47 protein-coding genes, 1 tRNA gene and 1 riboswitch (1 of these 49 cut by a window edge) are annotated in these 57,541 nt (G+C 71.3%); of the genes, 22 read left to right on the top strand and 26 right to left on the bottom strand.

What is annotated here, in order from left to right; all coding sequences use genetic code 11:
• Window positions 1-527, bottom strand: partial view of a MurR/RpiR family transcriptional regulator gene (locus tag AC3EUV_RS31755; protein WP_432145556.1) — the 5' portion only. It extends 430 nt beyond the left edge of the window; the window shows 527 of its 957 coding nt (coding positions 1-527); the start codon lies at window positions 525-527; the stop codon falls past the left edge of the window.
• 166 nt (window positions 528-693) lie between these two features.
• The gene (locus AC3EUV_RS31750; RefSeq protein WP_435604444.1) at window positions 694-2,166 is read right to left on the bottom strand and encodes an aromatic amino acid ammonia-lyase; all 1,473 of its coding nucleotides are present in this window, start codon (window positions 2,164-2,166) and stop codon (window positions 694-696) included.
• A 185-nt stretch (window positions 2,167-2,351) separates the two neighbouring features.
• On the opposite strand from AC3EUV_RS31750, the gene AC3EUV_RS31745 reads away from it, so the two are divergent.
• From AC3EUV_RS31745 to AC3EUV_RS31730, 4 genes are read left to right on the top strand one after another with little or no spacing between them, the layout of a single operon-like run.
• Window positions 2,352-3,578, top strand: coding sequence for an ABC transporter ATP-binding protein (locus AC3EUV_RS31745; protein WP_435604435.1), 1,227 nt, complete (start codon window positions 2,352-2,354; stop codon window positions 3,576-3,578).
• Window positions 3,575-4,252, top strand: a complete 678-nt coding sequence (locus AC3EUV_RS31740) for an ABC transporter permease (protein WP_435604434.1) — start codon at window positions 3,575-3,577, stop codon at window positions 4,250-4,252. The genes AC3EUV_RS31745 and AC3EUV_RS31740 overlap by 4 nt, the downstream gene beginning before the upstream one ends.
• A 7-nt stretch (window positions 4,253-4,259) precedes the next feature.
• Entirely contained in the window at window positions 4,260-4,931 is a 672-nt protein-coding gene (locus tag AC3EUV_RS31735; protein WP_432145559.1) for an ABC transporter permease, read from the top strand.
• A 47-nt stretch (window positions 4,932-4,978) separates the two neighbouring features.
• A complete protein-coding gene (locus tag AC3EUV_RS31730; RefSeq protein WP_432145560.1) occupies window positions 4,979-5,905 on the top strand; it encodes an ABC transporter substrate-binding protein in 927 nt (308 codons plus the stop codon).
• On the opposite strand, the gene AC3EUV_RS31725 is transcribed toward AC3EUV_RS31730, so the two are convergent.
• Together AC3EUV_RS31725 and AC3EUV_RS31720 are read right to left on the bottom strand one after the other, a co-directional pair.
• Window positions 5,883-6,911, bottom strand: a complete 1,029-nt coding sequence (locus AC3EUV_RS31725) for a sigma-70 family RNA polymerase sigma factor (RefSeq protein WP_432145561.1) — start codon at window positions 6,909-6,911, stop codon at window positions 5,883-5,885. The two genes, AC3EUV_RS31730 and AC3EUV_RS31725, sit on opposite strands and share 23 nt — an antisense overlap.
• 178 nt (window positions 6,912-7,089) lie before the next feature.
• Window positions 7,090-8,133, bottom strand: a complete 1,044-nt coding sequence (locus tag AC3EUV_RS31720) for a LacI family DNA-binding transcriptional regulator (RefSeq protein ID WP_388197763.1) — start codon at window positions 8,131-8,133, stop codon at window positions 7,090-7,092.
• A gap of 287 nt (window positions 8,134-8,420) precedes the next feature.
• Between AC3EUV_RS31720 and AC3EUV_RS31715 the strand changes: the two genes are divergently transcribed.
• The 4 genes from AC3EUV_RS31715 to AC3EUV_RS31700 all read left to right on the top strand — a co-directional run bounded on the left by AC3EUV_RS31715 (window position 8,421) and on the right by AC3EUV_RS31700 (window position 11,872).
• Complete coding sequence (locus AC3EUV_RS31715; protein ID WP_435604433.1) at window positions 8,421-9,338, top strand: amidohydrolase family protein; 918 nt, start codon at window positions 8,421-8,423, stop codon at window positions 9,336-9,338.
• Complete coding sequence (locus AC3EUV_RS31710) at window positions 9,335-9,892, top strand: cysteine dioxygenase (RefSeq protein ID WP_432145563.1); 558 nt, start codon at window positions 9,335-9,337, stop codon at window positions 9,890-9,892. Before AC3EUV_RS31715 ends, AC3EUV_RS31710 begins: the two co-directional genes overlap by 4 nt.
• A 113-nt stretch (window positions 9,893-10,005) precedes the next feature.
• Window positions 10,006-11,418, top strand: a complete 1,413-nt coding sequence (locus AC3EUV_RS31705; RefSeq protein ID WP_432145564.1) for a purine-cytosine permease family protein — start codon at window positions 10,006-10,008, stop codon at window positions 11,416-11,418.
• Window positions 11,419-11,458: 40 nt separating this feature from the next.
• Window positions 11,459-11,872, top strand: coding sequence for a hypothetical protein (locus AC3EUV_RS31700; RefSeq protein ID WP_435604432.1), 414 nt, complete (start codon window positions 11,459-11,461; stop codon window positions 11,870-11,872).
• Window positions 11,873-12,224: 352 nt separating this feature from the next.
• On the opposite strand, the gene AC3EUV_RS31695 is transcribed toward AC3EUV_RS31700, so the two are convergent.
• The gene (locus AC3EUV_RS31695; protein ID WP_432145566.1) at window positions 12,225-13,613 is read right to left on the bottom strand and encodes a cystathionine beta-synthase; all 1,389 of its coding nucleotides are present in this window, start codon (window positions 13,611-13,613) and stop codon (window positions 12,225-12,227) included.
• A gap of 195 nt (window positions 13,614-13,808) precedes the next feature.
• On the opposite strand from AC3EUV_RS31695, the gene AC3EUV_RS31690 reads away from it, so the two are divergent.
• From AC3EUV_RS31690 to AC3EUV_RS31680, 3 genes are all read left to right on the top strand, one after another.
• Window positions 13,809-14,822: an SGNH/GDSL hydrolase family protein gene (locus AC3EUV_RS31690; RefSeq protein WP_435604431.1), complete on the top strand. Its 1,014-nt coding sequence runs from the start codon at window positions 13,809-13,811 to the stop codon at window positions 14,820-14,822.
• Between the two features lie 205 nt (window positions 14,823-15,027).
• On the top strand, window positions 15,028-16,248 hold the full coding sequence (locus tag AC3EUV_RS31685; protein WP_432145568.1) for an acetyl-CoA C-acetyltransferase: 1,221 nt from the start codon (window positions 15,028-15,030) through the stop codon (window positions 16,246-16,248).
• A gap of 649 nt (window positions 16,249-16,897) precedes the next feature.
• Window positions 16,898-17,863 carry a hypothetical protein gene (locus AC3EUV_RS31680; RefSeq protein WP_435604430.1) on the top strand — a complete coding sequence of 322 codons (966 nt, stop codon included), beginning with the start codon at window positions 16,898-16,900 and terminating at the stop codon, window positions 17,861-17,863.
• Window positions 17,864-17,920: 57 nt separating this feature from the next.
• Here AC3EUV_RS31680 and AC3EUV_RS31675 read toward each other — a convergent pair whose 3' ends face one another.
• Window positions 17,921-18,280: a hypothetical protein gene (locus tag AC3EUV_RS31675; protein WP_435604429.1), complete on the bottom strand. Its 360-nt coding sequence runs from the start codon at window positions 18,278-18,280 to the stop codon at window positions 17,921-17,923.
• A gap of 98 nt (window positions 18,281-18,378) precedes the next feature.
• Between AC3EUV_RS31675 and AC3EUV_RS31670 the strand changes: the two genes are divergently transcribed.
• Window positions 18,379-18,606, top strand: coding sequence for a DUF4287 domain-containing protein (locus tag AC3EUV_RS31670; RefSeq protein WP_042156435.1), 228 nt, complete (start codon window positions 18,379-18,381; stop codon window positions 18,604-18,606).
• 143 nt (window positions 18,607-18,749) lie between these two features.
• On the opposite strand, the gene AC3EUV_RS31665 is transcribed toward AC3EUV_RS31670, so the two are convergent.
• Entirely contained in the window at window positions 18,750-19,634 is an 885-nt protein-coding gene (locus AC3EUV_RS31665) for a Bax inhibitor-1/YccA family protein (protein WP_432145571.1), read from the bottom strand.
• Between the two features lie 645 nt (window positions 19,635-20,279).
• Here AC3EUV_RS31665 and AC3EUV_RS31660 point away from each other — a divergent pair.
• Entirely contained in the window at window positions 20,280-23,126 is a 2,847-nt protein-coding gene (locus AC3EUV_RS31660) for a bifunctional glycosyltransferase/CDP-glycerol:glycerophosphate glycerophosphotransferase (RefSeq protein WP_435604443.1), read from the top strand.
• A complete protein-coding gene (locus tag AC3EUV_RS31655) occupies window positions 23,126-24,295 on the top strand; it encodes a glycosyltransferase (protein WP_435604428.1) in 1,170 nt (389 codons plus the stop codon). Before AC3EUV_RS31660 ends, AC3EUV_RS31655 begins: the two co-directional genes overlap by 1 nt.
• A gap of 91 nt (window positions 24,296-24,386) precedes the next feature.
• On the opposite strand, the gene AC3EUV_RS31650 is transcribed toward AC3EUV_RS31655, so the two are convergent.
• Window positions 24,387-24,467 (bottom strand) — tRNA-Leu (locus AC3EUV_RS31650).
• Between the two features lie 516 nt (window positions 24,468-24,983).
• Here AC3EUV_RS31650 and AC3EUV_RS31645 point away from each other — a divergent pair.
• Entirely contained in the window at window positions 24,984-25,721 is a 738-nt protein-coding gene (locus AC3EUV_RS31645; RefSeq protein ID WP_435604442.1) for an ABC transporter ATP-binding protein, read from the top strand.
• Between the two features lie 48 nt (window positions 25,722-25,769).
• Window positions 25,770-28,286 carry an ABC transporter permease gene (locus tag AC3EUV_RS31640; protein ID WP_432145573.1) on the top strand — a complete coding sequence of 839 codons (2,517 nt, stop codon included), beginning with the start codon at window positions 25,770-25,772 and terminating at the stop codon, window positions 28,284-28,286.
• A gap of 47 nt (window positions 28,287-28,333) precedes the next feature.
• Here AC3EUV_RS31640 and AC3EUV_RS31635 read toward each other — a convergent pair whose 3' ends face one another.
• Both AC3EUV_RS31635 and AC3EUV_RS31630 read right to left on the bottom strand, forming a co-directional pair.
• Window positions 28,334-29,641 (bottom strand): class I SAM-dependent methyltransferase, encoded by a 1,308-nt coding sequence (locus AC3EUV_RS31635; protein ID WP_432145574.1) that lies wholly within the window; start codon window positions 29,639-29,641, stop codon window positions 28,334-28,336.
• A 211-nt stretch (window positions 29,642-29,852) separates the two neighbouring features.
• Entirely contained in the window at window positions 29,853-31,244 is a 1,392-nt protein-coding gene (locus AC3EUV_RS31630) for an NAD(P)/FAD-dependent oxidoreductase (RefSeq protein WP_435604427.1), read from the bottom strand.
• 564 nt (window positions 31,245-31,808) lie between these two features.
• Here AC3EUV_RS31630 and AC3EUV_RS31625 point away from each other — a divergent pair.
• Together AC3EUV_RS31625 and AC3EUV_RS31620 are read left to right on the top strand one after the other, a co-directional pair.
• On the top strand, window positions 31,809-32,081 hold the full coding sequence (locus tag AC3EUV_RS31625; protein WP_432145576.1) for a type II toxin-antitoxin system Phd/YefM family antitoxin: 273 nt from the start codon (window positions 31,809-31,811) through the stop codon (window positions 32,079-32,081).
• Window positions 32,078-32,347, top strand: coding sequence for a type II toxin-antitoxin system RelE family toxin (locus AC3EUV_RS31620; RefSeq protein WP_435604426.1), 270 nt, complete (start codon window positions 32,078-32,080; stop codon window positions 32,345-32,347). Before AC3EUV_RS31625 ends, AC3EUV_RS31620 begins: the two co-directional genes overlap by 4 nt.
• Window positions 32,348-32,398: 51 nt before the next feature.
• On the opposite strand, the gene AC3EUV_RS31615 is transcribed toward AC3EUV_RS31620, so the two are convergent.
• From AC3EUV_RS31615 to AC3EUV_RS31580, 8 genes are all read right to left on the bottom strand, one after another.
• The gene (locus tag AC3EUV_RS31615; protein ID WP_432145578.1) at window positions 32,399-33,352 is read right to left on the bottom strand and encodes a Ppx/GppA phosphatase family protein; all 954 of its coding nucleotides are present in this window, start codon (window positions 33,350-33,352) and stop codon (window positions 32,399-32,401) included.
• Complete coding sequence (locus AC3EUV_RS31610; RefSeq protein ID WP_432145579.1) at window positions 33,349-33,909, bottom strand: DUF501 domain-containing protein; 561 nt, start codon at window positions 33,907-33,909, stop codon at window positions 33,349-33,351. Before AC3EUV_RS31610 ends, AC3EUV_RS31615 begins: the two co-directional genes overlap by 4 nt.
• Window positions 33,910-34,013: 104 nt before the next feature.
• On the bottom strand, window positions 34,014-34,466 hold the full coding sequence (locus AC3EUV_RS31605; RefSeq protein ID WP_432145580.1) for an FtsB family cell division protein: 453 nt from the start codon (window positions 34,464-34,466) through the stop codon (window positions 34,014-34,016).
• 157 nt (window positions 34,467-34,623) lie between these two features.
• Window positions 34,624-35,910: a phosphopyruvate hydratase gene (gene eno / locus AC3EUV_RS31600; protein WP_244329666.1), complete on the bottom strand. Its 1,287-nt coding sequence runs from the start codon at window positions 35,908-35,910 to the stop codon at window positions 34,624-34,626.
• Between the two features lie 335 nt (window positions 35,911-36,245).
• Entirely contained in the window at window positions 36,246-36,899 is a 654-nt protein-coding gene (locus AC3EUV_RS31595) for a transglycosylase family protein (protein WP_432145581.1), read from the bottom strand.
• 7 nt (window positions 36,900-36,906) lie between these two features.
• Window positions 36,907-37,075, bottom strand: a riboswitch (cyclic di-AMP (ydaO/yuaA leader).
• Between the two features lie 251 nt (window positions 37,076-37,326).
• Window positions 37,327-38,430 (bottom strand): transglycosylase family protein, encoded by a 1,104-nt coding sequence (locus AC3EUV_RS31590; protein WP_435604425.1) that lies wholly within the window; start codon window positions 38,428-38,430, stop codon window positions 37,327-37,329.
• A gap of 255 nt (window positions 38,431-38,685) precedes the next feature.
• Window positions 38,686-40,005, bottom strand: coding sequence for a cytochrome P450 family protein (locus AC3EUV_RS31585; RefSeq protein WP_432145583.1), 1,320 nt, complete (start codon window positions 40,003-40,005; stop codon window positions 38,686-38,688).
• A gap of 55 nt (window positions 40,006-40,060) precedes the next feature.
• On the bottom strand, window positions 40,061-40,936 hold the full coding sequence (locus tag AC3EUV_RS31580) for a LysR family transcriptional regulator (RefSeq protein ID WP_435604424.1): 876 nt from the start codon (window positions 40,934-40,936) through the stop codon (window positions 40,061-40,063).
• A gap of 141 nt (window positions 40,937-41,077) precedes the next feature.
• On the opposite strand from AC3EUV_RS31580, the gene AC3EUV_RS31575 reads away from it, so the two are divergent.
• Entirely contained in the window at window positions 41,078-42,370 is a 1,293-nt protein-coding gene (locus AC3EUV_RS31575) for an MFS transporter (RefSeq protein WP_435604423.1), read from the top strand.
• 59 nt (window positions 42,371-42,429) lie between these two features.
• Here AC3EUV_RS31575 and AC3EUV_RS31570 read toward each other — a convergent pair whose 3' ends face one another.
• Complete coding sequence (locus AC3EUV_RS31570; protein WP_435604422.1) at window positions 42,430-43,449, bottom strand: nucleoside triphosphate pyrophosphohydrolase; 1,020 nt, start codon at window positions 43,447-43,449, stop codon at window positions 42,430-42,432.
• 187 nt (window positions 43,450-43,636) lie between these two features.
• Window positions 43,637-44,275 carry a SurA N-terminal domain-containing protein gene (locus tag AC3EUV_RS31565; protein ID WP_435604421.1) on the bottom strand — a complete coding sequence of 213 codons (639 nt, stop codon included), beginning with the start codon at window positions 44,273-44,275 and terminating at the stop codon, window positions 43,637-43,639.
• 186 nt (window positions 44,276-44,461) lie between these two features.
• Here AC3EUV_RS31565 and AC3EUV_RS31560 point away from each other — a divergent pair, with 186 nt between their 5' ends.
• Window positions 44,462-45,145, top strand: a complete 684-nt coding sequence (locus AC3EUV_RS31560) for an HAD family hydrolase (RefSeq protein WP_435604420.1) — start codon at window positions 44,462-44,464, stop codon at window positions 45,143-45,145.
• A 28-nt stretch (window positions 45,146-45,173) separates the two neighbouring features.
• Here AC3EUV_RS31560 and AC3EUV_RS31555 read toward each other — a convergent pair whose 3' ends face one another.
• From AC3EUV_RS31555 to AC3EUV_RS31530, 6 genes are all read right to left on the bottom strand, one after another.
• Complete coding sequence (locus AC3EUV_RS31555; protein WP_435604419.1) at window positions 45,174-45,560, bottom strand: DUF6415 family natural product biosynthesis protein; 387 nt, start codon at window positions 45,558-45,560, stop codon at window positions 45,174-45,176.
• 74 nt (window positions 45,561-45,634) lie between these two features.
• A complete protein-coding gene (locus AC3EUV_RS31550) occupies window positions 45,635-46,786 on the bottom strand; it encodes a helix-turn-helix domain-containing protein (RefSeq protein WP_435604441.1) in 1,152 nt (383 codons plus the stop codon).
• 110 nt (window positions 46,787-46,896) lie between these two features.
• Complete coding sequence (gene ltrA / locus AC3EUV_RS31545) at window positions 46,897-48,636, bottom strand: group II intron reverse transcriptase/maturase (RefSeq protein WP_488187989.1); 1,740 nt, start codon at window positions 48,634-48,636, stop codon at window positions 46,897-46,899.
• Between the two features lie 774 nt (window positions 48,637-49,410).
• A complete protein-coding gene (locus AC3EUV_RS31540; protein WP_435604418.1) occupies window positions 49,411-51,216 on the bottom strand; it encodes a serine/threonine-protein kinase in 1,806 nt (601 codons plus the stop codon).
• Window positions 51,213-51,938, bottom strand: coding sequence for a hypothetical protein (locus AC3EUV_RS31535; protein WP_435604417.1), 726 nt, complete (start codon window positions 51,936-51,938; stop codon window positions 51,213-51,215). The genes AC3EUV_RS31540 and AC3EUV_RS31535 overlap by 4 nt, the downstream gene beginning before the upstream one ends.
• 466 nt (window positions 51,939-52,404) lie before the next feature.
• Window positions 52,405-54,726, bottom strand: a complete 2,322-nt coding sequence (locus AC3EUV_RS31530; protein ID WP_435604416.1) for an N-6 DNA methylase — start codon at window positions 54,724-54,726, stop codon at window positions 52,405-52,407.
• 192 nt (window positions 54,727-54,918) lie between these two features.
• Between AC3EUV_RS31530 and AC3EUV_RS31525 the strand changes: the two genes are divergently transcribed.
• The gene (locus tag AC3EUV_RS31525; RefSeq protein ID WP_432145593.1) at window positions 54,919-55,710 is read left to right on the top strand and encodes a DUF4190 domain-containing protein; all 792 of its coding nucleotides are present in this window, start codon (window positions 54,919-54,921) and stop codon (window positions 55,708-55,710) included.
• A gap of 206 nt (window positions 55,711-55,916) precedes the next feature.
• Entirely contained in the window at window positions 55,917-57,455 is a 1,539-nt protein-coding gene (locus AC3EUV_RS31520; protein WP_435604415.1) for a DUF2079 domain-containing protein, read from the top strand.
• Window positions 57,456-57,541: the final 86 nt, after the last annotated feature.

The raw sequence follows: 57,541 nt of genomic DNA, 5'->3' as shown, positions 1-57,541 counted from the left end.
GCGCGCAGGCCGAGGACGGGCAGCGGGCGGGAGGCGGCGAAGAGGCGGCCGGCCTCGATCACCGGTGACGGGTCGGCGAGGGCGGCGGCGAGATGACGGAGGTTGTCGATCTCGGCCTGCACGGCCTGCTGGTACTCGTTGTAGGAGCCGGTGTCGTCGGGCTTGTCCGTGGGGGCGACCTCGCGCAGATGGCGGCGGAGCGCCGGGTAGCCGTCGAAGCCGAGGGCGACGGCGAAGCGGGTGACGGACGGCTGGCTGACACCGGCCAGTTCGGCCAGTTCGACGCTGGAGAGGAACGGCGCGTCGGCGGCCCGGCGCACCATGCAGTGGGCGATCCGGCGCTGGGTGGGGGTCAGCCGGTGCCCCTCGAAGAGCTTCTGGAGCCGGGCGGCGGTGCCGGTGTCCATACCCGTGTCCATACCGGCGTCCGCTCCGGCCTGAATGCCGGTGTCCGCTCCGGCCTCCCGCCCGGCGCCCGCACCGCCGGTCACGCCCGTCCCACCGCCGTTGTCCCCGTCCCCGCTCATCGCCTCTTCTTCCCGGCCCGGTCGGGGGCCTTGTCCTGTGTCGACCGACTGTACGGAATTCCTGGCCCGCTCCGGTCCCGGGTACGCCACGCGCTCCGGCCGCACGGGGCCGGCCCGGGCGCCGGCGCCCACCGCCGCACAGCCCCACCGCCGCACACCCGAGCCCTCACACCCCCGCCAACCCATCCAGCAACCCCATCGCCACCGCCACGTCATCGGTCAGCGGACGGTCCTCCATCCGCGGGTCGAGGGCCTCCGCGGCGAGCGAGAAGGCGGTGGCGAGGGGCAGGCCGGGGTCGGGTTCCAGGGAGCGCATGCGCAGGGCGCGGATGGCGGCGACCAGTTCGCAGGCCAGGATCTGGCGGTAGTAGGTGCAGGCGCGCAGGGCCTGGCGGGCGCCGAGGGAGGCGAAGCTGGCCTGTTCCTCGACGCCGCGGGAGAGGACGGCGTGGCCGAGTGAGGCCGGGTGGGAGACCGCGCGCATCTCGCCGAGCGCCGCACCGGCCGCGTATTCGAGGATCATCACGCCGGAGCTGGCGGGCGCCGCGTCACCCAGGAACGGCCGCAGCCGGGTGAGGTCGGGCTCGGAGAGCGCGGCGAGCCGGGCGGTGGACAGCCGGGCGGTCTGGAGCACGGCCAGCCGGAAGGTGTCCAGGGCGAGCGCGGCATGCGCGGCGTAGAAATTGCCGTGGTGGTAGGCGGCCTGGTCCTCGATGCTGATCAGCGGGTTCTCGGCGGCGGCGTTCACCTCGACGGTCAGCACCCCGTCCAGGGTGTCGGCGGCGTCCAGTGCCGGGCCGTGGATCTGCGGCAGACAGCGGAAGCCGTACGGGTCCTGGATGCGGCCGAGGGGAGCGCTGGGGCGGGTCGGGATGCCGGAGAGGGCGCGCAGCCGGGCGGCGGCGGCCGCGGAGCCGGGGTGCGGGCGGGCGAGCATGACCGGCTCGGCGAAGGGTTCGTAGGAGCCGCCGACCGCGAGGAGGGAGAGCGCGGCGATCGGGAGCGAGGCGGCCAGCAGCCGGCGCAGTTCGTCGAGGGCGAGCGCCGACTGGCCGAGGGTGAGGGCGTTGCTGCTGATCAGGGCGAGGGCGTCGTTGTTGTCGAGGGCGATGGGGGCGGGGGCCCGGCCGCCGGGCGCGCAGTGCCAGGGGTGTTCGCCGGCCAGCGCGAGGCCGGTCTGGGCGAGCGCGGCCAGGTCGCCGGTGCCGACCGCGCCGTGTTCGTTGACGACGGGGTGGGCGCCGGCGTCCAGGGCGTCGAGCAGGGAAGTGATGACGGCGGGGTTCAGGCCGGCGCCGCCCGCCAGCAGCTGGTTGGCGCGTACCGCGAGCATGGCCCGGACCTCCCGGGCGGGCAGCGGGTCGCCGATCGCGCCGGCGTGGCTGCGCAGCAGTCGCAGTCCGTGTTCGGCGTCGGCGGCCCCGACGTCCTCCGTGCGGTTGGCGCCGACGCCGGTGCTGCGCCCGTAGACCCGGCCGCCGGCGGCGAGGCGGCGGGCGGTTTCCCAGGATTCCCCGGCGCGGGCGAGGGCCTTGGGGTCGGGCGCCGTGGGGTGTGCGGTGTGCTCGGCGAGGGCGGCGATATCGGTGGTGTGCAGAGTGCTGCCGTCGAGCGTGATGGGTCGGCCGTTGTCCAGCATGTGGGAAACCAAGGGGCTCAACTCCCTCTTTTAACGCGCTTTATGAACGGAAGTCCGACACCTCGTTCCGTACGGTGAGCCGAAGTAAAAGGCGGGGTAACAGGCGATGCGCTCCCACCTATTGACTTCTATTCACGTGCCTAAGACTCTGCATGATGCTATGCAGGACGGGCAAGGGGCAGCGGATGATCAAGTTCGACGCAGTCAGCAAGCGATACCCGAATGGCACCACCGCCGTGGACGAGCTGTCCCTGGACCTGCCCGAGGGCGGCGTCACCGTCCTCGTCGGCTCGTCGGGATGCGGCAAGACGACCACCCTGCGGATGGTCAACCGCATGGTCGAACCGACATCCGGCACGATCAGCGTCGGCGGCCGCGACATCCTGGAGGCGGACGCCGCCGAGCTGCGCCGCGGCATCGGCTACGTCATCCAGCAGTCCGGTCTCTTCCCTCACCGTACGATCCTGGACAACATCGCGACGGTCCCGCTGCTGCTGGGCTGGGGCAGGCGTAAGGCCCGCGCCCGCGCCGCCGAGCTGCTGGAGCTGGTCGGTCTGCCCGCCGACGCCGGCAAGCGCTATCCGCACCAGCTCTCCGGCGGCCAGCAGCAGCGCGTCGGCGTGGCCCGTGCGCTCGCCGCCGACCCGCCGGTCCTCCTGATGGACGAGCCGTTCGGCGCGGTCGACCCGGTCGTCCGCACCCAGCTCCAGAACGAGCTGCTGCGGCTCCAGGAGGAGCTGCGCAAGACCGTCGTCTTCGTCACCCACGACATCGACGAGGCGGTCCGGCTGGGCGACCGGATCGCGGTCTTCCGCACCGGCGGCCGGCTCGTCCAGTGCGCCGCGCCCGCCGAGCTGCTGGCCCGCCCCGCCGATGACTTCGTCGCCGACTTCCTGGGCGCCGAGCGCGGTCTCAAACTGCTCTCGCTCACCGAGCTCGCGGACGTGCCGTACGCCCCCGGCAGGGCGATACGCGCGGACGAGCCGGTCAGCGGGATCTCCCGCGACGGCGACCGCTGGCGCCTGGTGACCTCCTCGCGCGGCGCACCGCTGGGCTGGCTGGACACCGACGCGCTGCCCGCCGCGGGCACCGCCGGCGAGGCCCCCCTGGAGGCCGTACGGCCGCTGCGCGACACCGATTCGCTCCTCTCCGCGCTCAACGAAGCCGTCTCCTCCCCGGCCGCCGCGGTCGCCCGGGTCACCGAGGACGGCGTCCTGACCGGCGTCACCTCCCGCGACGCCATCCACGAACGGGCCGGCCGCAGCCACGCGGAGGCGGGCCGGGCGGCGGCCGCCACGGCATCCGCCCCGGGGTCCGCCACGAAGCCGCGAGCCTCCGGGGACGCCGAAGACGCCGCGCCCCGCAAGACCCCCTCTGCCCCGGAGCCGTCCGCCCCGGAGTCCTCCGCATGACCATCGAGTGGGGCTGGTTCCCCGACCACGCCGACGAGATGGCCCGCCTCACCGTGGACCACCTCGCCACCGCCGTCCCCGCGGTCCTCCTCGGCCTGCTGATCGCGCTGCCGCTGGCGGTCCTCGCCCACCGGGTACGGCCGCTGCGCGGCTTCGTCCTCGGCACGTCCAACATCCTCTACACCATTCCCTCGCTGGCCTTCTTCGTCCTGCTGCTGCCGGTCACCGGCCTGACCCGCACCACCGCGATCGTCGGTCTGACCGCGTACACCCTGGTCGTGCTGGTGCGGAACACCGTCGAGGGCCTGGACGCGGTCCCGGTCAAGGCCCGTGAGGCATCCCGGGCGATGGGGACCCGGCCGCTGCGCACCCTGCTCACGGTCGAGCTGCCGCTGGCCCTCCCGGTGATCATGGCGGGCGTACGGGTCGCCACCGTCATGTCGATCTCCCTGGTCAGTGTGGCCAGTTACATCGGCTACGGCGGCCTCGGCCAGCTCTTCACCGACGGCTTCCAGCGCAACTACCCCACCCCGGTCATCGCCGGTGTGGCACTGACCCTGCTGCTCGCCCTGGTCGCCGACGCGCTGCTGGTGACCGTCCAGTGGCTGTGCACCCCCTGGCGGCGCGGCACCACCTCCCGGCAGCGCACCTCTCTGCGGCGGAAGGCAGCGTGACGCGCCGATGCTCGAACTCCTGAAGAACCTCGCCGCCTGGCTGACCAGCCCGTCCCAGTGGTCCGGCCCCGAGGGCATCGCCACCCGCGTCCTGGAGCACCTGGAGTACTCGCTCCTCGCCACCCTCGCCGCGGCCCTGATCGCCCTGCCGGTCGGCCTGCTCATCGGGCACACCGGCCGCGGCGCCTTCCTCGCCGTCAACCTCTCCTCCTTCGGCCGGGCGCTGCCCACCGTCGGCCTGGTCACCCTGGTGTTCCTGGCGGGCGGGCTGAGCGTCTGGCCCGTGTATGTGTCCCTGGTCGCGCTCGCCGTGCCCGTGATCATCACCAATACGTACGCGGGCATGGCCGCCGTCGACCCCGAGGTCAAGGACGCCGCCAAGGGCGTGGGTCTGCGCGGCCACCAGGTCCTCTGGCAGGTCGAACTCCCGCTCGCGCTCCCGCTGATCATGACCGGCGTCCGGCTGGCGACCGTGCAGGTCGTCGCCACCGCCACCATCGCCGCCTATGTCAGCTTCGGCGGGCTGGGCCGCTATGTCTTCGACGGCCTGGCGCAGCGCGACCTGGTGCAGGTCCTCGGGGGTGCGGTCCTGGTGGCCGTGCTCGCCGTCGCCGCCGACCTGGCGCTGGGCGGCCTGACGCGGCTGCTGTTCCGCGGCCGCCCGGCCGCCGCCCGCTGAGCATCCGCCGCCCCCGTCCCCTCCGTACGTCCCGAGGAGTCCCGCCCATGAACCGTCGTACCGTCCTGACCACGCTCCTCGCCGGCGCCTCGGCGCCGCTGCTGGCCGCCTGCTCCTCCGGCATCACCTCCCTCAAGGGGGACGGCGTCGGCGGCGACAGCGGCAGCAGCAGCGGCGGACTGACCATCGGCACCGCCAACTTCACCGAGAACCAGATCCTCGGCCACCTCTACGCGGGCGTGCTGAACGCCGCCGGGGTCAAGACCACCGTCAAGCCCAACCTCGGCTCCCGCGAGATCGTGGTCCCCGCACTGCGCTCCGGCGATATCGATCTGCTCCCCGAATACCAGGGCAGCCTGCTGCTCTACCTCGACAAGAAGGCCACCGAGACCGAGGCGGGCGCGATGCAGAACGCGCTGGCCACCGTATTGCCCAACGGCCTCGAAGTCCTCCCGTACGCCGCCGCCGAGGACCGCGACAGCTTCGCCGTCACCCGGGAGACCGCCGACCACTACGGGCTGAAGACGCTCGCCGATCTGCGCAAGGTCAACGGCAAGCTGGTCTTCGGCGCCGCCGCGGAGATGAAGAAGCGGGTCGTCGGGGTCGTCGGCCTCAAGGAGCAGTACGGCGTGGAATTCAAGGAGTTCAAGGCGCTGGACTCGTCCGGGCCGCTGGTCAAGGGCGCCCTGAAGAAGGGCGACATCGATATCGCCAATGTCTTCACCACCGATGTCGACACCGCGGAGAACGGCTGGGTACTGCTCCAGGACCCCAAGCACCTCATCCCGGCCCAGCACATCGTCCCGCTGATCGCCGCCCGCAAGGCCGACTCCAAGGTCCGCAAAGCGCTGGCCCGTCTGGGCAACACGCTCACCACCGCCGACCTCACCGAGCTCAACCGCCTCGTGGACAAGGAGAAGCAGGACCCGGACCGGGTGGCCGGGGCGTGGCTCAAGAAGCGGAAGCTGGGCTGATTCCGTCCCCGCCGTAGCGGAGCGGCAGGCCGAACAGCGGGAACAGCCGCTCGGTGTCCAGGAAGGACTGGAGCGCGGTGACCCGGCCGTCCGCCGTCTCGATGACCTGGATCGCCCAGGGCGCACCGTCCGCGCGGTACTGCCCGAACGCCGGCCGGCCGTTCGCCCGGACCGGCACCAGATGCGACCCCTCGCAGCCCTCGCCCGGCCCGCGCAGCCACTTCAGGATGTCGGCGCGGCCGCGCAGCCACAGGGCGTACGGCGGCATGGACAGCGTGGAGTCCTCGTGCAGCACGGCGGTGAGCGCGTCCATGTCGAACCGCTCGAAGGCGTCGACATAGCGCCGCAGCAGCGCCTGCTGGGCATCGTCCAGCGGCGGCGGGGCGTCGGCGGCGTGGTCACCGGACGCGGCGAGGGTGGCCCGGGCCCGCTGAAGCGCGCTGTTGACCGAGGCGACCGAGCTGCCCAGCAGCTCCGCGACCTCGCTCGCCGACCAGCTGAGCACCTCCCGCAGGATCAGCACCGCCCGCTGCCGGGGCGCCAGCCGCTGGAGCGCGGAGATGAAGGCGAGCCGGATCGACTCCCGGGCGACGGCGGTCTCCGCCGGGTCCCCGGCGGACGCCAGCACCCGCTCGTCCGGAACGGGCCCGATCCAGGTCGTCTCGGGCAGCCCCGTACCGATCGGGCCGTCCACGCTCGACGGGGAGGCGAGATCCATCGGCCGGGCCCGGCGCTGACTGCCCTTGAGCAGGTCCAGGCAGACATTGGTGGCGATCCGGTAGAGCCAGGACCGCAGCGAGGCACGCCCCTCGAACCGGTCGTAGCTCCGCCAGGCCCGCACCATGGTCTCCTGCACGGCGTCCTCGGCCTCGAACGCCGATCCCAGCATCCGGTAGCAGTAGCCGGTCAGTTCGGTACGGTGCGCCTCCAGCCGGTCCACCGGCTCCCCCTGCGGCGCGGCCCGGCCCGCCGCCGCGACACCGTCGCCCGCGGCGGCTTCACTCACCGCGGCTGCACTCGTCGAGGACCGCTTCATCGAGGACCCGCCCATCCGCCCGTCGGCCGACCACCGGTACACACGCCCCGACCGTACCGGAGCGCCCGGCACCAGTCTGCTCCCCGGGCCGGGGCTGTGCAGCCGGGAGCGGGGAGGCGGGCGCAGCACGGGCGCCCGCCCCGCACCCTCACCCCCGCCCCGGCTCCGCCGCCGACCCCCGTTCCGAGAGTCGGGGGGCGCAGAGGATGCGCTTGCGGCGGACGCGGCGGCCCTCGATGGCGGCGACGGCGAGGCGGGCGGCCTCCTTGGCGATCTCGGCCAGGCCCCAGTCGACGGTGGTCAGGGGCGGGGTGAGGACCCGGGAGACGGGGTGGTCGTCGAAGCCGACGACGGAGAGGTCGCGGCCGACGGTGAGGGATGCCTCGGCGGCGGCCGCGTAGACGCCGTAGGCGATGGAGTCGGAGAAGCAGAAGACGGCGGTGGGCGGGGCGAGCGCACCGGCCGGGCGGCGGCCGTCCGGGCTGTTGGCCAGGACCCGGCGGGCCATCGCGGTCGCCGCGTCCAACTCCTGGGGACAGGGCAGGACTTCGGCCTCGATACCGAGCCGGTCGGCGGCCTCGCGGACATAGACGTCGGCGGGGCGGTCGGGGGTGGAGGGGCCGGTGGGGGTCAGCACGGTGACCCGGCGGTGGCCCAGCCCGCGGAGGTAGTCGAGGACGGCGTCGATGCCCGCGCGGTTGTCGAAGAGGACCTCACCCGCCGTACGGGCCCGGCTCAGCGCGTCGCCGATGGAGACCACCGGCACCGCGTCGGCGATCTTCGACCAGCCCTCGGCGGAGGGGTCGACGGGCGAGACCAGCAGACCGTCCACCCGCTGGTCGCGCAGCTGCTTGGCGAGGGCCAGTTCGCGCTCGGGGTCGCCGCCCGCGTCGAGGATCAGCGCATAGCGGTCACCGGCCAGCAGCTCGCGCCCTATGGCCGCCATCAGCTGCTGCTGCCACAGGTCCTGAAGGTCACCGGCGAGCACCCCGACGGTGCTCGTACGGCCGCTGGCGAGCGCGCGGGCGATCGGGTCGGCCTCGTAGCCGAGCTCGGCGGCGGCCCGGCGCACCCGCTCCTCGGTCTCCTTGGAGACATGCTTGCCGCGCAGTGCGTAGGAGACGGCGGCGGTGGAGAGTCCGGTGGCCTCGGCCACCTCGCGGAGGGTGGTGCGCTTATTGGGCCTGGCCATGTCCGGAAGCCTACCCAAGGAGGCCGCCGCACCCGGCCTCGATGCGGTCTTCCCGGTGGGGTGCACGGCCCGGCGCCCCGGGCCCTCCCTTGACACCGGAAGCTGTTAACCGCTTCACTTAAACGCATCAGTTAAACGGTTAAGTGAAACGGTTCAGGGGGCGGACCGGCGGGACGCCCCACGTGCGCCGTCCACCCGACTGTCCACCAGGCCGCCCGACCGCCCGCCACCCCGTCCACGAGTCCGCCAGTCCACCCGCCCGACCGCGCCGTCCCGGAGGGAGGCCCGTGGCCACCGACGTCCACCAGCACATCTGGCCGCCCCAGTTCCTCGCCCTGCTGCGGTCCCGCACCGCGCCGCCCCGGCTCGACGGCTGGACGCTGCACCTGCCCGGTGAGCCGCCGTACCCCGTCGACCCCGCCGACCACGACATCGCGGCCCGCGCCCGGCTCGCCCGCGCCGACGGTCTGGACCTCGCCCTGGTCTCGCTCTCCAGTCCGCTCGGCATCGAATATCTGCCGCCAGCGGAGGCCGCCCCGCTGCTCACCGCGTTCCACGACGGCGCGCTGGACCTGCCCGCCCCCTTCGGCGTCTGGGCCTCGGCCTGCCTCTCCGCCCCCGAGCCGGACACCGCGGCACTGCGGCGCGAGCTGGCGCGCGGCTGCGTGGGCCTCCAGCTCCCCGCCACCGCGCTCCTCGACGCCGCGGGCTGGGCCCGCTGCGCCCCGCTGCTGGAGGTCGCCGCCGAGCAGGACAAACCACTGTTCGTGCACCCCGGCGCGGCCCCGGCCACCGAGCCCACCGCGCCCGCCTGGTGGCCCGCCCTGGTCCCGTACGTCCAGCAGCTGCACGCCTCCTGGTTCGCCTTCCGCGCCTTCGGCCGGCCGCGCCACCCGGAGCTGCGGGTCTGCTTCGCCGCGCTGGCCGGCCTGGCGCCGCTGCACGGGGAGCGGCTGGTCGCCCGCGGCGGCGGCCGGGAGCGCGGCCGGGTGGACTGCCGCGCCTTCTACGAGACCTCCTCGTACGGAACCCGTGCGGTGGACGCCCTCGTACGGGCCGTCGGCATCGATGTGGTGGTCAGCGGCAGCGACCGTCCGTACGCCGCCCCCGTACTCCCCGACCTCGGCGCGGACGCCGCCGTCCACGCCCTGCGCCACACCAACCCGGCCCGCCTGCTGGGCCCGACGAAAGGAGCCCGCCCATGACGGACACCACCTCCCAGGCCGGCACCGCCCGTGAGGTCCCCGACGGCGAGCAGCCGTTCACCGCACTGCCCGAGCGCAACCTCGACAAGCGCGAGCTCCAGGCCCTGGTCGATGAGCTCGCCGGGCGCCCGGAGCTGTGGCGCGAGCAGGTCGCCTTCTCCGACACCGAGCGGCACTACGCCTCGCTGCACCGCGACGAGTTCGTGGACGTCTGGCTGCTGTGCTGGACCCGGCAGAACGACACCGGCTGGCACGACCACGACCTCTCCTCGGGGGCGGTGCATGTCGTCCAGGGCGTCCTGACCGAGTCCAACCCGCGGATCGGCGGCGCGCATCCGGCCACCGCGGTCGGCGCGGGCTCCTCGTTCTGCTTCGGGCCGGACCACATCCACCGCCTCACCGGCGCGACCGACGACGCGGTGTCGGTGCACGCCTACTCGCCGCCGCTGTGGCGCCTGGGCCAGTACGACATCACCGAGGACGGGCTGATGCGGCGGGTGTCGGTCTCGTACGCGGATGAGCTGCGGCCGATGGACGCGGCAGCGGCCGTCTGAGCCGGCGTTACCAGTAATTCACCGCGGCAATCAATCGATCTCACCTATTGACCTTCCATTCATCGGCGTCGATCCTGCATGAATCCATACAGGCGACGACCCGAGGCGGATTCATGGCAGGTGTGGTCGAACAGCGCTCCATCGACGTCGTCCCCGACGACGAACGGCACGGCAGCGCGGTCAGCCAGTTCACCCTCTGGCTGGGCGCCAACCTCCAGATCACCGCCGTCATCACCGGCGCCCTGGCCGTCGTCTTCGGGGCGAACGCCTTCTGGTCGCTGATCGGGCTGCTGCTCGGCAACCTCCTGGGCGGGGCGGTGATGGCCCTGCACTCGGCGCAGGGGCCGCGGCTCGGACTGCCGCAGATGATCACCTCCCGGGCCCAGTTCGGGGTGCGCGGGGCGGTGGTCCCGCTGGCGCTGGTCATCGTGATGTACATCGGCTTCTTCGCCAGCGGCAGCGTGCTGGCCGGGCAGGCGGTCGGCGAACTGACCCACCTCGGCGAGACACCGGGGATCGTGCTCTTCGCCGCGGTCACCGCCGTCGCCGCGGCCGTCGGCTACCGCCTCATCCACACCCTCGGCAAGATCGCCGGCCTGGTCTGCGCGCTGGCCTTCGTCTACCTCGGCATCCGGCTGGTGCAGCGCGCCGACCTCGGCGCGCTCCTGGCCGACCACCGCTTCGGGCTGCCGGTCTTCCTGCTCGCCGTCTCGCTCTCGGCCTCCTGGCAGCTGGCGTTCGGCCCGTACGTCGCCGACTACTCGCGCTACCTCCCGCGGCACACCTCGGCGCGCGCCACCTTCTGGTGGACGCTGTCCGGCTCGGTGCTCGGCTCGCAGTGGTCGATGACGTTCGGCGCGCTGGCGGCCGCCGCGGCGCCGGCCGCGTTCGTGGGGCACGAGGTCAGCTACATCGTCGGCCTGGGCGGCGCCGGACTGATCGCCTCGTTCCTCTACTTCGTCATCGCCCTCGGCAAGCTCACCATCAACATCCTCAACACCTACGGCGGTTTCATGTCGCTGGTCACCAGCGTCAGCGGCTTCCGCGGACAGCGCACCCTGTCGCCCCGCGGCCGTTCCGCGTACATCGCCGGGATCATGGTGGCCGGCACCGCCGTCGCGCTCCTGGGCAAGGACTCCTTCCTGACGTCCTTCAAGGACTTCCTGCTCTTTCTGCTGACGTTCTTCACGCCCTGGTCGGCGATCAACCTCGTCGACTACTACCTGATCTCCAAGGAGCGGTACGACATCCCGGCGCTCAGCGACCCGGCCGGCCGCTACGGCGCCTGGAACGTCCGGGCCCTGACGGTCTATGTCCTCGGGGTGCTCGCCCAGCTGCCGTTCCTGGCCACGCACTTCTACACCGGCCCGCTGGTGGCACCGCTCGGCGGCGCCGACATCTCCTGGCTCGTCGGACTCGCCGTACCAGCCGTCCTGTACTGGCTCGCCGCCCGTCGCGACACCGCGCGCACGGTGGCGCCCGGCCCGCGCCAGGAGGAGAACTCCCCCGCCGGATCGGGGGGTTAGCCCCAGCGCGCGGCCCGCCGGCGGCCCGTAATCTCGCAGCATGGCGACACACGACCCCGATCTGCGGAAAGAACTCGACGCGACCCTCCAGACGCGCAAGGAACTGGGCCCGGAGTACGAGCCGGAGCTGCTGGAGTCCTTCCTGGAGAAGCTGGACGCGAACGTCGACCGGCGGGTGCGGCGGCAGCTCGCCGAGCAGCAGATCCAGGTGGCACGCGGCACCCTGCCGCCCCGCCCCGCGGGCCCCGGCCGGGAGTTCTGGGAACGGTTCGGGGTCGCCGCCTTCTCGCTGGTGCTGGCCATCCCGCTGTCCACGGTCGCGGCGGTGAACACCGGGCTGCCGGGCCTGCTGGTGACCTGGGCCGGCATCGTCGGCGTCAACGCCGTGCACGGTGTGGTCCGGTGGCCGGCGCTGCGGGCGCGTACGGACCGCCGCGACGGCGCCGGGGACTGAGGCTCCAAGGGAGCGGGCCGGGGAGATGTTGCGGGGACCGCCGCACCCCGGCCGGGGCCGGGGGCGGGACGACGGCGGTCCCCGCAAGGGACGCGCGTCCGGGTCAGGGCCGGTCATCGCGTCCGGGCGGCGAGAGTGGAGGTCCGGGAGCCGCTCCGGAAGTCCGTTTCGCCGTACACCTTCACTGTGCCCGACGCGTGTTAAGTGCGTGCTGCCGGCACATGACGCATACGTTCACTTTGCGGCGGCGGCCCGTTTCCTGACGGCCACTTGACGCCGTGACGGGTCACGGGACCGTCCGCCGGCCGGGCACCCGGCGCCCGCCGCGCGGGACGGCCGCCGGGACCTCCTGCTACTTGCCGGCCTCGCGCGCCAGATAGGCCAGCAGGTCCTGCCGGCTCACCACGCCCTTCGGCTTGCCCTCGACAAGGACGATCGCGGCGTCCGCCGTCTCCAGCACCGCCATCAGATCGGCGACCGGCTCGCCCGAGCCGACCTGCGGCAGCGGCGGGCACATGTGCTTCTCCAGCGGGTCGGTCAGCGAGGCGCGCTGGGTGAACAGCGCGTCCAGCAGCTCGCGCTCGACGACCGAGCCGACGACCTCGGCGGCCATCACATCGGGGTGCCCGGCGCCCGGCTTGACGATCGGCATCTGCGAGACGCCGTACTCGCGCAGCACCTCGATCGCCTCGCCGACGGTCTCCTCCGGGTGCATGTGCACCAGCGAGGGCAGTGCGCCCTCCTTGTGCTGGAGCACCTCGCCGACGCGGGCGGCGGCGCCGCCCTCCTCCAGGAAGCCGTAGTCGGCCATCCACTCATCGTTGAAGATCTTGGAGAGGTAGCCGCGGCCGCTGTCCGGCAGCAGCACCACGACCACATCGTCCGGGCCGAGCTTCGCGGCGACCTCCAGCGCACCCACCACGGCCATCCCGCAGGAGCCGCCGACCAGCAGGCCCTCCTCCTTGGCCAGCCGCCGGGTCATCTGGAAGGCGTCCTTGTCCGAGACCGCCACGATCCCGTCCGCGACCGTGCGGTCGTAGGCGGTCGGCCAGAAGTCCTCGCCGACGCCCTCGATCAGATACGGGCGCCCGGAGCCACCGCTGTAGACCGAGCCCTCCGGGTCGGCGCCGATGACCTTGACCCGGCCCTCGCTGGCGTCCTTCAGATAGCGGCCGGTGCCGCTGATCGTGCCGCCGGTGCCGACACCCGCCACGAAGTGGGTGATCCGCCCCTCGGTCTGCGCCCACAGCTCGGGACCGGTGGTCTCGTAGTGGGAGCGCGGGTTGTTCGGGTTGCTGTACTGGTCGGGCTTCCAGGCGCCGGGCGTCTCACGGACCAGCCGGTCCGAGACGTTGTAGTACGAGTCCGGGTGCTCGGGGTCCACGGCGGTCGGGCAGACCACCACCTCGGCTCCGTAGGCCCGCAGCACATTGATCTTGTCCGTGGACACCTTGTCCGGGCAGACGAAGATGCACTTGTAGCCCTTCTGCTGGGCGACGATCGCCAGGCCCACACCGGTGTTGCCGGAGGTGGGCTCGACGATGGTGCCGCCGGGCTTCAGCTCACCCGACTGCTCGGCGGCCTCGATCATCCGGACGGCGATCCGGTCCTTGACCGACCCGCCGGGGTTGAAGTACTCGACCTTCGCCAGGACGGTGGCCTGGATCCCTCGGGTGACGTTGTTGAGCCGCACGAGCGGGGTGTTGCCGACCAGCTCAATCATCGAATCGTAAAACTGCACGGTGGTCTCCGCGGTCAGGGGCACGCTCTCCTGCGCCCGTACGGCCAGCCTATTGCCCGGGTCCGTTAGGGGAACCGCGCGTTGCGTTCCGTGCGGGAACGGGCAACACCCTGTTGTAGAAGTTCTTGCCGTTTCAAGAGCGCGTCCGGCCCCGGGCCGCGGCGCGCCCGCACTGTACGGGGAGGTGCCCGGCCCATGCCGATGACGATGTCCAGGGCGCGAGTGGCCCGGCGGATCGCCACCGCTGCCGCGTTCGGCGGCGGCGGGGTCGGGCTGCTCGGCGTCGCCGCCGTCGGGGTGCTGCTGACCGAGGTGCGGCTGGCCCGCCGGACGGTGGGCGGCTCCAGCGACATCCCGCCGTGCGCCGACGGCCGCTACGGCGCCGCCTTCGGCCACCGCACCGACCGCCCGCCGCTGCGCCTGGGCTTCCTCGGCGACTCCACCGCCGCGGGCCAGGGGGTGCACCGCGCCTCCCAGACACCGGGCGCCCTGCTCGCCTCCGGCCTGGCCGCGCTCTCCGAGCTGCCGGTCGACTTCCGCAATGTGGCGCTGCCCGGCGCGCAGTCCGACGACCTGGCGCGCCAGGTGGAGCTGATGCTGGCGGCCGGTATGGAGATCCCGGACGTCTGCGTCATCATGATCGGCGCCAATGACGTCACCCACCGGATGCCGCCCGCGGAGTCCGTACGCCATCTCGCCGAGGCGGTGCGCGGGCTGCGCGCGGCGGGCTGTGAGGTGGTCGTCGGCACCTGCCCTGATCTGGGCAGCGTCGAGCCGGTCTACCAGCCGCTGCGCTGGGTGGCCCGGCGGCTCTCCCGGCAGCTGGCCGCCGCCCAGACCATCGGGGTGATCGAGAGCGGCGGCCGTACGGTCTCCCTCGGCGATCTGCTCGGCCCCGAGTTCGAGGCGCGGCCGCGGGAGCTGTTCGGGCCGGACAACTACCACCCGTCGGCCGAGGGCTATGCCACCGCGGCGATGGCCGTGCTGCCGACGTTGTGCGCCTCGCTCGGCCTGTGGCCGGAGGAGGAGCGTCCCGAGCCGGCCCGGGGCGAGGGCATCCTGCCGGTCGAGCAGGCGGCCGCCGAGGCGGCTTCCGAGGGCGGCACCGAGGTCACCGCCTCCCGCGCCCCCTGGGCGCTGCTCAAGCACCGCAGACGCCGTCAGCTGCCCACGGCGGAGCCGGCCGGGCCGTCGTCCGTCACCCCGTGAGGGAGCGGGCGCCGGAGCGGCGCTGAGCGGCGCGCGGCGGAACGGGGCGGGGCCGTCCGGGAATACCCGGAGGCCCCGCCCCGTTCCCATAAGCGCCCGCTTAGAAAAGAGGCCCGCATCACAGCACGCACCCCGTGACCTCAGCAGTACGTGCGGGTAACTTCCCTCACAGTCCGCCCTTTTCCCGCGCACCTGGAGCCGTGTGATGCCCGAAGCCGTGATCGTCTCAGCCGCCCGCTCCCCGATCGGCCGCGCCTTCAAGGGCTCACTGAAGGACCTGCGGCCGGACGACCTGACCGCGAAGATCATCGAGACCGCGCTCGCCAAGGTCCCCGAGCTGGACCCGCGCGACATCGACGACCTGATGCTCGGCTGTGGCCTCCCCGGCGGCGAGCAGGGCCACAACCTCGGCCGCATCGTGGCCGTCCAGATGGGGATGGACCACCTCCCGGGGTGCACCATCACCCGTTACTGCTCCTCCTCGCTCCAGACGACCCGCATGGCGCTGCACGCCATCAAGGCCGGCGAGGGCGATGTCTTCATCTCGGCCGGTGTCGAGACCGTCTCGCGCAGCATCAAGGGCAGCTCCGACGGCCTGCCGGACACCCACAACCCGCTGTTCGCCGACGCCGAGGCCCGTACCGCGGCGCGCGCCGAGCAGGAGGGCGCCGACTGGCACGACCCGCGCGAGGACGGTCTGATCCCGGACGCGTACATCGCGATGGGCCAGACCGCGGAGAACCTCGCCCGCCTCAAGGGCGTCACCCGCCAGGACATGGACGAGTTCGGCGTCCGGTCCCAGAACCTCGCCGAGAAGGCGATCAACGACGGGTTCTGGGAGCGGGAGATCACCCCGGTCACGCTCCCCGACGGCACGGTCGTCTCCAAGGACGACGGCCCGCGCGCCGGCGTCACCGTCGAGGGCGTCTCCGGCCTCAAGCCGGTCTTCCGCCCCGACGGCCTGGTGACCGCCGGCAACTGCTGCCCGCTGAACGACGGCGCCGCGGCGCTGGTGATCATGTCCGACACCAAGGCGCGCGAGCTGGGCCTGACCCCGCTGGCCCGGATCGTCTCCACCGGCGTCTCCGGCCTCTCCCCCGAGATCATGGGATACGGCCCGGTCGAGGCCAGCAAGCAGGCGCTGCGCCGGGCCGGCCTCTCGGTCTCCGACATCGACCTGGTCGAGATCAACGAGGCGTTCGCCGCCCAGGTCATCCCGTCCTACCGGGACTTGGGCATCGACCTGGACCGGCTGAACGTCAACGGCGGCGCGATCGCCGTCGGCCACCCCTTCGGCATGACCGGCGCCCGTATCACCACCACCCTGATCAACTCCCTCCAGTGGCACGACAAGCAGTTCGGCCTGGAGACGATGTGCGTGGGCGGCGGCCAGGGCATGGCAATGGTCATCGAGCGGCTGAGCTGAGCACGGCCACCGGCACGAGCGGCTGAACGGAGCCGCGGCGTCATCGCTTCACGGGGTGTGCGCGGGGAAACGGACCAACTTCCGCCCCGCGCACACCCTTCGCGCTCGCATGAACACGGGCGGCGACACGGCGTGACCTGCGCCACTCGTTAACGAGATCGCGACCCAATCTCCCCCAGGATTGTGACCAACGCCCTGGGGGAGCGGTGTTCTTGCAGGTCAGCAGGGGGGCGCCGGCCCATACGGCGCCCTGACTCCCCAGCATTTCGGGACATAGGGCACAAGGTGCGGTCGCCGACCACCGGCAGGCTGATGTAGGAAGTCGGAGAACAATCTGCTAACGGGAGTACGCCGGTGACCGAGCCGCAACCAGGCGTGATCCCGAGCGAGCGCATCCAGGGGGTCGCCCGGCCGGACGGCCGGGGGAAGTCCGAGTACCGGTGCGCGGCCCCTGGGAACAGGGCCGCCGAGCGAAGTGGGGAGGACGCATGAGCGAGCGCCCCCGAGCGGGTCGAGAGGTGCGCGTCTCGCCCATGCGGGACCGAACGGAGAGAGGTTTCGGCGTGAGCGAGCCCAGCGAACCCAGCGAGCGAACCATTAACGGGTGCGCGCCTCGCGCATGCGAGGCCGAGCGAAGCGAGGTTTCGGCATGAGTGTCCACACCCTTTTTGTGCTGGTGGCCGCGCCCACCGCCGTGGCGCTGGGCGCCGCCGCCCTGCACACCGCCCGCGCCCTGCGCCGCCAGATCGCCGAGCTGCGCGCCGAGCTCCTCGCCGCCCGTCAGGACACCGCGGCCGGCGCCGCGGCGGCGCATCCGGCCACCGCGGCCATCCCGTCCGCCCGCACCGTCCCGGCCGCCGAGACCCCGCTCGCGGACATACGTGCCGCCGTCGCGGACGCGCTGGCCGAGGAGCGGGAGCGCGAACTGGCCGAGGCCCGCGCCTTCTGGGCCGCGCAGGAGGCCCGGGACGCCGCCGACGCCCCGTCCCTGCTCGGCGGGCTCGTCGGCCTCGGCGACGAGGGGCTGCTGGACCCCCGCGCGGACCAGCGCGAGCCGTCCGAGCGCCCGGAGTCCGACCGGCTCGACACCCAGCCGTTCCTGCCCCGCCAGGCGGATCTGGCCGGTCTGGAGCCGCTGCTGGGCCCGGACGCCCTGGAGGCGATGGATCACCTGGAGTCCATGGAGGCGCTGGAAGCCCTGGACGCGCCGGAGTTGGAGCCGGTCGAGGAGACCGAGTCCGCCGAGCTGGCCGCCGCCCGCCGGCGCCACCCCTCGCACCCGGACTTCTCCCCGTCCCCGGTGATCAGTGATCATGAGCGCACGGTGGCCCGCCTGGAGGAACTGGCGCAGGACGCCACCCCGCTCGCGGACGTCCGCCCCGGCCCGCTGGGCACCCTGGACGTCTATGTCTTCGCCGACGGGACCACGCTCTGTCTGACCCCCGGGCAGCGCGAGACCGCGGAGCGGGTGGCCGACGCACTGCACGCCGGGCGCACCCCCGTACTGCTGGGCGGCTCCGGTATCTCCGGGGCGTACGCGCTGACCTTCTCCTGGGGCGAGACCCGCGAGGAGAGCGTCTACATCCTCGCGGACCGCGTCATCGCCTCGCTCTGACACCGCACGGCGGGCCCGTCCGACGAGGTCCGCCGACAAGGTCCGGGGCCACCGGCCCTAGTAGCGGTCCGCCACCGCCCGCACGCATCCCACGGCCTCCGCCAGTTCGTCGGCGGGGGCCACTTTCGCGTCAGAGTTCGCCGTCCCGTCGGCCGGGTGTGCCGCCGCGGCCCGCAGCGCCTCGACAAGATCGTGCCCGGCCACCGCCAGTTGGTCGCCCGCCGCGAACATCCCCGCGTCCGGCAGCTCGTACGGCGGCTCCCCCGGCCGCTCGATCAGCTGCGCCCGGGTCGCCAACTGCCGGGCCAGTGCGAGCGCTTCGGCCGCGGCGCCCCGGTCGAGCCTGCTCTGGGGCAGCGATCGGAGGCGGTCGGCGAGGGCGTCCACGGCGGTCTGCAAGGGGGTCACGTCAAGCACGTCGTGAGCCTATGCGCCACTCCCGGGTGGTTGCCAACGCCCGAACGCTCAGGCACGGTGGCCTGAAGAACCAGCATCGACCGCGTCCGGAGGCGCCGATGTCTCAGCTCTTCTCCGAAGAGACCCACCGGAACATGCTCTCCCGTATCCCGCACTGCACCGGCCGGGAAATCTCCGACTGGCTCCGCACTGTTGACGAGGGCCCCGCCCTCTTCCGCTTCGATGAGAAGGTCAGCTGGCTCCGCGGCGAGCACAACCTCGCCTACGGCCACGCCAAGGCAATCGTCCACGAATACGATCTCAGGCGCGCCGCGCGCAAGTTCTGATCACACCGCCGGGCTCCGTGCCGTCCCGGCTCAGAACATTCCCCTCATCCGGCACTCCGCACGTCGAAGGGCCCGCGGGCAGTTCGCCCGCGGGCCCTTCGACGGTGCTGCCGGGCGCACCGTGCGCCCGGCGTCCCGGTGCGTCAGTCGCCCCGGAGGATCGAGATCAGCCGCAGCATCTCCATGTAGATCCACACCAGGGTCAGCGTCAGACCGAACGCCGCCAGCCAGGACTCCTCACGCGGAGCGCCGTAGGCGATGCCGTCCTCGACCTGCTTGAAGTCCAGCGCCAGGAAGAGCGCGCCGAGGACCACGCCGACGATGCCGAAGACGATGCCCAGACCGCCGCTGCGGAAGCCGAGGCCCTCACCGCCGCCGAACACCATGAACAGCACATTGACCAGCGACAGCAGGACGAAGCCCATCGCCGCGATCATCACGAAGCGGGTGAAGCGGGCGGTGACCCGCACGATCCGCGTCTTGTAGGCGACCAGCATGGCGACGAACACCGCCATCGTGCCCAGCACCGCCTGCATGGGGGCGCCGTTCATGTTCGGCAGGCCGTTGATGAAGCCGCTCAGCGCGCCGAGGAAGACACCTTCGAGCGCCGCGTACGCCAGGATCAGCGCGGGCGACGGCTTCCGCTTGAAGGACTGGACCAGCGCCAGCACCATCGCGACCAGGCCGGCCCCGATCGCGAAGCCGAGGCTCTGGGTCAGGAACAGCCAGCCGACGGTGGCGCCCGCGATGACCGTGCCGAGCGTCATGCCCGTCCGCGCGACGACATCGTCCATCGTCATCGGGCGGGTCTGCGGGGTGTACTGCGGCGGTGCTTCGGTGATGGGCTGCTGGCCCTGGGCGTACGGGTTGGTCGCATCCTGCGCGTAGGGGTTGCCGCCCTGTGCGTAGGGGTTGGCTCCGGCGTACGGGTTCGCGGCGCCCCCGGCCTGCGGCGGCGCGTTGAAGCCCGCGTAGCCGGTGTCGCGGCTGAAGCCCCGTCGCGAGAAGACCGGGTTGCTGCTCCTCATCTCACTCCTCCATGGCCGCCCTGCGCGGCCTTGACGGCAAGCGTAATGGCTTGGCAAAGGCGCGTCGCTAGTTCTTGAGCAGGATCTTTCCCTGAACCCGGGACGGCACATCCGCCATGAGGAGGACGTGCGGGAGGCCGCGAACGTGCCCGGAGCAGGATGCGGACCGCGGCGCGGCGGGCACCGCGACGGACCGCTGTCGCACCGTCACACCGCCCGGTCCCAGGCATTACGGGTATTCGATCTCCGTCCACCGCCTTGCCGTCTTCTTGTCGTCCTCTTGCCATCGTCCGTTGCCGCCGTCCGCTGCCGACCGGCCCGAACTGGGATTTTCCTTCTGCTCCGCCCGGGGCTTCTTCCCGCTGCCGCCGAACGGAATCCGATAAATGTCTGATCGCAACGGACGCCATCAGACCCGGCAGGCAACCGATTCACGGGAGGGGCCGTCTTCCCTGCCGGCCGGAGCTGCCCTGGTAGGTGGTTCCACAGAGCTGACGCATGGTCAAGGTCCGACCCCGGAGTGCCCCTTCTCGATGCACCCGCGTCTCACCGTCCGTAGCGCTATGGGCGCGATCGGTTGTAATCCGAGGGTACAGATAGGGCTATTCTGGCGGGAAACAGCAGCGAAAGAGGGTTGAGGTGCCTGTGCCTGACGTCTCAGTAGTCGTCATCGTCTACAACGACGCCGACCGGTTGCCGACCGCGGTTCAGTCCGTGCTGGACCAAACGCTCCGGGACGTCGAGGTGGTGATCGTCGACGATTGCAGCACCGACCGTTCTTTCGAAGTGGCGCAGCGGCTCGCGGCCGATCACCCCGGACGGGTCAGAGCCTTCCAGCTGCCGGAGAACAGCGGTGCGGGAGGCGAACCGCGGAACGTCGGCATCGAGCACACCGAGGGCCGCTACGTCATGTTCCTGGACAGCGATGACGTCCTGGAAATCAATGCGTGCCGCAATATGCTGGAGGCCGCCGAGGAATCCGGCTCAGATATCGTTTCCGGTCTGTGCGTCCGGCTGCACAAGGACACCCGCAATCAGAAGCGCGACGAGTGGTACGCCTGGCTGTATTCCACGACCCGCACGCTGGAATCCGTCACGGAACTGCCGGACCTGTTCGTCTGGGACACCCTGTCCACCAACAAGTGCTATCGCCGCGATTTCCTCATCGAGAACAATCTCCGATTCCCCAGGGGGATGTTCTACGAGGACCTGATGTTTATCGCCGATGCATATCTGGCGGCGCGCCGCATCACCCTGATTCCCAATCAGGTCTATTTCTGGCACGTATACGAGCGGGCCGCCGTGAAGTCGGTGACGAACCGGCGCCACGAAATGACCAACTATACGCACCGGCTGGAGATCCACCGGCGCATCGACGCATTGCTGGCGGAACGCGGGCTGGACGAGCTGAAGCTCGCCAAGGACGTGAAATTCCTCAAGCACGATCTGGTGCTGCATCTGCGGGATCTGCCGTTCCGCGAAGATTCCTACCGCCAGGAATTCTCCGAACTCTCCCGGGAGTACCTCGCGAGCATCGCCCCGGAGGCGTACGAGCGGGTCCAGCCGATACAGGCCATCTGCGCCTACCTGCTCCAGCAGGGTGACTGGGACCACCTGATCCCGGCGGTCGACACCCTCATCAACCGCGACAAGCTCTCCTCCCCGCTCACCGAGCACGACGGCCGGATCTACTGGTGCGGCGGCCACTTCGACGATGCGCTCGGGCGCGAGATCCTGGACGTGACCGACATCGGCTACCACGAGAAGCCGGTCAACCAGCTCTTCCTGCGCAACCAGCTCACCCGCTTCAGCGCGTCCGGCAAGGCCGTCTCGCTGGCCGGCCGGATCACCAATCCGCTCGGCGTCATCCCGCCCGGCGCCCGCCTCAAGGGGCAGCTGGAGTTCAGCGCCCGGCGGCGCAGCCTCCAGTCCTTCCACTTCCCGGTGCGCGAGCTGCGCCACGAGGGCGACACCGTCCACTGGGAGGCCGCGGCGGACCTCACCGCGAAGCTGCGCCCGCTCGGCATCGTCGACACCATCTGGGACGTACGGCTGCGCCTGGACGTGGACGGGGTGCGCACCACGACCCGGCTCACCGTCGCCGACACCGGGCTCTCCGCGCCGCTGCCGGTGAGGCCGCGGCTGACGCGGATGGTCGCCGACCACCTCGAACCGCATGTCTCGGCCAAGGGGCATCTGGCGTTCCGCCTGGTCAGCGAGGGCCGCAACGCCGAGCGCATCCAGGAGCTGATCAACCGCGGGGTGCGCGGCAAGCCGGGGACACTGGCCAAGACCGGCTACCGCAAGGCGAAGGCGCTGCGCAAGAAGGTCACCTCCGGCGACAACAAACTCCGCGCCTACCACGAGGTGTTCTGCCGGCTGCCGGTCAAGAAGCGCACGGTGGTCTTCGAGAGCCACCTGGGCAAGCAGTACAGCGACAGCCCGCGCGCCCTCTACGAGGAGATGCGGCGGCAGGGCCTGGAGTTCGAGGCGATCTGGTCGTACGCCGGGTCCCCGAAGGACTTCCCCAAGGACGTCACCCTCGTACGGCGCTGGTCGCTGCCCTATCTCAAGGCGCTGGCGCAGGCCGAGTTCTGGGTGGACAACCAGAGCTACCCGCTCAAGCTCACCAAGCGCCCGGAGACCACCTACCTCCAGACCTGGCACGGCTCGGCGCTGAAGAACATGGGCTTCGACCAGCCGGCGCTGAAGGCGCAGACCCGCCGGCAGCAGGAGGAGCAGCAGCGTTCGCTGGACCGCTTCGACCGCTTCCTGGTCCGCTCCGAGCACGATGTGCACACCCTGGCCAAGGCTTTCCGGCTCCAGGAGAAGACGCTGCTGCGGGTGGGATACCCGCGCAATGACGCGCTGGTGCACGCCCGGCAGCGGGAGGCCGAGCGGGGAGTGCGTGAACGGGGGCCGCTGGCCGCGGAGTTGGGCATTCCCGAGGACCGGACCGTACTGCTTTACGCGCCGACGTTCCGCAAGGCGGGCGGCCGGCACGGGCGCTTCGAATTGCCCTTCGACGTGGAGCGTTTCGCCGATCAGTTCGGCGACCGCTATGTCCTCCTGGTGCGTTCGCACTACCTCAATCATGTGGTGCTGCCACCGACCGTGCAGGGCCGGGTCATCGACGTATCGGCGCGCCACGATGTGACGCCCCTGCTGGAGCTGGCCGACGGGCTGATCACCGACTATTCGTCAGTGATGTTCGACTATGCGCTGCTCGACCGTCCCCTGGTGTTCTTCACCTACGACTACGACGAGTATGTGCACGAGGGCCGCGGCACCTACTTCGATCTGCTGGAGCACGCACCGGGCCCGGTGGTCCGCACCGAGGACGATTTCCACGAGACGATCAAGTCGTTCGAGTCGCAGGCACTGGAATACGCGAAGAGCCGCAGGGAATTCGTCGCCAAGTTCGGCGAATACGACCGGGGCGACGCCTCCCGGAGCATCGTCGATCAGTTTTTTGCGCAGTGGAGCCGTTGATGACCAAGTCGAACGCAGCCGAGCCGCGGGACATCTTCTTCGTGTCCAACAGCGTCAACGAGCTGGGTGGCATCACCAGCTGGTCGCACCAGATGGCGCGGCTGTTCAGCGAGCGGGGCCACCGGGTGCACCTCGTCGGCGTGGTGCCGCCCCCCGAAGGGCGGGTCCAGGAGCTGGCCCCCGACGAGCCGTTCGGGACCACCACGCTGTACTCCGAACACCCGCCCTCCGTCGCCCCCGTGCGCGGCCTCAAGGACAAGCTCAACCTCGTCGAGCAGCGCCGGCGGGCGGCCCGGGAGGCCGGGATGCGGGAGCAGGCGGCCAAGTTGAGCGCGCTGTTCCGGGCGGCCAAGCCGGGCGGGGTGGTGATCGTCACTCAGGTGTGGGCCATGGAGTGGGTCGCGCTGGCCGATACCGCGGGGCTGACGGTGTTCGGGATGAGCCACGAATCCTTCGACACCTGCCGCAAGTCCTCCCGCTTCGCCCGGGTCAAGCGGTTTTACCAGGACGTCGACCGAATGCTGACGCTCACCCGGGAGGACGCGGACCGCTGGATCCGGCAGCGGATGGACAACGTCGGCTTCATGCCGAACCCGCTGCCCTTCTTCCCCGAGGTGCCCTCGGACCGCTCCGCCAAGTGCGTGGTCAGCATCGGCCGGCTGCACGAAGAGAAGGGCGTGGACCTGCTGTTGGAGGCCTGGGCCAAGGTCTCCCCGCAGCACCCCGACTGGACGCTGCGGGTCTACGGCTCCGGTGAGGAAGAGGAGGCGCTGCGCAAGCAGGCCGCGGAGCTGGGGATCACCGCCACGGTCGCGTGGATGGGCCGGACCGGCGACGTACCCGGGGCGCTGCGGGAGAGTGCGGTCTTCGCGCTCAGTTCGCGGGGCGAGGGCTTCCCGCTGGCGCCCATGGAGGCGATGGCGACGGCCGTGCCGTGTGTGGCGTTCGATGTGGCGCCCGGCGTCCACGAGATCATCACGGACGGTGTGGACGGTTTCCTCGCCCCGCCGGGCAATATCACCGAATTCGCCCGGCATCTCGACGCCCTGATGTCCGACAAGGAGCTCCGGGACACGATGGGCGAAGCCGCCCGGGAGAACATCCAGCGGTTCTCCACGGAGGAGATTGTCGGCCGCTGGGAGAGCTTGTTCGCGCTCGTGGAGCGCTGAGCCGACAACGCACAATGCGAGAAGGGGCCGCCGGCTTTCCCCGGTGGCCCCTTCTCGTTGAAAATTCAGTTAAGCTCCGCCGCGTGCGGAGTGCCCGGAGCCGGACTTGAACCGGCACGGCCGTAGGCCAGCGAGGTTTAAGCTCGCCGTGTCTGCATTCCACCATCCGGGCCTGGGATCCCCCATGCCACCTCAAAGAGGGCAGCACGAGCGTAGCCCGCAGTGCACGACACAGATCGGCCGCTCTTCCCGAGGTTGTCTTATTTTATTGGCAACTGAGTGAGCATCAGCGACCGGTACAGGCCTTCGGCACATGCCTGAAGCCCACCTTCGGTGGGAAGCCCCCCGGCGCATTTTCATGCCCGAATTGACGGAAACTCGACGCCTCGTCAGCGTGACCGTCACCCCCGTCCGGCCGCCCCTCCGGCGGCCGTGATCAAGGCAACAGCATCTGGAGTCACCTCCTCCGCAGGGATGACGGGCGAACCCCTGATACGTCCCAGGGGTGGTCAAAAGCGACCACAGGGGTTGACGCCCCCGCCCCGCCCCCGGGCCCACGATGGAGACCGTCCGCACTCGTCCGTCACCCGAGTCCTTGGGGCCGCCGCGGACCTGATGCCCCCTCCCACGACAGGAGCACCCCGTGACCACCCACCACTCCGGCGTCGCCAGCGCCTCCCGCGCCACCATGGCGGCCGCCCGCGCCACGGACCTCACCAAGGTCTACGGACAGGGCGAGACCCAGGTGGTCGCCCTGGACGCGGTCTCCGTCGAATTCCGGCAGGCCGAGTTCACCGCGATCATGGGCCCCTCCGGGTCCGGCAAGTCGACGCTGATGCACTGCATGGCCGGGCTGGACTCGATCTCCGGCGGTTCCGCCCTGATCGGCGAGACCGAACTCACCGGCCTCAAGGACAAGAAGCTCACCCAACTCCGGCGCGACAAGATCGGCTTCGTCTTCCAGGCGTTCAACCTGCTGCCGACCCTGTCCGCCCTGGAGAACATCACGCTGCCGATGGACATCGCGGGCCGTAAGCCCGACCGCGCCTGGCTGGACCGCGTTGTGCAGACCGTCGGCCTGGCCGACCGCCTCAAGCACCGCCCCAGCCAGCTCTCCGGCGGCCAGCAGCAGCGCGTCGCGGTCGCCCGCGCGCTCGCCTCCCAGCCCGAGATCATCTTCGCCGACGAGCCCACCGGCAACCTCGACTCGCGCTCCGGCGCCGAGGTCCTCGGCTTTCTGCGCAACTCCGTACGCGAACTGGGCCAGACCGTGGTGATGGTGACCCACGACCCGGTCGCCGCCTCCTACGCGGACCGGGTGGTCTTCCTCGCCGACGGCCGGATCGTCGACGACATGGCCGACCCGACCTCCGACGCCGTGCTGGAGCGGATGAAGGGCTTCGACGCCAAGGCCCGCACGACCTGATCAACAGCAGCCGCCCCGTACGACCGGACCTCTCCCCCAGGACCCCTCATGTTCAAAACCGCCTTGCGCAATGTGCTTGCGCACAAGGCCCGGCTGCTGATGACCGTGCTCGCCGTGATGCTCGGCGTGGCCTTCGTCTCCGGCACCCTGGTCTTCACCGAGACCGTCTCCCAGGCATCCCAGGCCCAGTCCCGCGAGGACCTCCGTGACGTCGACGTGGTGCTCCACGCGCCGCACGGCAGCGGCTCCGGGTTGCCCGTCATCGACCAGAAGCTGCTCGACAAGTCCGCCCGGGTACCCGGCGCGGCCTCCGCCACCGGCCTCATCTCCGGCTTCACCGGCATCGCCGGCAAGAACGGCGCGCTGATCGGCGACCCCAACTCCAGCCAGGGCGGCAACTACTTCCCCGGCGCCGACGGCAAGGACGCCCGCTACCCGATGCGCGACGGCGCGGCCCCGCACGGCCCGCACGAGTTCGCACTGGACGCCCGCACCGCGGACGAGGCCGGCTACAAAGTCGGCGACACCGTACGGCTGTCCGCCAACGGACCGGTCCACGAGCAGAAGCTGACCGGCATCTTCACCACCGACGACAGTGCGGTCGCGGCCGGCGGCAGCCTCGCCCTGTTCGACACCCCGACCGCCCAGAAGCTGCTGGGCACCCCCGGCGGGTTCCAGGAGATCCGGATCAAGGCCGACCCGGGCACCTCCCAGACCGCCCTGAAGTCCGCGGTCGAGTCCGCGCTGCCCAAGGGCAGCGTCGTGGCCACCACCGGCAAGCAACTCGCCGACGACATCGGCAAGGCGAACGCCGAGAAGAACAGCGCCATGCAGAACGCACTGCTGATCTTCGCCGGTATCGCGCTCTTCGTCGGCATCTTCCTCATCGTCAACACCTTCACCATGCTGGTCGCCCAGCGCACCCGGGAACTGGCGCTGCTGCGCGCGGTCGGCGCCAGCCGCCGCCAGGTCACCCGCTCGGTGCTGACCGAGGCATTCGTCGTCGGCGCGATCGCCTCCGTCGTCGGCCTGGCCGCCGGCATCGGCGTCGGCGCCGGGCTGCGCGCCCTGATGGGCAGCCTGAGCGGCAGCGTTCCCGACGGCCCCCTGGTGGTGCCCCTGTCGGCCGTGCTGACCTCGCTGCTCGTCGGCACCCTCGTCACCGTCCTGGCCGCCTGGCTGCCGGGCCGGCGCGCCGCGAAGATCCCGCCGATCGCCGCGATGAACAGCGTGCACGCCACCGCCACCACCAAATCCCTGGTGCTGCGCAACACCATCGGTGCGCTCTTCGCCGGCGCCGGTGTCGCCGTGGTGCTCTACGGCACCAGCTCATCCGCCGGCAAGAACGCCGACGTGGTACTGGCAGGCGGTGCGACGCTGCTGATGATCGGCGTGTTCATCCTGACGCCGCTGCTGTCCCGCCCACTGATCGCAGTGGCCGCGCCCGTCCTGCGGATCTTCGGGGTCGCCGGCACCCTCGCCCGGCAGAACTCGGTCCGCAATCCGCGCCGTACGGCGACCACCGCCTCCGCGCTGATGGTCGGACTGACCCTGATCACCGGTCTGACGGTGGTCGCGACCAGTGTGCAGACCTCCGTCGAGAAGCAGGCCGTCGCCTCGCTCAAGTCCGACTACGTGGTCTCCATGGCCGGCCCGGCGCCGCTCTCCCCCGACGTGGCGAAGAAGCTCAGCACCCTGGACGAGGTCACCGCCGTCAGCCCGCTGCGCCTGTCCTTCACGGACCGCACGGTCCTGACCGGCGTCAACGGCAAGGACTTCGACAAGGTCGCCCGGCTCGACTTCACCCAGGGCTCACTGGGCACGATCCAGGGCAACCAGGTGGTCGTGGACACCCACACCGCCGAGAAGAAGGGGCTGCACCCCGGCTCCCGCTTCCCGGTGACCTTCGCGGACGGCAAGAAGAGCACGCTCAGCGTCTCGGGTGTCTACGAGGGCAACGACCTCATCCAGGGCGTCATCCTGGACAACGCCACGCTGGCCCCGCACGAGAAGCAGGCCGACGATTCGCGGGTGCTGGTGAAGACCAAGGACGGCGCCACCGACGCCACCAAGGACGCGCTGGTCACGGCGCTCGGCAAGAACCCGGCGCTCGCCGTCGCCGATAAGCAGGAGGTCACCGAAGCGATCGCCGGCATGGTCACCATGATGCTGAACATGCTGTACGCACTGCTCGCCATGGCCGTGATCGTCGCGGTGCTCGGCGTCATCAACACCCTGGCGATGTCGGTCTTCGAACGCTCGCAGGAGATCGGCATGCTGCGCGCCATCGGACTGGACCGCCCCGGTATCAAGCAGATGGTGCGCCTGGAGTCCCTGGTGATCTCGCTCTTCGGCGGGGTGCTCGGCATCGGCCTGGGCGTCTTCTTCGGCTGGGCGGCGGGTCCGATGATCAGCAGCAGCATGCCGGGGTACGGGCTGGTGCTGCCCTGGGGGCGGCTCGGCCTCTTCTTCGCGGCGGCGGCGCTCATCGGCGTACTGGCGGCCCTGTGGCCGGCCCGCCGGGCGGCGCGGCTGAACATGCTGACCGCCATCAAGGCGGAGTAGCACGCGGTGGGTGCGCCGGGCCCGGACGGGTCCGGCGCACCGCCGTGTCAGCCGGTCCAGTCCCGCCCCCGCAGCGGCAGCCCCGACTCCCCGCTCTCCGGGGTCCGGACCGCCAGCACCTGGTTGACTCCTATGCGGTTGCGCTCGAAGGACAGGGCCGACGCGGCCATGTAGAGCCGCCACACCCGGGCCCGGCCGGTGGAGGTGAGCCGCGCCGCCTCGTCCCAGTGCCGCTCCAGGTTGGCGACCCAGCTCCGCAGCGTCAGCGCGTAGTGCTCCCGGATCGCCTCCACGTCCCGTACCTCGAACCCGGCCTCCTCCAGCTGGCCGACGGTCCGGCCGACCGGGGCCAGCTCACCGTCCGGGAACACATACCGGTCGATGAACTCATCGACGTGGTACGCCTCCTCGTCCGCCACCGGCCGCCGGGCGATCTGGTGGTTGAGCAGCCGCCCGCCGGGCCTGAGCAGGGAGTACAGGGCCGCGGCGTACTCCGCGTACTGCGTGCGGCCGACGTGCTCGGCCATCCCGACCGAGGAGATCGCGTCGAACGGCTCGTCGTGGATCTCGCGGTAGTCCTGCACCCGGATCTCGATCCGGTCGGCGAGCCCGGCCTCGGCGATCCGCTTACGGGCGAAGCCGGCCTGCTCCTCGGAGAGGGTGATGCCGACCGCCCGGACGCCGTACTCGCGGGCGGCGTGCAGCACCATCGAGCCCCAGCCGCAGCCCACGTCGAGCAGCCGCCGGTCCTTCTGGAGGCCGAGCTTGCGGCAGATCAGGTCGAGCTTGTCGCGCTGGGCATCCTCCAGAGTGGCCTCGGGGCTCTCCCAGTAGGCGCAGGAGTAGACCATGGACGGGCCGAGGACCAGCGCGTAGAAGTCGTTGCCGACGTCGTAGTGGTGGCTGATGGCTTCCTTGTCGCGCCGCAGGGTGTGCAGCGGTCCGTGGCGGCGCCGGAGCTCTTCCGCGGGCGGGGCCGGCGGGACCGGGGCGCCGGCCAGGGTGAGCAGTTCCCGGGCGGCGGCGCGGATCTCCGGGCGGGCCAGGGCGCGCAGGAGAGCGGCCCGCGGCGGCCTGGGGGCGTCACCGCGCTCCCAGATCAGCCCGGCGAGCCGGTCGAGCGCTTCGTAGAGGTCGCCCTCGATGTCGAGGTCGCCGGCCACCCAGGCGCGGGCCAGGCCGAGTTCGCCCGGCTTGAACAGCAGCCGGCGCAGCGCCCGGCGATGGCGGATCACGAGGGTCGGTGCCCCCGGCGGGCCGGACTCGCTACGGTCCCAGGCGCGGATGCGTACCGGGAGCGGTGCTCCCAGTAGCTCCTCGGCGAGCTTGGTGAGCCGTCCAGCGGCATCGGCCATGTCGCACACCTCCGTGTTGACGAGTCGGGCAAAGAAGCTTCACCCACCACGTAAACGCCAATGGGGCGCCCAGTTAGTCCCGTTCACACGTAAGAGAACCGCACACCGCCCGCTTTGCGCCAGGGTGGACACGCCTGCGGACACGCCAAAGGGCGCCCGCCCCACGGATGGCGGACGCCCTTCGGGCTGGTCGGAGTAACCGACCGGGAATTCAGGAAGCCTTGGCCTTGGTCTTGTCCCCGGCCTCGGCGGCGGTCGGCGGGGCCGGCGCCGGCTTGGCGGCCTCGTAGAACTCCTCGCGGGGGTTCTCCATGGCGCCGAGCGAGACGACCTCGCGCTTGAGGAACATGGCCAGCGTCCAGTCGGCGAAGACCCGGATCTTGCGGTTGAACGTCGGCATCGCCATGCCGTGGTACGCGCGGTGCATGTACCAGGCGAGACGGCCCTTGAGCTTGATCTTCATCTTGCCCATGACGATCATCGCGACGCCCTTGTGCAGGCCCAGACCGGCGACCGCACCCTTGTTGGCGTGGCTGTACTCCTTCTGCGGGAAGCCCCGCATGCCGGAGAGCACGTTGTCGCCGAGGATCTTGGCCTGCCGCAGCGCGTGCTGCGCGTTCGGCGGGCACCAGGCGTTCTCGTTGCCGTTCTTGCGCCCGACCAGGTCCGGGACCTGGGCGTTGTCGCCGGCGGCCCAGATGTAGTCGGTGCCCTGCACCTGGAGGGTGGTGCCGGTGTCGACGTGGCCGCGCGGGCCGAGCGGCAGACCGAAGCGGGACAGCGCCGGGTTCGGCTTGACGCCCGCGGTCCACACGATGGTGTTGGAGTCGACCTCGAGGCCGTTGTTGAGCTTCACGTGGCCGTCGACGCAGGAGTCCATGCCGGTCTTGAGGTAGACCTCGACACCGCGGCCCTCGAGGTGCTCCTTGCCGTAGGCGCCCAGCTTCGGGCCGACCTCGGGGAGGATCTTGTCGGCGACGTCGACCAGCAGGAAGCGCATGTCCTCGCGCTTCACGTTGTTGTAGTACTTCGCGGCGTCGCGGGCCATGTCCTCGACCTCACCGATGGTCTCCGCACCCGCGAAGCCACCGCCGACGAAGACGAAGGTCAGCGCCTTGCGGCGGACGTCCTCGTCGGTCGTGGAGTCGGCCTTGTCCAGCTGCTCCAGCACGTGGTTGCGCAGGCCGATGGCCTCTTCCACGCCCTTCATGCCGATGCCGCTCTCGGCCAGGCCGGGGATCGGGAAGGTACGGGAGACCGCGCCCATCGCGATGACCAGGTAGTCGAAGGGCAGTTCGTACGCCTCGCCGACCAGCGGGGCGATCGTGGCGACCTTGCGGTCCTGGTCGATGGTGGTGACCCGGCCGGTGAGGACCTCCGCCTTGGGCAGCACGCGTCGTAGCGGCACCACGACGTGGCGGGGGGAGATGCTGCCGGCAGCAGCTTCGGGGAGGAAGGGCTGGTACGTCATGTACGAGCGCGGGTCGACGACCGTGACGGTCGCCTCGCCGTACCGCATCTGCTTGAGGATGCGGCGTGCCGCGTACAGGCCTACGTACCCACCGCCTACAACGAGGATCCTGGGACGCTCCGTGGTGCTCATGCAATCGAGTATCCACCCCCACATGGGGGGTCGCTCGTGAGCCCCTTCACAAGCACCGGAGGGGCATCTGCTACACTCCGCCGGCTTCGTGACCGATGCCATAGTCCAAAGCGGAACCACTGTAGGACGCAAGGCGTTGGAGACCCCTGTTGATCAGGCGTTGTTCCGCTGCCACGGCCCGTCGAGCGACTGGACCACCGCCTCCGCGAGCGCGCCGCCGCGATCTGCGGAACCGCGCATTCTCCGGGTCCAGGGGTCCTAGGACCTTCGAATGAGGGCCACACGCTGAGATTGTTCGTCCAACGACAGGCTTTTTCATGTGAAGGATTTCACGAACTTTCTTCCCGGAGCCCTCCGCGAGACCCTCGAAAGGCCCCTGAAGGCCGCTCATCCGGCCGGCCCGGCCCGCTCAAAAAGCCGGACGGCAGAGGCCGTTGCCGACCTCTGCCGCACCGTGCCCACCTCAGCCGGCGAGGCTCCAGGCGATGCGTCGGGCGCCGCCTCCAAAGCGTCACTCACTCCCGAGCCCGTGCATGTGTACACAATCGTGCGTACACTTTCTTCATGGCCGAGAGCACTGTGACTGTACGGGAAGCCCGCGCACACCTGGCGGACCACATCAATCGTGCCGAGGAGGGCACACCTACGGTGATCACCCGCAACGGCGAGCCCGTCGCGGCCGTGGTGCCGATCGCGGACTTCAACGCACTGGAGGAAGCAGCCGACGTGTTGCTGGCCCGGGAGGCGGAAGCGGTCCTGGCCCAGGACGGCCCGACGGTGTCTATGGCTGAGCTGCTGGCAGACCTGTTCACCGATCGCACTGACGACGCGGCGTGAAGTACGCGTTCCGGTTCACTACGGCGGCACAGCGGCAACTTCGAGCCATCGACCGGCCTGCCGCCATGCGCATCCTGGCCGCGCTGACCGCGCTCGGCGACGATCCGTACCCTGAGGACGCCGACATCAAGAAACTCACCGGCCCGTCTGGCCTTTATCGGCTCCGGGTCGGCAGCTACCGGGTCGCCTATCAGGTCGAAGACGGCGAGCTCATCATCCTCGTCGTCAAGATCGGCGACCGGCGCGACGTCTACCGCAACATCTGAGAGCAGGCAGCCCGAAGCCCTGAGACTCCGGGTCGCCTCACAGCTAGAGGGTCACTCGTCGTCGAGTGCGGCGTGCCAGGCGATGCCGTCCAGGATGTCGTGCTCGCTGACGACGACCTCCGCGGCGCCGGTCCGCTCCATGATCGACAGCAGCACGAGCGCGCCCGCGGCGATCACATCGACCCGGCCCGGGTGCATGACGGGGATGGCCGCGCGCTCGGCGTGGGTGGAGGACATCAGCCGGTCGGTGATCTCGCGGACCTTCGCCAGGGAGATCCGGGAGTGGTGAATGGCCTCGGACTCGTACCGGTCGAGGCCCAGCGCGATCGCGGCGACCGTGGTCACCGAGCCGGCCAGGCCCACCAGGGTGGCCGCCTCGCGCAGCGGGACGGTCTCCTCGGCCCGGTCCAGCGCCGTGGCGACATCGGCCTTTATCGCGGCGATCTGGCCTTGGCTCGGCGGGTCGCTGATCTCGCCCTCGTGCACCAGATGCCGCTCGGTCATCCGTACGCAGCCGACGTCGACCGAGCGGGCGGCGCGGACCGAGTCCGTGCCGAGGACGAACTCGGTCGAGCCGCCGCCGATGTCGACCACCAGGAACGGCCTTTCCAGGTCGGCGCGGCCGGTCAGCTCCTTGGTGGCGCCGTTGAAGGAGAACTCGGCCTCCTGGTCGCCGGTGATCACCTCGGGCTCCACGCCCAGGATGTCCACCACGCCGCGGACGAAGTCGTCGCGGTTCTCCGCGTCCCGGGAGGCGGAGGTCGCCACGAAGCGGACCTGTTCGGCGCCCAGGCCCTTGATCACCGCGGCGTACTCCCGGCAGGCCGCGAAGGTGCGCTCCAGCGCCTCGGGCGCCAGCCGCCCGGTGCGGTCCACGCCCTGGCCCAGCCGGACGATCTGCATCCGGCGGTCGAGGTCCTTCAGCTCGCCGGTCGCCGGGTCGGCGTCCGCGACCAGCAGCCGGATGGAGTTCGTACCGCAGTCGATGGCGGCGACCCGCTTCACGTGGCGTCTCCTTCGGCGGCGTCCCGGTCTCCGGCGGTCTCCTGGCACGGGGTCACACACGGCCCCTTCTTCCACCACTCCGGCAGCATGGCCAGGGCCTCGTCACCGAGCGGGTTGACGCCCGGCCCGGCCGCCAGCGAATGGCCGACGAGGACGTGCAGGCACTTGACCCGGTCGGGCATACCGCCGGCGCTCGGGAAGCCCGCCAGCACCTCGATGGCGTCCCGCCGCCGGATGTAGTCCTCGTGGGCGGCGCGGTAGGCGGCGGCGAGCTCCGGGTCGGCCGCCAGCCGCTCGGACATCTCCTTCATCACGCCGTTGGCCTCCAGCGTGCCGATCGCGGAGGCCGCGCGCGGGCAGGTGAGGTAGTAGAGCGTGGGGAAGGGCGTGCCGTCCTCCAGGCGCGGCGCCGTCTCGACGACATCCGGCTGGCCGCAGGGGCAGCGGTGCGCGATGGCGCGCAGCCCGCGCGGCGGGCGGCCGAGCTGCTCCTTGAAGGCGGCGATGTCCGCGGCGGTGGGCTCGGTGGGCTCGGTCTGGGGCGGGGGGGTGTCCATGTGCGCTTTCGGTGAGGTGAGTGGTGTGGAGGGGGCGGTGCGGCGGGGCGGGCCGTCCGCTGTCGACAGTACGGGCTGCCGCCCGCCGGCGGTACGGGCCGGCGTCACCGCTTGTCGGCGGCGTCGGCGGCGTCCCACAGATTCTCGTACCAGGGACGCTGCGCCGCCCGCGCCCCCTTGGGTGCGGGGCCGGTGCCGGAGCCGTCCGGGACGATGTATCCGGCCTCGCCCGGCATGACGTAGTGCAGATGCAGGCGGGCCTGCTGGCGTACGAACGCGGGGTCCTGCCAGCGGGCCTTCTGCTCCCGCAGCCGTTCCAGCGCCGCCCCGGCGTCCTGGGCCTTGCGGCGCTGCTCGGCGATGTCGGAGCGCTGGGAGACGTACTGCCTTATGGGATACGCGAGCGCGACGACCAGGGAGCACATCACCAACGCCAGCAGGGCGGCACGGCCGGTGAGGCGGTTGCGGCGGGGCGGGCGGGCGCGGTAGACGCGGGCGGCGGCCTGCTCGCCGAGCGCCTTGAGTCGGGTCGCGGTCGAGAACCGGTCCGCGGGCACGTCGTCTCTCCTTCACTGACGGACGCCTGACTGCTTGAAGCAGGTACGCCCCCGGCAACGGTACGGGACCGTCGCCGGGGACGTACGGGGCGCGGGGCGATTTCCTCGCCCGTTCAGCCCCTGCTGCCCTGTCCGGCCTGGCAGCGGGCCGCCTGCGTCAGCTGCCGTGACGGAAGCGCGGGAAGGCGGAGCGGCCGGCGTAGACCGCGGCGTCGTCGAGGATCTCCTCGATGCGCAGCAGCTGGTTGTACTTGGCGACGCGCTCGGAGCGGGCCGGGGCGCCGGTCTTGATCTGGCCGCAGTTGGTGGCGACGGCGAGGTCGGCGATGGTGACATCCTCGGTCTCACCGGAGCGGTGCGACATCATGCACTTGAAGCCGTTGCGCTGGGCCAGCTCGACGGCGTCCAGGGTCTCGGTCAGCGAGCCGATCTGGTTGACCTTCACCAGCAGCGCGTTGGCGGAGCCCTCCTCGATGCCGCGGGCGAGGCGCTCGGGGTTGGTGACGAACAGGTCGTCGCCGACGAGCTGGACCTTGGCGCCGAGCTTGTCGGTGATGACCTTCCAGCCGGCCCAGTCGTCCTCGAACAGCGGGTCCTCGATGGAGACCAGCGGGTAGGCCGCCACCAGCTCCTCGTAGTACTCGGTCATCTCGGCGGCCGAGCGGTCCTTACCCTCGAACTGGTACTTGCCGTCCTTGTAGAACTCGGAGGCGGCGACGTCCAGCGCGAGCGCGATGTCCTGGCCGGGGGCGTAACCGGCCTGCTTGATCGCCTCCAGGATGAGGTCGAGGGCCTCACGGTTGGAGCCCAGGTTCGGGGCGAAGCCACCCTCGTCACCGAGACCGGTGGACAGGCCGCGCTCCTTCAGGACCTTCTTGAGGGTGTGGTAGACCTCGGTGCCCCAGCGCAGCGCCTCGGAGAAGGACTCCGCGCCGATCGGGGCGATCATGAACTCCTGGATGTCCACGTTGGAGTCGGCGTGCGACCCACCGTTGAGGATGTTCATCATCGGGACGGGCAGGACGTGCGCGTTCGGGCCGCCGAGGTAGCGGAACAGCGGGAGGTCGCTGGCCTCGGAGGCGGCGTGCGCGACGGCGAGGGAGACGCCGAGGATGGCGTTGGCGCCGAGCGAGCCCTTGTTGTCGGTGGCGTCCAGGTCGAACATCGCCTGGTCGATCAGCCGCTGCTCGGTCGCGTCGTAGCCGACGAGCTCCGGGCCGATCTGCTCGATGACGGCCAGCACGGCCTTCTCGACGCCCTTGCCGAGGTAGCGGTTCGGGTCGCCGTCACGGAGCTCGATGGCCTCGAAGGCTCCGGTGGAGGCGCCGGACGGGACGGCGGCACGGCCGGTGCTGCCGTCGTCGAGGCCGACCTCGACCTCGACCGTGGGATTACCTCGCGAGTCGAGAATTTCGCGGGCTACGACGACGTCGATCGACGGCACGTTGTCTCCTTCGTGGGTGTCTGGCGTTCTGCGCACGAGCCTAACGGCCCCGGGCTCGTCCGCCTGCCCTTGGCCCGCTCCGTGGGACGGAACGCCCCCGAAATCCTGCCCAAAGGCCCAGTTCCCGGGACGTTCGGCACATTGTTCGCCGAACGGGGAAAGTCGCGGAACAGCGCCGGTCAGCGGCCTGCCGCCGGCCGGGCGCCTCGGATGCGGCCCGGGACATGAGAAGCCCCGCCACGGCGCGCTGGGGGAAGGGCGCGCCCTGACGGGGCGGTCTCACGGAGGAAGGGGGCCCGCCGCTCGGGCCCTCAGGAGCCCCGGTGAGCTGTGGCTCAGACGTTGAGCTGCTGGCCCGGGATGATCAGGTTCGGGTTGCCGCCGATGACCGACTTGTTGGCCTTGTAGACGGACTTCCAGTCGGTGCCGTGGGCCTTGGCGATCTTGGCGAGGGTGTCGCCCGCCTTGACGGTGTAGTTGCCGTGGCCGGTGGACTTGCGCTCGGTGGAGCGCGAGGCACGGTCCTGGGACGGGGCCTTCTTGACCTCCGGCTTGGCGGACTCCTGCTTCGGCGCGGACTTGGTCTGCGCGGAGGTGCCGAGGTCGGGGGCCGGGCCGCCGGCGGTCAGGTTGCCCGCACCGGCGCAGGACCAGGCGCCCGGGCCCTGGATGGCGAGGAGCTTCTCGGCGGCCTGGATCTGCTGGGCCTTGGTGGCCAGGTCGGCGCGCGGCGCGAACTTGGTGCCACCGGCGGCGGCCCAGCTGGAGTTGGAGAACTGGAGGCCACCGTAGTAGCCGTTACCGGTGTTGATCGACCAGTTGCCGCCGGACTCGCACTGGGCGACCTTGTCCCAGGTGGCGACGGAGGCGGCGGAGGCGGAGGTGGCGCCCATCATCGGGACGGCCACGGCGGCACCGGCGACACCGGCGAGGGTGGCGACGCGGACTGCCTTGGAGGGACGACGGTGCTTGCCCTTGAAGATCAGCATGGTTCGTTCGTTTCCTCACCGACGCCTACGAGGTGAGCTGTCGGGTTCGGGCTGATGAGTCGCCCGGCCGGCGCGCACGCGCACCTGGCTTCACCCCAAGCCGGTTGACCCGTTTTCACGGGCGGGGCCGGCACTTACCTTGGGTCCCCCGCTCCTGCCTTCGGCGCTTGCGCGTCAAGTGCCTTCGACCACCGGCAGGATTCGGCGTGTGATCGAGGGGCTCGCTTTGGCGAGCGATCCTGACGTTAAGCAGTAATGCCCCTGGGGTTCAAACCCCCTCATCTGAACCAAGTTGACCGCTTTTGATCACGGGTTGGTTACATATCCGCAGGTGAGGCCCGGTATGCCGGTGTTGAGCACACCGGACCCCACAGGAGTCAACGAGACCCTTGTCTCACTTTCCCAAAAGAGGGCGAAGGGGGCCGAACTACCCTGCGTTCCGCCCGAGATCGAGCTGCTGACCGGGCTGGATCAGGTCCGCGTCGGACCCGATGACGCCCTCGTTGCGGTCGTAGAGCGCGGACCAGCCGCCGGACAGCCGGTGGGCCGTGGCGATGGCTGACAGGCTGTCACCCGGGCGCACCGTGTAGTCGCCGTCGGCCGCCGGGCCCGTACGGTGCGCGTCGTCGCCGCGCGAGGCGTGCCGGCCGCCGGACCTGCCGTCGCCGCTGCCCTTGGCGTCCTCGTCGCCCGCCTCGCCGCGGTGCTTGCCCTTGGCGGGCTTGTGCGGCGTGCCGGCGCTGTCCGTACGGCTGCCGTCCCCGGACGGGTCCGTGGAGGGGCTGCCGGACGGGTCGTCGTCGGACGGGGCATCGCCGGACGGGTCGGCGGACTGCGACGGGTCGTCGCCCTGGCCGTCGCCCTGGTCGCCGTCCCGGTCGCCGGGCGTCGCCGGGTCGGACGGCTCCGGGCTCGTGGACGCGTCGCCGGGCTCGCCGGAGTCGGAGGCGTCGGGCGAGGGCGTCGCGTCGGACGGCCGCCGGTCCGACCGGTCGCCGTCCTCGTCGCGCGGCCCGTGGTCCTTCCCGGCGGAGTCCCCGTCGTCGTGGGAGCGGGACGAACCGGGGGTGTCCCAGGGGTCGAGGCCGCCCCGGGAGTCCGACGGGTCGGGCGCGGGGGTGCTGGTGCTGCCGGGGTCGACCTCCGGGGCCTCGCCGTCGCCGGTCAGCCCCGCGTTCACCGCACAGCTCGGCCAGGCGTCCGGCCCGCGGTCGTCGAGGATCGACTGGGCCACGGCGATCTGCTGGGAGCGGCTGGCGTAGTCGGGTCGCGAGGCGTAGGCCGAGCCGCCGTAGCTGTCCCACATCTCCTGGGTCAGCTGGAGGCCGCCGTAGTAGCCGTTGCCCGAGGCGGCGCTCCACACTCCAGCGCTCTCGCACTGGGCGACCTTGTCCCAGGTCGCGGTGTCGGCGGCGTGTGCGCCGCTCGCCCCGAGGAGGGGGAGGGCGAAGGCGGAGCCGGTCACGCCCGCCGTGACAAAGATGGCCGGTGCCTGACGGGGGCGACGATGTCGGCCGTTCCCGGAACGCATGCGGATGCCTTTCGCGCGGCGGTTGAGTTGTTCGACGAGCTCTTCGAGCTGCTCGACGGGGCCTCCGGCCGGCCGACGCACGCGAGCGGCACCGTTACACCGGTCCCCCACATCACCGCTTCGACCGATCGAGTGAAGCCTGTCGATCGTCCGGTCGAAAGGTAGCCGGGGTCACGGGTAGTCACAAGTCGGTGTATCGGAGATCACGTAATGGTCACGCGGTTGACTCTGTGTCACATATGGCCTTGTTGCTGGTCAGGGCCGATCCGGAGTGAACTCCACCGGAAGTGAACGCAGTCCGCGCATGATGAGTCCGCCGCGCCAGCGCAAATCATCCGGTTCCGCCGCAAGCCGGATGTCCGGGAGCCGGGTCAGCAGGGTCGCCAGCGCGGTCTGTCCTTCGAGCCGGGCGAGCGGCGCCCCCAGGCAGTAGTGGATGCCGTGCCCGTATCCCAGATGCTGGTTGTCACGCCGGGTCAGATCGAGCACATCCGGCTCGTCGAAGCGCGCCGGGTCCCGGTCGGCGGCGGCCAGCACCACCAGGACCGGGTCCCCCTCGGCGATCCGCTGCCCCGCGAGCGTCAGCTCCTGGGTCGCGAACCGCCAGGTGGCCAGCTCCACAGGGCCGTCGTAACGGAGCAGTTCCTCGATGCCGGTGGCGAGCAGCTCGGTGTCGCCCGCCGCGATCGACTTCTGGAGCAGCTCCCGCTGGGCGGGGTGGCGCAGCAGCGCGTAGAGGCCGTTGCCGATGAGGTTGACGGTGGTCTCGAAGCCCGCGAAGAGCAGGATGAAGGCCATCGCGGCGGCCTCGTTCTCGGTCAGCTGCTCGCCGTGGTCGGAGGCCCTGATCAGGGCGGAGATCAGATCCTCGTCCGCCTCGGCGGTGTCGCCCAGCGACGCGCGCTTGCGGTGGATCAGCTCGGCGAGATAGCCGCGCATCTTCTTCACGGAGCGGGCGACGCCGCCGCGCGGCCCGCCACCGTGTCGGATCATCATGCCCGCCCAGTCCCGGAAGTCGTCCTGGTCCTCGCGCGGCACCCCCAGCAGATCGCAGATCGCGTAGATGGGCAGCGGGAACGCGAACTCATGGATCAGATCGGCCTCCCCCGCGCCGCCCGGCTTGGCGATCATGGCGTCGATAAGCTGGTCGGTCAGCTCCTGGACCCGCGGGGCGAAGGCGGCGACCCGGCGCGGGGTGAACGCCTTCGAGACCAGCCGGCGCAGCCGGGTGTGGTCCGGGGGGTCGATATTGAGCAGATGCGTCATCAGGTTGGCGCTGCGCTCCCCCGGGATGCCGACCTTGCCCTTGCCGTGCGCGGCCTCGCTGTGGTGGACCGGGTTCTTGGACAGCCGGGCGTCGGCGAGCGCCTGCCGCGCCTCCGTGTACCGCGTCACCAGCCACGCCTCGACACCGCTGGGCAGCTCGGTCCGGTGCACCGGCGCATGCTCGCGCAGCCAGGCGTACGCGGGGTACGGGTCGGAGGCGAACTCCCAGGTGAACAGGGCAGGGGCGGGCCCGGCGGCGGGGCAGCCCGCCGGGGCGCCGGCGGCGGGGGTGTGGGGCTTGTCGTGCACCTTCCGACCGTAACCGCTGGGCGCACAACGGCGCGCCCGCGCACCGGGCGGGGGCCTACGCCACCTCCACCCCCAGCCCGGTCAAGAAGGCCACCGCCGCCGGAGACGGGCCGAGGCCGCTCCACACCACCCGCTCGGTCCGCTCGGGCGCCGGGCGCACCCGCACGGTGTGCAGCCCGGCCAGCTCGGAGGCGATGGCCTCCGGGACCATGCCGACACCCAAGCCCGCCCGCACCAGCTTCGCCAGGAACTCGACCGTGGTCACCTCGAACGCCACCTCCGAGGTCAGCCCCGCCGCACGGAACGCGTCATCGCGCTGCCGGCGGGCCGCCGACCCCGCCGTGAAGTCGACGAAGGTCTCCCGCGCCATCCGCGACAGCGTGGTCCACTCCCGCCCCGCCAGCGGATGCCCTGGCGGCACGACGGCGACCAGCTCGCCGCGCGCCAGCTCCATCTCCCGTACGCCGACGGTGCGGGCCGCGGGCACCAGCCCGACGAACGCGACGTCCAGCATGCCCTGCCGCACCTGCTCGATCAGCTCGTCGCTCATATCGGTCTGGAGACTGATCCGCACCTGCGGGCACCGCGTCCGGAAGGCCCCCAGCTCACGGGCGAGATCCACGGCCGCGACGGTGGTGATCGCGCCGACCGCGAGCCGGCCGCGCACCTCCCCGGTCGCCGCCGCCACCTCGGCGCGGGCCCGTTCGGCCGCCTCCAGCGCCTGCCGGGCGACCGGAACGAAAGCCTCCCCGGCGGCGGTCAGCCGGACACTGCGGCTGGTCCGGTCGAAGAGCCGGGCGCCGAGCTCCTTCTCCAGCCGGGCGATCTGATGGCTGAGCGCGGACTGCACCACATGACAGCGCTCGGCGGCCCGGGTGAACCCACCGGTCTCGGCGACCGCGACCACATACCGCATCTGCTGAAGCTCCATACCCACCGACCCTAAAGCCCATCGATCTGAATCCACGATCGATGCGATGACAACAATGTGTTGGACTCATGGATCGCCCCGCCCCAGGCTGGAACCTGCCCGCCGCCGCGGTGGCCGTGGGCGCACCGAGGAGGTCAGGTCATGGAGACCGAGCACATACCGGAGCCGGCTGCCGGGGACGCCCCCGTGCCTCGGCCGGGCCTGGGCCGCGGCACCCTGCTGCTGATGTCGGTCGCCGCCGGACTCTCCGTCGCCGGCAACTACTTCGCCCAGCCGCTGCTGGACGTCATCGGCCGCGATCTGCACCTGTCCGCGTCCACCGCCGCGCTGGTCGTCACCGTCGCCCAGGTCGGCTACGGACTCGGCCTGCTGCTGCTCGTCCCGCTCGGCGATCTGCTGGAGCGGCGCCGGCTGGCCGTCACCCTGACCGCGGCGACCGCGGTCTTCCTCACCGTCACGGCGAGCGCGCCGAACGGCGCCCTCCTGCTCACCGGCACCGCCCTGACCGGCCTCGCCTCGGTCGCCGCCCAGGTCGTGGTGCCGTACGCGGCGACCCTCGCGGCGCCCGCCGAACGCGGCCGGACCGTCGGCACCGTCATGACCGGGCTGCTGCTCGGCATCCTGCTGGCCCGTACGGCCGCCGGGCTCCTCGCCGAGCTGGGCGGCTGGCGCACCGTCTACTGGGTCAACGCGGCGCTGATGCTGCTGATGGCGGTGCTGCTGCGGCTCCGGCTGCCGGCCCTGCGCACCACCGTCGGGCTGCGCTATCCGGCGCTGCTGCGCTCCACGCTGGCGCTGTTCCGCCAGGAGCCGGTGCTGCGGTGGCGGGGCGCGCTGGGCGCCCTGACCTTCGCGGGCTTCAGCGTGCTGTGGACGGCGCTGGCGTTCCTGATGTCCGGGCCCTCCTACGGCTGGCAGGAGTCGGCCATCGGGCTGCTGGGACTGGTCGGCGCGGCCGGCTCGCTGTCCGCCTCGGTGGCCGGGCGGCTGGCGGACCGCGGCCTGGCACACCGGGTCACCGGCGCGGCGGCGTTCCTGCTGCTGGGTTCATGGGGCCTGCTGGCCCTCGGCGGAGCGGGCGGCGCCTGGTCACTGGCCGCGCTGCTCGCCGGGGTGATCGTCCTGGACCTGTCCGCGCAGGCGGTCCACATCAGCAACCAGAACCTGGTCTACGCGGTGCGCCCCGAGTCCCGTAACCGCCTCAACTCCGCCTACATGACCAGCTACTTCGTGGGCGGCGCGGTGGGCTCCGCACTGACCTCGGCGGTCTGGGCCGCCGCGGGCTGGCCGGGGGTCTGCGTGCTGGGCGCGGCACTGGCCGCCGTGGTCGTGGCGCTGTGGGCGCTGGAGCGCATGCGACGGCGGGCGGCCGGCGGGGGCCGGAAGGGGACGGTCACCGCAGCCGACGCGCCTGCGCCGTCGCTCACGCGGTGACCGGAGGGCGCCCGCTCACCCGGCGCGCGCCCTCCGTATTAATGGGCACCTGCCACCGCCTAGTTGGCAGCGCCCTCGGCGGCCACCACCGCGTCGCGGTAGGTCCGCGCCGCCGCGCGCAGGGCGGCCTCCGGGTCGACGCCCTCCGCCTCCGCCCGCACGGCGAGCGCCAGCAGTTCGTAGCCGATGCCCTCCCCGGCCGGCGGCGCGACCTCGATGCCCGCCGTCCGCACCCGCGACGCCAGCTTCGCCGCGAGCGCCAGCCCCGGCTGCGCCAGCGGAATCCCCTCGGTCACCGACTCCCGCTGCTTCTCCTCCGCCTTCTTCCGCAGCCAGTGCGCCTTGACGTCCTCCGGGGTGGCCGCGTCCTCCTCCCCGAAGACATGGGGGTGGCGGTGCAGCAGCTTCTCCACGATCGTGCCCGCCACGTCGTCGATGGAGAACGGCTCGTCCGGATCGTCCTGCGCGATCCGGGCATGGAAGACGACCTGGAGGAGCACATCGCCGAGCTCTTCCCTCAGCTCCGCGCGGTCGCCCTCCTCGATGGCCTCGACCAGCTCATACGCCTCCTCGATGCCGTACTTGGCAAGATCGCGGTGCGTACGGACGCTGCTCCAGGGGCACTCGGCGCGGATCTGGTCCATGACCTGGACGAGATCGAGCAGCCGGGCACCGGGCAGGTCGTAGGAGCCGGGCAGCAGCTCCAGATCCGGCATGGTCTCCCGGCCGGAACCGGCCAGCCGTGCCAGGCCGTCGGTCAGCGCGCTCTCGCCGTCCGCCGAGGTCAGCACGACGGCCGTACGGGCTTCCGGCACGCAGTAGTCGACCAGTTCACGGGCGGCGGGCGCGGCGGTCTCCACCTCGATACCGGCCTCCCGCAGATAGGGCAGCTGCGGATGGTCCGGATCGGCGCTCACCACACGGTCGGCGGCCCGCAATATCTGCCAGGCGGGCCAGGACAGGAGCCCGGGGGCGACCCGGTGGCTGGTGGTGAGCAGAACCAGGCGTCCGGTACCGGTGCCCTCGGGGCGGGCATCGGCGCCGGTGCCGGCGGCGGAGGCGGAGGCGTCAGCGTTCACGTCTCGAACGTAACGCACGGCACTGACACCGATGGGTGGCGGTGGGTGGCCGGGGCTGGCGGGGGCCGGCGGCGGCCGGCGGTCGGCGAGTGGGCTCCGGCCCCAAGCCCGGCCGCCGCCTGACGGCCAGCGCCTGACCGCTTCCACCTGACCGCTTCCGGCCGCCGACCGTGCCGCGTGCGCCCGCTCAGGCCTGCTGCTTCGCGGGCTCCCGGGTGATCCACGGGTCCTTGGTCTCCCCGAGGATCACCTGCTGGTCGTCCCACTTGCCGAACCGCGGATTGACGTCGATCCCCATGGACCGGGAGGTCTTGGCCAGCGCGCGGGCGAGCTTCTGCTGGCCCTGCGGCGCGCGGCGGTCCGCGTGCAGATGCTCGGCGACACCGTCGAGCAGCAGCTGATTGCGGACCATGGCGTCGATCTCATCCGGAGCGACACCCTGCTGAAGCCACATCGCCTTCAGCCGCTCGGCACTGCCGGCCTGCTTCTCGGCCCGGCCCCGCCACTTCTGGATGTCCCCGCGGCTGACCGTCACCCCGGCGTCCCGCGCACCGCGCGCCAGCACCTCGTCGAAGATCATGCCGTTGAGAGTGGCCAGGCTCAGCCGCCCGGTGCTCATGATGAGCTGCCCGCCCTGCGGGGACTTGGCCTGCGCGGCACGCACGTCCTTCACCTTCGCCTGAAGCTGCGAGACGGTGATCCGCTTCCCGTCCACGATGGCCGCGGCACCGGGATGGGCGTCGTTGCCGCACGCGGCCAGCAACGGGGCCGCGGTCAGCAGGGCGGCGGCGGTGGATACGGAGAGCGCTGTCCTTCGGCGGAACACATGGCCTCCCGGCAGATCGTGCGACGGAGTCTCGACCTTGATTGATCGATGCTATGGAGTCGGCGTGGCCCAGGCCACTGCTTCGGCCAACGATCTGGGGTGGGGTCGGTTTCTGCTGCGGTGTCCCTTCTCGTTGCCGTCACCGTCGGCAGCTACTCCGTTTCCGGCGGCCGTAGGGTTGGCAGCATGATCGAAGCGGTGGTTTTTGACGTCGGTGAGACTCTGACCAGCGACAATCGATACTGGGCAGCGTGGGCGGACTGGCTCGATGTCCCGCGTCATACCCTGTCCGCCCTGGTCGGCGCCGTGGTTGCCCAGGGGCGGGACAACGCCGACGCCGTGCGCCTGCTCAAGCCCGGCATCGACCTGGCCGCGGCGTACGCCGCGCGGGAGGAAGCGGGGCGCGGGGAGACCCTCGACGAGAGCGACCTGTACCCCGACGTGCGGCCGGCGCTCGCTTCCTTGCGCGCGGCCGGCTTTCGGGTCCTTGTCGCCGGGAATCAGACCGTTCGCGCGGGCGAGTTGCTGCGGGGACTGAATCTGCCGGTCGATGCCCTCGCCACGTCGGGCGACTGGGGCGTCGCCAAACCGACACCGGAATTCTTCACACGGGTGATCGCGCTCGCCGGTACCGCCCCCGACCGCATCGTGTACGTCGGGGACCACCCGGCCAACGACATCGCACCGGCCGCCGCCGGCCTCCGGACCGCACATCTGCGGCGCGGCCCCTGGGGACACCTCTGGGTTGACACCCCTGAAGCCGCAGCAGCGGACTGGCACATCGAGGGGCTTGGTGACCTGCTGCCGCTGGTGTCCGGGCACCGGACACTTACGCATCATGCAGCCCGCAGCCGAACCGGCCGCAGGTGACTCGGGCCTGGGGCGCTGCTCCCCAGGGTCACTGCTGCCGCGCCTCGCGCTCGTCGAGGAGCCACTGGCAGTCCCGAGCCAACTGGTTGACTTGCACATGAGCAGAGACGACGCCTTCACCGAGGCCTTGCCTGACCTGGAAGCGGACGCCGCTCAACCGGCCCGCTCCGCGAGACCATCCGACACTTCCGCGCCAGAGCCGGTCATAAGCGGCCTGGACTTCAGGGAGCAACACCTCGATGTGCCCACGCAGCAGCGCCTCCAACTCGACGAGTTCGTCGAGTTCCGGCGACTCCCGGCGCAGGGTCTGCGCCCGAGCGATGGATGCCCGGATCGTCGCCACATCGATGGGCTGCTGCCCTGTCACCCCGACCACAGCCTCACCCGACCGAACTTGCTCACTCTCGGTATTCATGCCGTGACAGTAGGAGTTGGAGACCCTGCCTCTCAATGGCACTTTCTTCAGGCTGCTCCCAGAAGTGTCAACGCTCACAAGGGAACTGACAGAGCGTCGGTCAAGCCTCGCATCTGCGGAGTCAGCGTGCGACGCCTCTTCACCACCTCCGCCAGGATGTCCTGCGCATATCGTTGACTGGTCAACCACTCCGGTGCCGTGGCGTGAATGTCCGACAGTGCGTCGACAGCCTCTCCGTACTGCCTCATCATCGTGTGCGCCTTGGCCACGTCGAGGCGGTGCCGGTGATACTCCGTACTGACCGCCTGACTACCGGAACGGCGGGCCATAACAAGCACCTTGTCGGGCTGGTCCAAAACGATGTGACGTTCGGCCGCCTTGTAGCTGACCGTGGCAGGCCCCCACGTCGTGAGCCGCTCCCTGCCCCGCGGCAGTTCCCGCCCGGTCAGCACCGAGACCGATCGCGCGAGCCGCATGGTGTCCGCGGCCTCGCCGGGCCGGTTGTCCCGAAGGTTCGCAGCCGACGCCTGCAACAGGAGCCAGCCCCACGCAGCGAGTTCTTCGGGCGTTGCCCGCGACACGCGGGGCTCAATGTCGTCGGCCCATCGGGTGGCCAGTTCACGGGCCCTGCGCAGTTTGCCCTGCCGGAGCAGGAGCCAGCTCCAGGTCGTGGCCACCGCAGCGCCACGGATGCGATCCGGCGCATCGTCCAGGGCGCGTTGCAGTGCGGTCTCGGCGGCATCGAACTGCCGCACTTGTGTGAGGACGGAACCTGCGATCTGCAGGAGTTGCGCTCGCAGGCCGCGGGCCGCTGTGGAATCCCCGAGAGCGTCGGCATCCCGCAGCATCGGGGCGAGCAGCACGGACAACTCGGCAAGGCGGTTGTCGAAGTAGGCGGAGCGCACAGCAGGGAGCGCGGCTCGGATCCCCTCTACCGTGGGCGCCTCCGCAGGCACCGCCGATGCGACCTGGACAGCACACAGAAGCGGCCGCCATGGCTCGGCCATATCGGCTTTGGCCCCGCAGTCGTCACGGTCCAGCAGGCTGCTGGTCGACACCCGCAGCGCAGCAGCGAACTTGTGGGCGGTTTCCAAACGAGTCCCAGCCACCGCCCCCTGCTCCAGTTGACGGATGAGGGAGAGTGAGACGCCCGAAGCGGCCGCCAGCTCCCGTTGGTTGAGCCCGCGACGCTTCCTGATTTCGCGCAGACGGGTACCGATGTGCATGTCAGCGTGTTCGGGCAGTCGGGTAGCCGGGTCGTGTTGCCACGACCCGGCCCCCTCAGAACCGGACGTGCCACTCGTCGCGGCATCCGGCTCAAGCGGGTCTTTGGCCATCATTCCAGCTCCTTCTTCCGGTCACCGGCATGTAATTGCCGATGGCATTGCGCGTGAATCACTTCCAGGTTGCTGAGGTGATCGGAGCCACCTCGGCTGCGGTAGACCAGGTGATGCACGTGAACTCCTCTGTAGGAGGCCGTGAACCACCGAGCCCAGTCCCGCACGTCGTCGGGGTCGAAACCCGCTCCTTCGATGAGGTCCTGTCCGCACCTGGTGCACAGTCCCTTCTGCCGGTAGGCCAGTTGCAGAATCCGCTTGGACTCTGCTTGTGGCATCCGCTTCCGGGCTCGATTGCGCCAGTAGTCCTCCAGACTTGGGTCGTCCCGGGAGCTTTCCCCCTTGACAGCCACATGCCGGACGATGCTGGTCCAGGAGAACTTGGGGAGGTAACGGGAAGGATTCCCGAACACCCATTTGTCTCTCCTGCCCTTCGCGAACTGTCCCCAGTACCGTTCCCGGATCCACCGGGCAGTCTTGTTCGGGTGGCTGTGAAGAGCCCACCGCCTCAAGGCCGTGTAGGTGTAGGTGTCCAGCTTCCCGAAGGTGTCGCTCGAAACCACGTGCCTGTAGTAGGTCGCCCACCCCCTGATAAAAGGGCTGAGTGAGAACACCAGCAGCTCCTCCGGGTGCCCCCGGTGAAGCCGGATGATCTCTTTGACTCTCCTCCTGGCACGTCGTACTGCTTCTTTGCTGGGCTTGATGATCAGTTTGTCCCCGAACCGGCGGACGGTGAAGCCCAGAAAGTCGAAGCCTTCATTGAGGTGGACAATCCGCGTCTTTTCCTCGTTGAAGGTGAGACCTCTGGGATCCAGCCAGTCTGACAGTTTGTTCTTGAGGCCCTCCGCCTCCTCCTTCGTGGAGCAGAGCCCCACGAAATCGTCGGCGTATCTGATCAGTGCCGGGGGAGAGTACTTGTCCCTCCCATGTTTCAGGGGCTGGTTGGCCCCCACGGCATCGCCCATCCCGTGCAGAGCCACGTTTAGCAACAGTGGGCTGATCACCCCGCCTTGGGGTGTTCCCTCCACGGTGTGCGCGAACGTGTTCTGCTCCATCACACCGGCCCTGAGCCATCCTCGTACCTGCTCGCGCCCTGGGAAGAGGCCGAGCGAGTTCATGATGTGCTGATGGCTGATGCGGTCGAAGGCCGCCGAAAGATCTGCGTCAAGTACCCACAGCCTCCGAGCGGCCTTCTTGGCGGTCACGTGGAAGATGGCTTCGATCGCGTCGTGGCAGCCACGACCCGGCCGGAACCCATAACTTCGCCCTTCGAACCGGGCTTCCCACTCCGGTTCGAGAGCATTCTTCACCCTGGCCTGGTTCGCCCGGTCACGGATGACCGGAATTCCCAGAGGGCGCTTCTTCCCGTTGGCCTTCGGGATATACACACGCTTGACGGGCCTCGCGGGGATGTCCGGCTTGGCTAAGATGCTCCTTGCCAGCCTTCCCCTGTCTGCCGGAGCGAGCGCAACCGCCCCGTCTATCCCGGCCGTCTTCTTACCGGTGCTCTGCTGCGCTACCCGCCTGACACTTGTCAAGGTGTTGGCCTTGGAGCGCAGCATGAGCTTTTGCAGGTTGCGCGCCTGCTTCAGGTTGCCTTCACGAGTGGCCCTGTAGATTCTCTGGCGAATCCGCCGTACAGCTGCTTCCTCCTGGCTCCAGTCGATGCTGTTCCAGAATTCAGCGTCGCCGCCCTCGGTTCCGTTCATCGAGGGGACGACCTCCGTAGTCTCTATCACCGGCGTCTCCCCTCTCTGCCTAACTTGCGCCTCGGTGCCGGTTTCTTGCCGTTGTCCCTACATGACCTACCTGGTCCACGTCAGCTCGCTTTCACGCCCGGCAACGCCGGTATCCGCCGGGTTATGCCAGCCTGGCGAGAGATGCCGTTCCGGCTGGGGTTTCCCCTGGGCTTTCGCCCTGACGACGTTCGCTTCTTGGACCATCCTGTTCCCGCACAGGATTTCCGCCTTCGTTGCCTCCGGCCTACCGGCTGACTCACCGGACCTGTACGGGGTTTCCACGTTCCGCTGCCTGCAGTTGCGACCAGATTGGGCGCCCTCTTTGAGCCGGCCTCCACGGTGACCTACGCACGAGGCCCACAAGACCTCACGCCCCCCAGTAATGGGACTGCGCCGTGCTGCGCTTCTCAACGCCAGAGGCTTCCACCGCCGTGTACTCACCATTGACGCGGTGTACGGATAACGGCCCTTAACTACAAGGGTTCGCTCTCGCTCGCCCGCCTGGTCTTCCCCTTCGCCTGTGGCTGGGTGATGGCCCACCCTGCCCTTGGACTTGACCACCTCGGCTCAGCACCCCCGCGTTGCCGCAGACGCACCCGAGGCTGGGGACCGACCGTCGGTCACGGGTCGGGGTTCATGGCTACCTCCCTGCCATCAACCGCTGCTGGGGCAGCGACTTCGTGTCGCACTACGAGGCTCCGTTCTGACTCGACACCAGAACGGTACCTCTGCCTGGCCAGGGAGAGCCCAGGAAACTCTGCCCTGTGGAGCCGCTCACCCCTGCACCCGCCCCAACCAATACAACGTCCTCCGCAGCTCCTCCGGGAACGGGTGGTGGGGGCCGTGGAGGCGTTCGGCGTCGTGGAGGAGGCGGGTGAGGGTTTCGTGGGCGGCGCCGCGTTCGCCCTGGGCCAGGAGCAGGTGGCCTATGGAGCGGCGGATTTCCAGGGGGCGTACGGGGTCGTCGGCGTAGTGCTCGAAGTAGGGGAGGAGGGCGCGGTACTCCTCCAGGGCCTGGGCGACCTCGCCGAGTTGTTCCAGGCACTGGGCGGCCTCGTAGTGGAACTGGAGGGCCTGGCGGGTGGCGCCGGCGCCGGATTCCTGACCGAACTCCTCGGCCAGCAGGCGGAGTTCGGGCAGGGCGCGGCGGTACTGGCCGTCGTCCATGAGGGTGGCGGCGTACTGCTTGCGCAGGGTGCGGACGACCGGGGAGTGGGCGCCGTGCCGTGCGGCGGCGGCCGGCAGGATGCCGCCGAGGATGTCCACGGCGCGGGTGATCCGGCCCTGGTCGAGCAGGCCCTTGACCTCGTCGACGGCGGCGGCGACGTCCGGTCCGGAGGTGGAGGGGGAGGAGGTGGAGGGGGACGGGGAGTTGGGCGTGGGGGTGTAGGGGGAGGCAGGTGCGTAAGCGGGGGCGGGGGTGTGGGGGATGGCTGCGGAGGTCCAGGCGCCGGGGCGGGAGGTGCGGGCCGCGGCGGGGACGGCGGAGGTGCGCGGGTCCCTGGCCGGGTGCGGGGTTCCGGCCGGGCGGGCGGAGCTGCCTTGGCGGGGTACGAGGCCCGGCCCGGTAAGAGGGGAGGACACCGGCACTTGTGGGGTGGCGAGGGCGGTCGGTGTCGGGGCGGCAGCCGGAGGGCCGGCGGAGCGGACGGGCCAGGGGGCGTGGGGCTGGCGGAAGGGGCGGGTGGGGTCCATGGGAGCGAGCGGGGCGGGCGGGGACTGGGCGGCCTGCGGGCCGGTGGTGGCGGTGGGCAGCAGGGGGGCCAGCGCCTGGTAGACCTCTTGGGCGTCGGCGGGGCGGGCCTGGGGGTCCTTGCGGAGGAGGCGGAGGACCAGGGCTTCGAGGGCCTCGGGGACGTCGGGGCGCAGGGTGCCTACCGGGACGGGCTCCTCGTGGAGGTGGCGGTGGAGCACGCCGAGGGCCGTGGAGCCGGCGAACGGGACCTCGCCGCTGAGGAGTTCGTGGAGCAGGACCCCGAGGGCGTAGAGGTCGGTGTGCGGGCCGACCGCGCCGCCCATCGCCTGCTCGGGCGCCATGTAGGCGGGGCTGCCGATGGGGGAACCGGTGTGGGTGAGACGGGTGGTGTCGGTGTCCAGGGCGGAGGCGATGCCCAGGTCGAGGATGACCACCGAGCCGTCCGGCCGGATCATGACATTGCGGGGCTTGAGGTCGCGGTGCACGATCGGGACGGCGTGGACGGAGGCCAGTACGGCGCAGAGCTGGGCCGCGACGGAGACCGCCCAGGGCCAGGGGTAGGGGTCGTGCTCGGCGAGGTGGTCGGAGAGGTCGGCGCCCTCGACGTACTGCATGACGAGGTAGAGGTCCTCGTCGTCGCTGCCCGCGTCATGGACGGTGACCAGCCCGGGGTGGTCGACCTGTGCGGTGACCCGGCATTCGCGGACGAAGCGGCGGCGCATCTCCTCACCGTCCGGGGTACCCGCCACCCGGTCGGGGCGCAGCAGTTTGACGCCGACCCGGCGGTCCAGGCGGCGGTCGTAGCCGATCCAGACCTGACCCATCCCGCCCTGGCCGAGCAGTGCGGAGAGTTCGTAACGCCCGCCGATGACCCGGCCGTTCACCGGCCCTCCTCCTTGCGGAGGAAGTCGCTGAGCTCATCGAGCTCGGCCCGCACCCGGTCGATGCGCTGCGGCGGCTGGGGCCGGTCCGGGGGCGCGGCATACGGGCCCGCGGGCGGCGGCGAGGGGTGGGGCGGTGCGGCCGGTCCCCCTGGCTGGGGCAGCCGGGTCTCGGTCAGGGCGTACGGGTTGACGGGGGTGGCGCCGCCCGGTGCGCCGTACGGCCGGTGCTCCGGGGCGTGGTGCGGGACCGGCGCCGGACCGTACGGGTGCGGCGCCGCCCCGGCGGCCGGTCCCCCGGCCGGATAGCCCGCCGGTCCGGCACCGTAAGCGGCTCCGAAGCCCGGCAGCTGCCCGGCCGGCGGCCCGTACGGCCGGCCGGCCGTCGGGAGCGCCGTCCGTGCCGCCCGCAGGTCGACCACGAGGTAATAGGCCACGGCGCCGGCCATCTGAAGCAGGATCACGGCGACCGCGACGTCCGTGTGCCAGTCCGTGTCGGGGTAGCCCCCGGACCACATGATGGTGGCGCCGAGCAGGGCCACATCGGCGCCGAACAGCCACCATCCCAGCGGCTTGCGCTGGACGAGCGCGGCCCGCAGCAGCGTGGCCCAGGACAGAAAGCCCAGGCTGAGCACCCCGACGGCCACGAAGAGCACCCGCAGCAGAACGACCGTGCCCGGTGCCGGGGGACGGTACGGCGGAGGGGCCTGGGCGGGGCCGTGCATTGCTGCTCCTGACGAATCGTTCGTGGCGGGCGGGGCGGCGTCGTAGCGGCCCGCCCGCCACCCGCTAGGGGGTGTCCGCGACGGGACTTTGCGGACACCCCCTGGCGCGGGCGGGCCCGGCTGCGCATACGTGCTTGCGAGCGTATATACGACGCCGCGCGCGCGTGCGAGGTTGTACGGATTGGACGATCGGATCTGCGGGGCCGGGGCCGGGCCGCGGGGGCGCTCCTCGGCGGTTCGACCGATGGCCCGTCCGACGGCACGTGCGCCGGCCTCCCCAGCCCGCCCGAGAGCCTCAGCCCGTACAACAACCCCACTCCGCCCGACGGCTTGCCCTCCGCCCCTCCGACGGCTTGCCCTCCGCCCCTTCCGACGGGCAGCCCGCCCGAGCCGGCCCGGCGCCATCGGGCCACCGTCAGCCCAACGCCTCCCAGCCGCCCGTCAGTCCGACGCCGCCCAGCCCCCGTCAGTCCGGCGCCACCGACCCCTCCGTCAGCCCATCGTGCAGCCCCTGGATGAGTTGCTCGCCGAGGCGGGACGCCAGTCGCAACGCGCCTTCGAAGTCGGCCAGTTCGCGGAAGCGCTGCCCGTAGCGGCGCTGTTCGGCGAGTGGCAGCCGGGGCAGGTGCAGCCGGCGGACGTCGAGCCGGGTGGCGGTGGAGGCGTAGCTGCTGGCCTGGCGGGTGTTGGCGGTACCGCGCAGGAAGCCGGCCAGGAACCAGGAGTCGAGGGCGGCCGGGTCGGGCCGCAGCAGGGTGAGGTTGCGGCCGAGGGCGGCCCCGGCGGTGGCCTCGTCGACGACCCGGGCGACGGCGCCGCCGCCGAGGACCGGGACGACCACATCGCCCTCGCGGAGCAGTACCGCCTCCTCCGCGGGCCCGGAGGCGGGCGCTTCGGGGAGGGCACCGGACGGGGCGCCGCCGCCGATCACGTCATGGTCGGTGAGTACCGCGGGCGCCTCCCCGGGCTCCCGGCCGCCCTCGGGCGGGGTGGTGCCCGTGAGCAGGGTGGTGCCCGTGAGCAGGGTGGTGCCCCCGCTGGTCGCCGCGGTGCCGGCGCCGCCCGCGCGCAGCACCAGGGCGCCGGAGCGAGCTAGTTCGCCGACGGTGGTCAGCGGCCGACGGGCGGTGGCGGCGGGGTCCGGGACGGTGTCGCCGGGCGCGGGCCGCGGGGTGAGCTCCGTCGTTCGGGCGAGGGTGGCGGTCAGCCGCTCGCGGACCCGGGCGAGTTCGGCCGGGCCGCCGGCTGCCGCGGGCGGCGGGAGGTGCCGGGCCGGAGCGAGATCGACATCGTCGTCGAGGAGGTCGATGGCGGCCAACGACCGGCGCACGCCGGGCAGTTCCTCGATGCCGCCCTCGCGGTCAAAGGTCTGCCAGGCCTCGACGGCGGTGGTGTGGACGCTCTGCCAGTCGGGCCGGTCCCGGCCGGCGGGGGTGCCGGTGGCGAGGTCGGCGGTGTCGACGACAAGGAGGTGGGGCGCGGGGGGCTGACCGCCGCCGGGCTTGCGCAGCACCCACAGATGCAGCGGGACGCCGTTGGGCGGGGCGGCGCCGGCGGGCAGGGCGATGACCGCGCGCAGGGCGCCGCGGCGCAGCAGGTCGGCGCGGATCCGGCGGCCGGAGCGGCGGGAGGCGGCGGCGGGCGGCATGAGGAGGACGGCGGTGCCGCCCGGCCGGAGCCGGGCCAGCGCGTGCTGCACCCAGGCCAGTTCGGATTCGGTACGGGCCGGGAAGCCGTACTCCCACCGGGGGTCGTAGGCGAGTTCGTCATGGCCCCAGTTGCGCTCGTTGAACGGCGGGTGCACCAGGACGGCGTCGGCGGCGAGTTCCGGGAAGGCATCGGCGCGCAGGGTGTCGGCAGCGCGGACCCGGACCGGGGCACCGGGGGCGCTCAGGGCGAGGCGCAGCGCGGTGAGCGCGGCGAGGTCGGGGTCGGCTTCCTGGCCGTGCAGGGTGACGGGGGCGGCGGGGGCGCCGGCCTGCGATGAGGTGGCGCCCGCACCGTCCGTTCCGTCAGCGGTCTCCTGCCCAGCCGTCTCTTGCCCGGCGGCGGCCTCCTGCCCGGCGCGCTCCCGGGCCGCGGTCAGCAGCGCCCCGGCGCCGCAGGCCGGGTCGAGGACGGTGCCCAACGGCGCAGCCGACGCGGCCAGTTCGGCCATCAGCGCGGCCGGTCCCGGCGGGGTGAGGGTGTACTGCCGGGGGTTGGCGTCCAGGTGACGGCCGAGCAGGAAGGTGTACGCCTGGGGGGCGCCGTCCGCCGCCGCGAGGTCACCGGCGGCCCGCACCAGCGCGGCGGACGGGGCGAGCGCCTCGCGGGTCAGTCCGCGTACGGGGTGCTCCGGGCCGAGCCGGGCGGCGAGGACGGCGTCCAGCATCGCGGGGAGCACACCGGTCAGTTCGGCGTCGTCGGCGGCAGTGCGCAGCTGCTGCCAGACCGCGGGCCGCTCATGGACCAGCAGCAGGACGGCGCCGGCCTGGCGCAGTGCGGTCGCGGTGCCGGCCGGGTGTCCGACGAGCTGCTGCCAGACCCGTTCACGGAGCGGGACCTCGGCGAGTTTGCCCTGGTCGCGCAGCCATTGCTCGATGTCGCGGAGGGCGAAGGCGGGGCTGGTCTCGGTGCCGCCGACCGGCTTGGGGAAGTCCGCGTGCCGGCGCCGCCAGTTGCTGACCGCGGCCCGGCCGACCCCGGCGAGCCGGGCGATACCGGCGGCGGTCACCTCGGCGGTGCCGGTGGCGGTCACCCCGGCCGTACCGCCCGTCGCGTTGTCCGGTGATGCGTTGTCCGGCACCTGGCTGACTCCCATCCGTGGCCCCCGACCGCTGTGTCGGCAAGCATACCCAGCAGCGATACACCTGCCCCTTCACAGCGTGAACCACTCAGCTTCATCCATTCATGTTGACTCGGTTCACAGCCTCTGTTCTTATTGACCCATCGCTTCGGCAGCAATCGATTCTTGAGCGCCCGGAAGGGGCCCCTTCGCATGTCTCAGCAGATGCACTACCAGCCCGCACCACAGGGGCCCACCGGCGCTCCGGCCCCCCAGGCGGCCCGCAACGGGCTCGGTGTCGCCGCCCTGATCCTCGGCATCATCGGCGCGCTCAGCGGCATCCCGATGATCCTGTTCTGGCTCGCCGGACCGCTCGGTGTGCTCGCCCTGATCTTCGGCCTGGTGGGCCTCAGCCGCGCCAAGAAGGGCCAGGCCACGAACAAGGGCGTGGCGGTGACCGGCACGATCCTGGGCGCCCTCGCGCTCGTCCTGGCGGTCGTCGGCGTCATCGTCACCGTGCTGGCCGTCAACAAGGCGGTCGACGAGGTGCACAAGCAGGTGGAGCAGCGCTCCGGCCAGCCGAAGAACGGCTCCGGCCAGAGCGCCGAGGACCTCGGCCCGGGCGAGACGGCGAAGTACAACAACGGCGTGCAGGTGACCGTCTCCAAGGCGGCCCCCTACACCGTCGACCCGAGCACCCTCGTCAGCGGCCACACCCAGGGCAACAAGGCCTACAAGCTCACCGTCACCGTCAAGAACACCGGCAGCAAGGCCTTCGACAAGCCCCTCGTCTCGGCCAAGGCCCGGGTCAACGGCAAGGAGGCCGAGGAGGTCGACGACGACAAGCACGGCATCCTGCACCACGACTTCGGCAACGCGATCAGCCCCGGCGAATCCGCCAGCGTGGAGATGGTCTTCGACGCACCGCCGGCCGCCAAGCAGCTCGACGTCGAGGTCACCCCGGACTTCCTGCTCGACGCCGTGAGCTGGAAGCTGGCCCTCTGAGCCACCGGCTCCCCGCCCCGCTCCGGACCCCGGCCCGACACCGCGACCCCGCGGTGCCGGGCCGGCGGCCGTCCCTCCCCGGGAACGCACCGCCCCAGGACCACGTCTGACCCACTGCCGGCCCGGCCGCCGTAGCGCAGCGGCCACCAGGCGGACCGGTCAGCCGGTTCGAGTATCTTTTCGGGCAGGGGAGAGTGAGGATCCGCATGGACACGGCCGCAGCAACGGCTGGGGGCGCCCCCGGACGGACTCCGGTAGCGGACCGCGGCACCGTGCCGCCGCCCCGGACCGCCGGGCCGGCCGCCGCCGCGACCACGACCACCGGCGCACCACCGCCCCGGCCCGGCCGGCTGCGGCACACCGCCGACCGCCTGCGGACCCGGACCGCGCCCCTCCGCGCCCCGCGCCTGGACCCGTACTGGACCGCCGGGTTCTTCTTCCTCGCGTACGCGCTGCTGTCCGTCTACCGGTACCGCACGATGTCCATCTCCTCCTGGGACCTGGGCATCTTCGAGCAGGCCGTACGGGGCTACGCGCACTTCCAGGCGCCGATAGTCGACCTCAAGGGCCCCGGCACGAACATCCTCGGCGACCACTTCAGCCCCGTACTGATCGTGCTCGCCCCCCTCTACCGGGTGTTCCCCTCACCCGTGACCCTGCTGACCGCGCAGGCCGCGCTGTTCGCCCTGTCCGTGCTGCCGGTCACCCGCGCCGCCGCCCGCCACCTCGGCCGCATCCCGGGCCTGGCCCTCGGCATCGCCTACGGCCTGTCCTGGGGTGTGCAGAAGGCCGTCGAATTCGACTTCCACGAGATCGCCTTCGCGCTGCCGCTGATCGCGTTCGCGCTCGAAGCGGTGCTGCGCGGGCGGTGGACCGCGGTGGTCTGCTGGGCCGCGCCCCTGGTCCTAGTGAAGGAAGACCTCGGGGTGACCGCGGCCACCATCGGCACGCTCGCCCTGATACGCACCCGCCGGGCCAGCCCCCTGGCCATCGGACTGGTCGCCTTCGGCATCACCGCCACCGCCGTCACCCTCGGCCTGCTGATACCCGGCTTCAACGGCTCCGGCTCGTACGACTACTGGACCAAGTTCGGCGCCGACGGCGGCGGGGCCACCATCCCCCTCGACGACGCCCTCCGCACCACCCTGTGGGTCCTGCTCCCCACCACCGGACTGCTCGCCCTGCGCTCCCCCCTCCTCCTGGTCGCACTGCCCACCCTCGGCTGGCGCTTCCTCTCCCACGAGCCGCACTACTGGGGCACCGACTGGCACTACAACGCCGTCCTGATGCCGGTCGTCTTCCTCGCGCTGATCGACGCCCTGCCGCGCATACGGGTCTCGGCCCGCCCCTGGCTGCGCTCGTACGCCCACCATCTGCCGGCCGCCGTCCTGGCCGCCGCCCTCGCCCTGACCGCCAACCTCCCTCTGGCCCGGCTCACCGAGGCCGCCACCTACCGCACCCCGCCGAACGTCACCGCCGACGAGAAGCTGCTGGAACGGATACCCGACGGCGCGACCGTGGAGTCCGACATCCGGCCGCTGAGCCGCCTCACCCACCGCACCCAGGTCTTCTGGATCGGCGACACGGGGGGGCTGTCGCCCCAGTACGTCGCTGTCCAGCTACGTGGTGACCGCACCCCGCGGCAGGTATTGGCGGAGACGACCGCCCGCCATCCCCGCTCCACGTATGTGGTGGTCGGCGACACGGCGGACCTTCTGGTGTTCCACCGAACGTCCGCGAAGTGACGGCCACGTTGTCGGGTGGCCCCGCCGTGCCTGTTTTTCGCCTGTCGGCGGGAGGGGGTGTGTAGGGGTGGGGCCCCGGATTGTGG

The sequence above is a fragment of the Streptomyces sp. bgisy130 genome (genome assembly GCF_057708345.1).
This window is presented reverse-complemented; position numbering and strand designations above follow the sequence as displayed.

Coding starts and splice junctions, on each gene's coding strand:
- AC3EUV_RS31750 (WP_435604444.1), bottom strand. CDS start 2,166: ATGCTGGACAACGGCCGACCCATCACGCTCGACGGCAGCACTCTGCAC.
- AC3EUV_RS31745 (WP_435604435.1), top strand. CDS start 2,352: ATGATCAAGTTCGACGCAGTCAGCAAGCGATACCCGAATGGCACCACC.
- AC3EUV_RS31740 (WP_435604434.1), top strand. CDS start 3,575: ATGACCATCGAGTGGGGCTGGTTCCCCGACCACGCCGACGAGATGGCC.
- AC3EUV_RS31735 (WP_432145559.1), top strand. CDS start 4,260: ATGCTCGAACTCCTGAAGAACCTCGCCGCCTGGCTGACCAGCCCGTCC.
- AC3EUV_RS31730 (WP_432145560.1), top strand. CDS start 4,979: ATGAACCGTCGTACCGTCCTGACCACGCTCCTCGCCGGCGCCTCGGCG.
- AC3EUV_RS31720 (WP_388197763.1), bottom strand. CDS start 8,133: ATGGCCAGGCCCAATAAGCGCACCACCCTCCGCGAGGTGGCCGAGGCC.
- AC3EUV_RS31710 (WP_432145563.1), top strand. CDS start 9,335: ATGACGGACACCACCTCCCAGGCCGGCACCGCCCGTGAGGTCCCCGAC.
- AC3EUV_RS31705 (WP_432145564.1), top strand. CDS start 10,006: ATGGCAGGTGTGGTCGAACAGCGCTCCATCGACGTCGTCCCCGACGAC.
- AC3EUV_RS31700 (WP_435604432.1), top strand. CDS start 11,459: ATGGCGACACACGACCCCGATCTGCGGAAAGAACTCGACGCGACCCTC.
- AC3EUV_RS31690 (WP_435604431.1), top strand. CDS start 13,809: ATGCCGATGACGATGTCCAGGGCGCGAGTGGCCCGGCGGATCGCCACC.
- AC3EUV_RS31685 (WP_432145568.1), top strand. CDS start 15,028: ATGCCCGAAGCCGTGATCGTCTCAGCCGCCCGCTCCCCGATCGGCCGC.
- AC3EUV_RS31680 (WP_435604430.1), top strand. CDS start 16,898: ATGAGTGTCCACACCCTTTTTGTGCTGGTGGCCGCGCCCACCGCCGTG.
- AC3EUV_RS31670 (WP_042156435.1), top strand. CDS start 18,379: ATGTCTCAGCTCTTCTCCGAAGAGACCCACCGGAACATGCTCTCCCGT.
- AC3EUV_RS31665 (WP_432145571.1), bottom strand. CDS start 19,634: ATGAGGAGCAGCAACCCGGTCTTCTCGCGACGGGGCTTCAGCCGCGAC.
- AC3EUV_RS31655 (WP_435604428.1), top strand. CDS start 23,126: ATGACCAAGTCGAACGCAGCCGAGCCGCGGGACATCTTCTTCGTGTCC.
- AC3EUV_RS31645 (WP_435604442.1), top strand. CDS start 24,984: ATGGCGGCCGCCCGCGCCACGGACCTCACCAAGGTCTACGGACAGGGC.
- AC3EUV_RS31640 (WP_432145573.1), top strand. CDS start 25,770: ATGTTCAAAACCGCCTTGCGCAATGTGCTTGCGCACAAGGCCCGGCTG.
- AC3EUV_RS31635 (WP_432145574.1), bottom strand. CDS start 29,641: ATGGCCGATGCCGCTGGACGGCTCACCAAGCTCGCCGAGGAGCTACTG.
- AC3EUV_RS31630 (WP_435604427.1), bottom strand. CDS start 31,244: ATGAGCACCACGGAGCGTCCCAGGATCCTCGTTGTAGGCGGTGGGTAC.
- AC3EUV_RS31625 (WP_432145576.1), top strand. CDS start 31,809: ATGGCCGAGAGCACTGTGACTGTACGGGAAGCCCGCGCACACCTGGCG.
- AC3EUV_RS31610 (WP_432145579.1), bottom strand. CDS start 33,909: ATGGACACCCCCCCGCCCCAGACCGAGCCCACCGAGCCCACCGCCGCG.
- AC3EUV_RS31595 (WP_432145581.1), bottom strand. CDS start 36,899: ATGCTGATCTTCAAGGGCAAGCACCGTCGTCCCTCCAAGGCAGTCCGC.
- AC3EUV_RS31590 (WP_435604425.1), bottom strand. CDS start 38,430: ATGCGTTCCGGGAACGGCCGACATCGTCGCCCCCGTCAGGCACCGGCC.
- AC3EUV_RS31580 (WP_435604424.1), bottom strand. CDS start 40,936: ATGGAGCTTCAGCAGATGCGGTATGTGGTCGCGGTCGCCGAGACCGGT.
- AC3EUV_RS31575 (WP_435604423.1), top strand. CDS start 41,078: ATGGAGACCGAGCACATACCGGAGCCGGCTGCCGGGGACGCCCCCGTG.
- AC3EUV_RS31560 (WP_435604420.1), top strand. CDS start 44,462: ATGATCGAAGCGGTGGTTTTTGACGTCGGTGAGACTCTGACCAGCGAC.
- AC3EUV_RS31555 (WP_435604419.1), bottom strand. CDS start 45,560: ATGAATACCGAGAGTGAGCAAGTTCGGTCGGGTGAGGCTGTGGTCGGG.
- AC3EUV_RS31550 (WP_435604441.1), bottom strand. CDS start 46,786: ATGCACATCGGTACCCGTCTGCGCGAAATCAGGAAGCGTCGCGGGCTC.
- AC3EUV_RS31535 (WP_435604417.1), bottom strand. CDS start 51,938: ATGCACGGCCCCGCCCAGGCCCCTCCGCCGTACCGTCCCCCGGCACCG.
- AC3EUV_RS31525 (WP_432145593.1), top strand. CDS start 54,919: ATGTCTCAGCAGATGCACTACCAGCCCGCACCACAGGGGCCCACCGGC.
- AC3EUV_RS31520 (WP_435604415.1), top strand. CDS start 55,917: ATGGACACGGCCGCAGCAACGGCTGGGGGCGCCCCCGGACGGACTCCG.